The sequence below is a fragment of the Streptococcus sp. NSSLK0004 genome, from assembly GCF_059039125.1.
Map to the genome: position 1 here is coordinate 553,187 of NZ_CM180142.1, position 57,671 is coordinate 610,857.

50 protein-coding genes and 1 riboswitch (2 of these 51 running past the window's edge) are annotated in these 57,671 nt (G+C 41.5%); of the genes, 39 read left to right on the forward strand and 11 right to left on the reverse strand.

The features are described 5' to 3' along the window. The 8 genes from ppc to AC4CS8_RS03040 all read left to right on the forward strand — a co-directional run. Positions 1–2,488 carry the 3' portion of a phosphoenolpyruvate carboxylase gene (ppc, locus tag AC4CS8_RS03005; protein ID WP_493893480.1) on the forward strand. It extends 209 nt beyond the left edge of the window, so only the last 2,488 of its 2,697 coding nucleotides appear in the window; the start codon falls outside the window, past its left edge; it ends in the stop codon at positions 2,486–2,488. A 108-nt stretch (positions 2,489–2,596) separates the two neighbouring features. Next, on the forward strand, positions 2,597–3,100 hold the full coding sequence (locus AC4CS8_RS03010; protein ID WP_493893481.1) for an RNA polymerase sigma factor: 504 nt from the start codon (positions 2,597–2,599) through the stop codon (positions 3,098–3,100). Between the two features lie 74 nt (positions 3,101–3,174). Next, a complete protein-coding gene (locus AC4CS8_RS03015; protein ID WP_493893482.1) occupies positions 3,175–3,660 on the forward strand; it encodes an anti sigma factor C-terminal domain-containing protein in 486 nt (161 codons plus the stop codon). Between the two features lie 20 nt (positions 3,661–3,680). Then, positions 3,681–4,052: a hypothetical protein gene (locus AC4CS8_RS03020; protein ID WP_493893483.1), complete on the forward strand. Its 372-nt coding sequence runs from the start codon at positions 3,681–3,683 to the stop codon at positions 4,050–4,052. Positions 4,053–4,275: 223 nt separating this feature from the next. Then, positions 4,276–6,024: a glycoside hydrolase family 13 protein gene (locus tag AC4CS8_RS03025; protein ID WP_493893864.1), complete on the forward strand. Its 1,749-nt coding sequence runs from the start codon at positions 4,276–4,278 to the stop codon at positions 6,022–6,024. A 122-nt stretch (positions 6,025–6,146) separates the two neighbouring features. Continuing rightward, positions 6,147–7,343, forward strand: a complete 1,197-nt coding sequence (gene tuf, locus AC4CS8_RS03030; protein ID WP_332439764.1) for an elongation factor Tu — start codon at positions 6,147–6,149, stop codon at positions 7,341–7,343. A gap of 154 nt (positions 7,344–7,497) precedes the next feature. Beyond that, on the forward strand, positions 7,498–8,250 hold the full coding sequence (gene tpiA / locus AC4CS8_RS03035) for a triose-phosphate isomerase (RefSeq protein ID WP_004298713.1): 753 nt from the start codon (positions 7,498–7,500) through the stop codon (positions 8,248–8,250). 68 nt (positions 8,251–8,318) lie between these two features. Further along, a complete protein-coding gene (locus AC4CS8_RS03040; protein WP_493893484.1) occupies positions 8,319–10,856 on the forward strand; it encodes a GBS Bsp-like repeat-containing protein in 2,538 nt (845 codons plus the stop codon). 39 nt (positions 10,857–10,895) lie between these two features. On the opposite strand, the gene AC4CS8_RS03045 is transcribed toward AC4CS8_RS03040, so the two are convergent. The 4 genes from AC4CS8_RS03045 to AC4CS8_RS03060 are packed head-to-tail and all read right to left on the reverse strand — an operon-like array spanning position 10,896 to position 15,455. Beyond that, positions 10,896–12,128, reverse strand: coding sequence for an aminoacyltransferase (locus AC4CS8_RS03045; RefSeq protein ID WP_493893485.1), 1,233 nt, complete (start codon positions 12,126–12,128; stop codon positions 10,896–10,898). Further along, a complete protein-coding gene (locus AC4CS8_RS03050; RefSeq protein WP_493893486.1) occupies positions 12,128–13,342 on the reverse strand; it encodes an aminoacyltransferase in 1,215 nt (404 codons plus the stop codon). Before AC4CS8_RS03050 ends, AC4CS8_RS03045 begins: the two co-directional genes overlap by 1 nt. Next, positions 13,343–14,152 carry a sugar-phosphatase gene (yidA, locus tag AC4CS8_RS03055; RefSeq protein ID WP_493893487.1) on the reverse strand — a complete coding sequence of 270 codons (810 nt, stop codon included), beginning with the start codon at positions 14,150–14,152 and terminating at the stop codon, positions 13,343–13,345. It abuts the gene before it with no gap. Continuing rightward, positions 14,142–15,455: an HD domain-containing protein gene (locus tag AC4CS8_RS03060; RefSeq protein WP_493893488.1), complete on the reverse strand. Its 1,314-nt coding sequence runs from the start codon at positions 15,453–15,455 to the stop codon at positions 14,142–14,144. Before AC4CS8_RS03060 ends, yidA begins: the two co-directional genes overlap by 11 nt. 138 nt (positions 15,456–15,593) lie before the next feature. Between AC4CS8_RS03060 and AC4CS8_RS03065 the strand changes: the two genes are divergently transcribed. The 4 genes from AC4CS8_RS03065 to AC4CS8_RS03080 all read left to right on the forward strand — a co-directional run bounded on the left by AC4CS8_RS03065 (position 15,594) and on the right by AC4CS8_RS03080 (position 20,472). Further along, the gene (locus AC4CS8_RS03065; RefSeq protein WP_493893489.1) at positions 15,594–16,337 is read left to right on the forward strand and encodes a lysophospholipid acyltransferase family protein; all 744 of its coding nucleotides are present in this window, start codon (positions 15,594–15,596) and stop codon (positions 16,335–16,337) included. 68 nt (positions 16,338–16,405) lie between these two features. Further along, positions 16,406–17,068, forward strand: coding sequence for a helix-hairpin-helix domain-containing protein (locus tag AC4CS8_RS03070; protein WP_493893490.1), 663 nt, complete (start codon positions 16,406–16,408; stop codon positions 17,066–17,068). Then, positions 17,052–19,289 (forward strand): DNA internalization-related competence protein ComEC/Rec2, encoded by a 2,238-nt coding sequence (locus AC4CS8_RS03075; RefSeq protein ID WP_493893491.1) that lies wholly within the window; start codon positions 17,052–17,054, stop codon positions 19,287–19,289. The genes AC4CS8_RS03070 and AC4CS8_RS03075 overlap by 17 nt, the downstream gene beginning before the upstream one ends. 247 nt (positions 19,290–19,536) lie before the next feature. Further along, on the forward strand, positions 19,537–20,472 hold the full coding sequence (locus AC4CS8_RS03080) for a hypothetical protein (protein WP_493893492.1): 936 nt from the start codon (positions 19,537–19,539) through the stop codon (positions 20,470–20,472). Positions 20,473–21,017: 545 nt separating this feature from the next. On the opposite strand, the gene AC4CS8_RS03085 is transcribed toward AC4CS8_RS03080, so the two are convergent. After that, positions 21,018–22,100 carry a DEAD/DEAH box helicase gene (locus AC4CS8_RS03085; RefSeq protein ID WP_493893493.1) on the reverse strand — a complete coding sequence of 361 codons (1,083 nt, stop codon included), beginning with the start codon at positions 22,098–22,100 and terminating at the stop codon, positions 21,018–21,020. Between the two features lie 30 nt (positions 22,101–22,130). Next, positions 22,131–23,114: a Gfo/Idh/MocA family protein gene (locus tag AC4CS8_RS03090; RefSeq protein ID WP_493893494.1), complete on the reverse strand. Its 984-nt coding sequence runs from the start codon at positions 23,112–23,114 to the stop codon at positions 22,131–22,133. A gap of 81 nt (positions 23,115–23,195) precedes the next feature. Here AC4CS8_RS03090 and udk point away from each other — a divergent pair, with 81 nt between their 5' ends. From udk to AC4CS8_RS03135, 9 genes are all read left to right on the forward strand, one after another. Then, on the forward strand, positions 23,196–23,825 hold the full coding sequence (udk, locus tag AC4CS8_RS03095) for a uridine kinase (protein ID WP_493893865.1): 630 nt from the start codon (positions 23,196–23,198) through the stop codon (positions 23,823–23,825). Positions 23,826–24,078: 253 nt separating this feature from the next. Then, the gene (locus tag AC4CS8_RS03100) at positions 24,079–25,638 is read left to right on the forward strand and encodes a 2-isopropylmalate synthase (RefSeq protein WP_493893495.1); all 1,560 of its coding nucleotides are present in this window, start codon (positions 24,079–24,081) and stop codon (positions 25,636–25,638) included. An 8-nt stretch (positions 25,639–25,646) separates the two neighbouring features. After that, positions 25,647–26,684: a 3-isopropylmalate dehydrogenase gene (gene leuB, locus AC4CS8_RS03105; protein ID WP_493893496.1), complete on the forward strand. Its 1,038-nt coding sequence runs from the start codon at positions 25,647–25,649 to the stop codon at positions 26,682–26,684. Further along, positions 26,681–26,950, forward strand: a complete 270-nt coding sequence (locus tag AC4CS8_RS03110; protein ID WP_493893497.1) for a DUF1294 domain-containing protein — start codon at positions 26,681–26,683, stop codon at positions 26,948–26,950. The genes leuB and AC4CS8_RS03110 overlap by 4 nt, the downstream gene beginning before the upstream one ends. A 1-nt stretch (position 26,951) precedes the next feature. Beyond that, complete coding sequence (gene leuC, locus AC4CS8_RS03115) at positions 26,952–28,340, forward strand: 3-isopropylmalate dehydratase large subunit (RefSeq protein ID WP_493893498.1); 1,389 nt, start codon at positions 26,952–26,954, stop codon at positions 28,338–28,340. Between the two features lie 2 nt (positions 28,341–28,342). Then, positions 28,343–28,933, forward strand: coding sequence for a 3-isopropylmalate dehydratase small subunit (leuD, locus tag AC4CS8_RS03120; RefSeq protein ID WP_493893499.1), 591 nt, complete (start codon positions 28,343–28,345; stop codon positions 28,931–28,933). A gap of 75 nt (positions 28,934–29,008) precedes the next feature. Beyond that, positions 29,009–29,506 carry a GAF domain-containing protein gene (locus AC4CS8_RS03125; RefSeq protein ID WP_493893500.1) on the forward strand — a complete coding sequence of 166 codons (498 nt, stop codon included), beginning with the start codon at positions 29,009–29,011 and terminating at the stop codon, positions 29,504–29,506. Beyond that, complete coding sequence (dnaX, locus tag AC4CS8_RS03130; protein ID WP_493893501.1) at positions 29,506–31,176, forward strand: DNA polymerase III subunit gamma/tau; 1,671 nt, start codon at positions 29,506–29,508, stop codon at positions 31,174–31,176. The genes AC4CS8_RS03125 and dnaX overlap by 1 nt, the downstream gene beginning before the upstream one ends. A 399-nt stretch (positions 31,177–31,575) precedes the next feature. Then, positions 31,576–31,770: a DUF3272 family protein gene (locus tag AC4CS8_RS03135; protein WP_493893502.1), complete on the forward strand. Its 195-nt coding sequence runs from the start codon at positions 31,576–31,578 to the stop codon at positions 31,768–31,770. Here AC4CS8_RS03135 and birA read toward each other — a convergent pair. Beyond that, positions 31,751–32,686 (reverse strand): bifunctional biotin--[acetyl-CoA-carboxylase] ligase/biotin operon repressor BirA, encoded by a 936-nt coding sequence (gene birA / locus AC4CS8_RS03140; RefSeq protein WP_493893503.1) that lies wholly within the window; start codon positions 32,684–32,686, stop codon positions 31,751–31,753. The two genes, AC4CS8_RS03135 and birA, sit on opposite strands and share 20 nt — an antisense overlap. Positions 32,687–32,903: 217 nt before the next feature. On the opposite strand from birA, the gene AC4CS8_RS03145 reads away from it, so the two are divergent. Continuing rightward, positions 32,904–33,938, forward strand: a complete 1,035-nt coding sequence (locus tag AC4CS8_RS03145; protein WP_493893504.1) for a M42 family metallopeptidase — start codon at positions 32,904–32,906, stop codon at positions 33,936–33,938. Between the two features lie 267 nt (positions 33,939–34,205). Here AC4CS8_RS03145 and AC4CS8_RS03150 read toward each other — a convergent pair whose 3' ends face one another. After that, positions 34,206–35,087: a DUF975 family protein gene (locus tag AC4CS8_RS03150; protein WP_493893505.1), complete on the reverse strand. Its 882-nt coding sequence runs from the start codon at positions 35,085–35,087 to the stop codon at positions 34,206–34,208. Between the two features lie 131 nt (positions 35,088–35,218). Between AC4CS8_RS03150 and tgt the strand changes: the two genes are divergently transcribed. Next, complete coding sequence (gene tgt / locus AC4CS8_RS03155; RefSeq protein WP_493893506.1) at positions 35,219–36,361, forward strand: tRNA guanosine(34) transglycosylase Tgt; 1,143 nt, start codon at positions 35,219–35,221, stop codon at positions 36,359–36,361. Positions 36,362–36,401: 40 nt separating this feature from the next. On the opposite strand, the gene AC4CS8_RS03160 is transcribed toward tgt, so the two are convergent. Next, positions 36,402–37,487 (reverse strand): M24 family metallopeptidase, encoded by a 1,086-nt coding sequence (locus tag AC4CS8_RS03160; RefSeq protein ID WP_493893507.1) that lies wholly within the window; start codon positions 37,485–37,487, stop codon positions 36,402–36,404. A gap of 199 nt (positions 37,488–37,686) precedes the next feature. Here AC4CS8_RS03160 and ccpA point away from each other — a divergent pair, with 199 nt between their 5' ends. From ccpA to AC4CS8_RS03190, 6 genes are all read left to right on the forward strand, one after another. After that, the gene (ccpA, locus tag AC4CS8_RS03165) at positions 37,687–38,691 is read left to right on the forward strand and encodes a catabolite control protein A (protein WP_493893866.1); all 1,005 of its coding nucleotides are present in this window, start codon (positions 37,687–37,689) and stop codon (positions 38,689–38,691) included. Between the two features lie 455 nt (positions 38,692–39,146). Continuing rightward, a complete protein-coding gene (gene pbp2b, locus AC4CS8_RS03170; protein WP_493893508.1) occupies positions 39,147–41,222 on the forward strand; it encodes a penicillin-binding protein PBP2B in 2,076 nt (691 codons plus the stop codon). Positions 41,223–41,242: 20 nt separating this feature from the next. Further along, positions 41,243–41,839: a recombination mediator RecR gene (recR, locus tag AC4CS8_RS03175; protein WP_493893509.1), complete on the forward strand. Its 597-nt coding sequence runs from the start codon at positions 41,243–41,245 to the stop codon at positions 41,837–41,839. Positions 41,840–41,887: 48 nt separating this feature from the next. Further along, positions 41,888–42,934, forward strand: coding sequence for a D-alanine--D-alanine ligase (locus AC4CS8_RS03180; RefSeq protein WP_493893510.1), 1,047 nt, complete (start codon positions 41,888–41,890; stop codon positions 42,932–42,934). A 90-nt stretch (positions 42,935–43,024) separates the two neighbouring features. Then, complete coding sequence (locus AC4CS8_RS03185; RefSeq protein ID WP_493893511.1) at positions 43,025–43,417, forward strand: OsmC family peroxiredoxin; 393 nt, start codon at positions 43,025–43,027, stop codon at positions 43,415–43,417. A 373-nt stretch (positions 43,418–43,790) separates the two neighbouring features. Further along, a complete protein-coding gene (locus AC4CS8_RS03190; protein ID WP_493893512.1) occupies positions 43,791–45,149 on the forward strand; it encodes a UDP-N-acetylmuramoyl-tripeptide--D-alanyl-D-alanine ligase in 1,359 nt (452 codons plus the stop codon). A gap of 95 nt (positions 45,150–45,244) precedes the next feature. Here AC4CS8_RS03190 and AC4CS8_RS03195 read toward each other — a convergent pair whose 3' ends face one another. Next, positions 45,245–45,880: an MBL fold metallo-hydrolase gene (locus AC4CS8_RS03195; RefSeq protein WP_493893513.1), complete on the reverse strand. Its 636-nt coding sequence runs from the start codon at positions 45,878–45,880 to the stop codon at positions 45,245–45,247. Between the two features lie 84 nt (positions 45,881–45,964). Here AC4CS8_RS03195 and AC4CS8_RS03200 point away from each other — a divergent pair, with 84 nt between their 5' ends. The 8 genes from AC4CS8_RS03200 (at position 45,965) to AC4CS8_RS03235 (ending at position 55,493) form a co-directional block, all read left to right on the forward strand. Beyond that, the gene (locus AC4CS8_RS03200; RefSeq protein ID WP_493893514.1) at positions 45,965–48,427 is read left to right on the forward strand and encodes a bifunctional DnaQ family exonuclease/ATP-dependent helicase; all 2,463 of its coding nucleotides are present in this window, start codon (positions 45,965–45,967) and stop codon (positions 48,425–48,427) included. Positions 48,428–48,519: 92 nt separating this feature from the next. Next, positions 48,520–49,596 (forward strand): glutamate 5-kinase, encoded by a 1,077-nt coding sequence (proB, locus tag AC4CS8_RS03205; protein ID WP_493893515.1) that lies wholly within the window; start codon positions 48,520–48,522, stop codon positions 49,594–49,596. Between the two features lie 9 nt (positions 49,597–49,605). Next, on the forward strand, positions 49,606–50,844 hold the full coding sequence (locus AC4CS8_RS03210; protein WP_493893516.1) for a glutamate-5-semialdehyde dehydrogenase: 1,239 nt from the start codon (positions 49,606–49,608) through the stop codon (positions 50,842–50,844). Positions 50,845–50,853: 9 nt separating this feature from the next. Continuing rightward, positions 50,854–51,636, forward strand: coding sequence for a pyrroline-5-carboxylate reductase (gene proC, locus AC4CS8_RS03215; RefSeq protein WP_493893517.1), 783 nt, complete (start codon positions 50,854–50,856; stop codon positions 51,634–51,636). A 151-nt stretch (positions 51,637–51,787) separates the two neighbouring features. Beyond that, entirely contained in the window at positions 51,788–53,047 is a 1,260-nt protein-coding gene (gene murA, locus AC4CS8_RS03220; protein WP_493893518.1) for a UDP-N-acetylglucosamine 1-carboxyvinyltransferase, read from the forward strand. 42 nt (positions 53,048–53,089) lie between these two features. Beyond that, entirely contained in the window at positions 53,090–53,662 is a 573-nt protein-coding gene (locus tag AC4CS8_RS03225) for a GNAT family N-acetyltransferase (protein ID WP_493893519.1), read from the forward strand. After that, positions 53,659–54,519, forward strand: a complete 861-nt coding sequence (locus tag AC4CS8_RS03230) for a methionyl aminopeptidase (protein WP_493893520.1) — start codon at positions 53,659–53,661, stop codon at positions 54,517–54,519. Before AC4CS8_RS03225 ends, AC4CS8_RS03230 begins: the two co-directional genes overlap by 4 nt. A gap of 23 nt (positions 54,520–54,542) precedes the next feature. Then, a complete protein-coding gene (locus tag AC4CS8_RS03235) occupies positions 54,543–55,493 on the forward strand; it encodes a YihY/virulence factor BrkB family protein (protein WP_493893521.1) in 951 nt (316 codons plus the stop codon). Positions 55,494–55,503: 10 nt separating this feature from the next. Here the strand turns inward: AC4CS8_RS03235 and AC4CS8_RS03240 are convergent, their stop codons facing one another. After that, entirely contained in the window at positions 55,504–55,941 is a 438-nt protein-coding gene (locus AC4CS8_RS03240; RefSeq protein ID WP_493893522.1) for a GtrA family protein, read from the reverse strand. 29 nt (positions 55,942–55,970) lie between these two features. Next, positions 55,971–56,072, forward strand: a riboswitch (PreQ1 riboswitch). On the opposite strand from AC4CS8_RS03240, the gene AC4CS8_RS03245 reads away from it, so the two are divergent. Further along, a complete protein-coding gene (locus tag AC4CS8_RS03245) occupies positions 56,070–56,585 on the forward strand; it encodes a QueT transporter family protein (protein WP_493893523.1) in 516 nt (171 codons plus the stop codon). It overlaps the preceding riboswitch by 3 nt. Before the next feature lie 82 nt (positions 56,586–56,667). Next, positions 56,668–57,671, forward strand: the beginning of a protein-coding gene (locus AC4CS8_RS03250; protein ID WP_493893524.1) for a Tex family protein. The gene runs 1,153 nt beyond the window's last position; the window shows 1,004 of its 2,157 coding nt (coding positions 1–1,004); its start codon is at positions 56,668–56,670; its stop codon lies off the right edge, out of view.

The following is a 57,671-nucleotide window of genomic DNA, read 5'->3' on the forward strand; positions in this document are numbered from 1 at the left end:
TGTTATTTCACGCTATTTCGCAGTCTTACCACTCCTAATCAATATTTCTGAAGATGTAGATTTGGCTTATGAAATTAATCATCAAAATAATATTGGTCAAGATTATTTAGGAAAGCTTTCTACGACTATTGATGTGGTTTCGCAACATGCTCATGCCGCAGAGATTTTGGAACAACTCAATGTTGTTCCCGTTCTTACTGCTCATCCAACTCAAGTTCAACGTCAATCTATGCTAGACCTGACGAAACATATCCATGAATTGCTTCGTCGATACCGTGATGTTAAGCTCGGCTTACTCAATAAAAGTAAGTGGGAAGATGAACTTCGTTTCTATGTAGAGACAATCATGCAGACAGACATGATTCGGGAGAAAAAGCTTAAAGTAACTAACGAAATTACTAACGTTATGGAGTATTACAACAGTTCATTTATTAAGGCTGTAACCAAACTTCAAAGAGAGTATAAGCGTTTGGCTGCTGAGAAAGGTATTGAACTTACTAATCCGCGTCCGATTACTATGGGGATGTGGATTGGAGGAGATCGTGACGGAAATCCTTTTGTCACTGCAGATACCCTTAAACTCTCAGCCTTGACACAATGTGATGTCATCATGAATTATTATGATGAGCAACTATACAAACTCTATCGGAAGTTTTCTCTCTCAACGACCATTATCAATGTCAGTCCAGCAGTCCAAACGTTAGCTGATTTGTCTCAAGATCAATCAGTTTATCGAGAGCATGAGCCTTATCGACGTGCGTTCCACTACATTCAAATGAAACTTGCTAATACTCGTGCTTATCTGATTGAAGATAAAAAATCGGATATTCGTTATGATAATGTATCTGAGTTCAAAGCTGACCTTCTTGCGATTAAATCTTCCTTAATAGAGAATCGTACAGAAGCTTTGATTAAAGGGGATTTTACAGAATTATTGGAAGCAGTGGAAGCTTTTGGATTCTATTTAGCTAGTATTGATATGCGTCAAGATTCTTCCATTCATGAAGCTAGTGTAGCAGAACTTTTGGCTTCGGCAGGTATTGTGGAAAATTACTCTGACCTGTCAGAAAGTGAGAAGTGTCAGATCCTTCTTACGGAGTTAGAAGAGGATCCACGTATTCTCTCTGCGACCAATGCACCCAAATCTGAGCAATTAGAAAAAGAACTGGCAATCTTTGCGACGGCGCGTGAATTGAAAGATAAGTTAGGTGACGAAGTTATCAAACAGCACATTATTTCACATTCAGAAAGTGTGTCTGATTTACTAGAGTTGGCTATCTTACTCAAAGAAGTCGGTTTAGTGGATAAAAATAAAGCGCGAGTACAGATCGTTCCGCTTTTTGAGACAATTGAAGACTTAGATAATGCTTCTGAAACCATGCGCAGTTACTTGAGACTCGACATAGCTAAACGCTGGATTGCTGGCAACAAGGGATATCAGGAAATCATGCTTGGCTATTCAGATTCTAATAAGGATGGGGGCTACTTGTCGTCTGGTTGGACCCTCTATAGAGCTCAAAATGAATTGACTCAAATTGGTCAAGAAGAAGGAGTGAATATCACTTTCTTCCACGGTCGCGGAGGTACAGTAGGCCGTGGTGGTGGACCGTCTTATGACGCGATTACCTCCCAGCCATTTGGTTCAATTAAGGATCGGATTCGACTAACTGAACAAGGTGAAGTTATTGGGAATAAATACGGTAATAAAGATGCTGCTTATTACAACTTAGAAATGCTCGTATCTGCTACACTAGATCGTATGGTAACCCAGATGATCGTTGATCCAAATGAAATTGATGATTACCGTGCCAGTATGGATGAGATTGTGTCAGATAGTTATCAGATCTACCGTGATTTAGTCTTTAATAATCCACATTTCTACGATTACTTCTTTGCAGCGAGTCCGATTCGTGAAGTTTCTAGTCTCAATATTGGCTCTCGCCCAGCTGCTCGCAAGACTATCACAGAAATTGGTGGTTTACGTGCGATTCCATGGGTATTCTCATGGTCACAAAACCGAGTGATGTTACCAGGTTGGTACGGTGTTGGATCAAGTTTCAAACGCTATATTGATAAAAATCCATCAAACTTGACCAAACTTCAGACTATGTATCAAAACTGGCCGTTCTTCCGATCGCTTTTGTCAAATGTGGACATGGTTCTATCCAAGTCCAATATGAACATTGCCTTCGAATATGCTAAGATGTGTGAAGATGAAGAAGTGCGCGCAATTTTCTACACCATTTTGGACGAATGGCAATTGACCAAAAATATGATTTTAGCTATTGAACAGAATGAGGAACTACTCGCAGAATTGCCATTCCTTAAAGCCAGTCTAGACTACCGTATGCCTTATTTCAATGTGCTCAACTATATTCAGATTGAATTGATTAACCGTCTCCGTCGTGGTGAACTCAGTAAGGAACAGGAAAGTCTCATCCACATTACTATTAATGGTGTGGCGACAGGTCTGCGAAACTCAGGTTAATACCAATGCAAAACAACTTCTTCGGAGGTTGTTTTTTATTGCACTGAAAAGATATAATGATTTTGTAACCAAGTGGGATTTCATTCGTTATATTAGTGAAAGGAGGAGATGATCATCCGATTAGATGACTATGAAAAAGAAGTGATCAGGATAGCTGAGGAAATTTCCTACTATTTGCAAAAATCGGGAGCCAGCTCGGCCGATAGTCAGGATATTGCTCAAGATGTTCTGGTCAAATTGCTTGGATCTGATATTGTCCTCCCTTTTGAAAAACTAAGAGCCTGGCTTTATCGATCTGCAGTCAGGGCTTATATTGATAAATACAGGCAAGACAAGCGCTACTATGAAATTTTACAAAAGGAATTTTTTACACCAGAAAATCTTTTGGTTTATGATCAAGAGGGTTATGAAGAACTCTATCATGCAGTTGCTACCTTGCCAGAAAAATACCAGCAGGTGATTGACCTCTACTATTTCCAAAATATGAGTGTTAAGGAGATTGCGCATATTTTAGGACATAGTCAGAGTTGGGTTAAAATTCATCTTTTTAGGGGGAGAAAACAAATGGCTAGATTATTAAAGGAGAAAGGGTACGAAGATGAAAACTTTTGAAATGGCAACAAAGAAAAATAAAAGAAAGCAATTGTGGAAAAACAGTCATTATCACTAGTTGTTTAGTATTCGTTTTGCTGATAAGTGGCATTTTTGCTTTACGGATTTTTTCTGATTATCGGAGTAAGCAAGCTAAGGAATTATTTGATGCAACTTTCCAAGTGGCCTATCCCAATGTAGAACCAAACAAGACCTTCGTGAATCAGACAGGCATTGTCTCAGGCTACATTGATTATTCATTATTGAAAAATATTGCTGGTGTTCCAATTGCATTTGGACACTTGGAGGTAGAGTACGGTATTTATGGAACATTTGCAAATTTTGGGCAATATTTCCCGCTGACATCCGGCGACTATCAGTATCATCAAGATAGTAACACCAAACTTCCAGTTTTTTATAATATCGAAAGTCTTGAGAATAATGTAGGAAATGAATTAACATTTGTTAAAGATATGGAGGGGCAGTTGGTTGAGGTAGCCATTACATTTGATAGGAAATATACTTTCAAGGAAATAGAAGATATGATACCGAGCAACCTCAAAAAAATTGGTATTGGATAGGGACAAATAGCAGTCAAACAATGGCAAAAGACCTGCCTCTAGTTAGCCTATTTGGAATGGATTCGGAAGATTTAGTCGCAGTAACGCAGGAGGAGTATGTAAATACTCAATTTCCATATACAAGTCCAATTGAGGCCAGGAAAACGTTGCTGGAATATAATGGGGACTATAGCCTATCTCCTTCGGCAAGGAGAACTTTAGAGGTCTATGTAGATAAATTCGGAGAAACTGATTTTACCAAGCAAGGAGAGATCAATAAACTTGAATTTTCTGGGATTATCCTTACTGGTAGAGCAGAAGATTTCGCACCATTGGAAGGGAGACAGTGGGTATATGCTTCGAGTATTGGAGCCTCTACTTCCATGCAACCCTATTATCAACTAGACTATTGAGAAATTATGTATAGAAAGCAAGGGAAGCTTTCAAGTGTTAGCTCAAGTATGGAATGCTCACGTTATAAAAGGCATAGAATCAGCATCCGTAAGGAAATTGTACGGATGCCTTTTTCATATCGTAGAATAGTTTCTTAATGTATTTTTATCATTGAACAAAGAAAACGTTTGCATGTATGCTGGAAGAGTGATAAAATGGGTAGGCGAGGAGGTAGCAAACATGATAGAATTGACAGCTCTTTATCATCGTCCCGATTCAGAGTATGCATACTTATATAAGAGAAATGTAGTTCATCTTCGTTTTAGAACCAAAAGGAATAACGTAAAGTCAATACGTGTACACCACGGAGACCCGTTTATTTTTTACAAACAAGGATATCAATATCAAACAGATATGGAAATTTTAGCTAGTGACCATCTATTTGATTATTGGCAAGTGGAACTTGGAGCTGATTTTTCGCGGTTGCAGTATCTGTTTGAGTTGATTGGGTATGATGAACAACAGATTCTATTTGGAGATGTTGGTCCACTGGATGCTACAAGTAGTAACATAAATCAATTTATGAACGGATTTAAATTGCCCTATTTGCATGAGGCTGATCGGTGCCAAGTACCAAGTTGGGTTTCAGAAACAATTTGGTACCAGATTTTTCCGGAACGGTTCGCTAGAGGAAAGAAAAAGACTGATAAACAGGAGTATAGAGATTGGAATCCAGACTTGGCTCCAACTACAAGTGATTTTTTTGGTGGAGATTTAGCAGGAATTACTGAGCATTTGGACTATTTACAAGACTTGGGCATCACAGGTTTGTATCTTTGTCCTATTTTTAAAGCGCCGAGCAATCATAAGTACGATACGAGTGACTACTATCAAATTGATCCTCAATTTGGTACTACAGACGACTTGAAGGAGTTGATTAAAGAAGCTCATAAGCGTGGCATGAAGGTCATGTTAGATGCTGTGTTTAATCATATTGGTTATCAATCTAAGCAGTGGCAGGATGTTCTTAAAAATGGAGAGCAATCAGTTTATCGAGATTGGTTTCACATTGAACGGTTTCCATTGGTTGAAGTTCATGATGGTAAAGAAAATCTGTATTATGAGACATTTGCCTTTCAAGGAAAAATGCCCAAATTAAATACGTCAAACCCTGAGGTGAGGAAATATCTTTTAGGTGTTGCCCGTTACTGGATTGAAGAGTGTGGTATTGATGCTTGGCGCCTGGACGTTGCCAATGAGATTGATCATCAATTTTGGAAAGAATTCCGAAAAACAGTTCTATCTATCAAACCGGATTTGTTTATTCTTGGGGAAATCTGGCATAGCGCTCAATCATGGCTCATTGGAGATGAGCATCATTCGGTCATGAATTATCCGCTTGCTAATGCAATAAATTCGTTTTTCCTCAAAGAAGAGCTGACTTGTGAGGACTTTATTGCTTCACTGAACAGTCAGCGGTTTACCTACCGTCAACAAATCAGAGAAGTGCTCTTTAATCTTCTTGATTCACATGATACAGAACGAATATTGACTACAGCAAATGGAAATAAAGATGCAGTTAAGGCAGCCTTAGTTGCTCTCTTCTTCCAAGTTGGGAGTCCGTGTATTTATTACGGAACAGAAGTCGGAATGATTGGTGGAGAGGATCCAGATTGCCGTAGGGTTATGCCATGGAAAAAAGAACAACAGGATAGAGAGCTGTTGACATTTGTAAAAGAATTGATTCAAATTCGGAAGAAATATCAAAAATTGATCCAGGAAGGAAAATTTGGTCTTGAAGCGACAGATGATCAGATACTGAAAATGAACTACAGGCTTGGAAATCAGTCAATAACACTCTATTTCAATCAGGGAAATAAAGCTATAAGTCTTGTGAGTCCTGAAAGTATCATTCTGGCTAATGGTTTAGTTGAAACAGGACAGGAAACTGTATTGCAATCGAAGGGGGTTGCCCTTGTAGAAGGGGTATAAATTAAAAAACAATAGAAAATGCTTGCAATTCTGCTACAATTTGATAGAATAGTAAGGTAAAGTTAGACTGTATTGCCTACTGTCTATCTATAAAATATATTTTATTGGAGGCTTTTACCAAAATGGCAAAAGAAAAATACGATCGTAGTAAACCACACGTTAACATTGGTACAATTGGACACGTTGACCACGGTAAAACTACTTTGACAGCAGCTATCACAACTGTATTGGCACGTCGCTTGCCTTCATCAGTTAACCAACCTAAAGACTATGCGTCTATCGATGCTGCTCCAGAAGAGCGCGAGCGCGGTATCACTATCAATACTGCACACGTTGAGTACGAAACTGAAAAACGTCACTATGCTCACATCGACGCTCCAGGACACGCGGACTACGTTAAAAACATGATCACTGGTGCTGCCCAAATGGACGGTGCGATCCTTGTAGTAGCTTCAACTGACGGTCCAATGCCACAAACTCGTGAGCACATCCTTCTTTCACGTCAGGTTGGTGTTAAACACCTTATCGTCTTCATGAACAAAGTTGATTTGGTTGACGATGAAGAATTGCTTGAGTTGGTTGAAATGGAAATCCGTGACCTTCTTTCAGAATACGATTTCCCAGGTGATGATCTTCCAGTTATCCAAGGTTCAGCTCTTAAAGCTCTTGAAGGTGACTCTAAGTTCGAAGATATCGTTATGGAATTGATGAACACTGTTGATGAGTACATTCCAGAACCAGAACGCGACACTGACAAGCCATTGCTTCTTCCAGTCGAGGACGTATTCTCAATCACTGGTCGTGGTACTGTAGCTTCAGGACGTATCGACCGTGGTACTGTTCGTGTTAACGACGAAATCGAAATCGTTGGTCTTCAAGAAGAAAAATCTAAAGCAGTTGTTACTGGTGTTGAAATGTTCCGTAAACAACTTGACGAAGGTCTTGCCGGCGATAACGTTGGTGTGCTTCTTCGTGGTGTTCAACGTGACGAAATCGAACGTGGTCAAGTTATCTCTAAACCAGGTTCTATCAACCCACACACTAAATTCAAAGGTGAAGTTTACATCCTTACTAAAGAAGAAGGTGGACGTCACACTCCATTCTTCGACAACTACCGTCCACAGTTCTACTTCCGTACAACTGACGTAACTGGTTCAATCAAATTGCCAGAAGGTACTGAAATGGTAATGCCTGGTGATAACGTTACTATCGACGTTGAATTGATCCACCCAATCGCCGTTGAACAAGGTACTACTTTCTCTATCCGTGAAGGTGGACGTACTGTTGGTTCAGGTATGGTTACAGAAATCGAAGCTTAATTCGACAACGTTCCCAGAAATAACAATTATAGTCAGACAACTTAATTGTAACTCTCTGTCCTTGGGCAGAGAGTTTTTTTGCTTAAAAGCTTTTATCTTATTTGATATTATGCTATAATGGACTTTGTAAAATAAAATAGAAGAGGTATGTGAAATGTCACGTAAACCAATTATTGCTGGTAACTGGAAAATGAATAAAAATCCTCAAGAAGCACAGGCTTTTGTTGAGGCGATTGCAGGGAAATTGCCTGCGGGAGACAAAATCGAAGCAGCAATCGCAGCTCCAGCTGTAGATTTGAACGCTTTGTTGTGGTTCGCGAAGGATTCTGAATTGAAAGTAGCTGCTCAAAACTGCTACTTTGAAGATGCTGGTGCCTTCACTGGTGAAACTTCTCCAAAAGTATTGGCTGAAATGGGCGTTAACTACGTTGTCATTGGTCACTCAGAGCGTCGTGATTACTTCCACGAAACTGATGAAGATATCAACAAAAAAGCTCATGCAATCTTCCGTAACGGTTTGACTCCAATTATCTGTTGTGGTGAGTCACTTGAAACTTACGAAGCTGGTAAAGCCGTTGAATTCGTAGGTGCTCAAGTATCTGCAGCTTTGAAAGACTTAACTGCTGAGCAAGTAGCATCACTTGTGATTGCATATGAGCCAATCTGGGCTATCGGTACTGGTAAATCAGCTACTAAAGACGATGCGCAAAACATGTGTAAAGCTGTTCGTGACGTAGTTGCTGCAGACTTTGGTCAAGAAGTTGCTGACAAAGTTCGTGTTCAATACGGTGGTTCTGTAAACCCATCAAACGTTGCTGAATACATGGCATGTCCAGACGTTGACGGTGCTCTTGTTGGTGGTGCATCACTTGAAGCAGAAAGCTTCTTGGCGCTTTTAAACTTCTAAATAACTTCAGGTTATGAAGGAAGAACTTCTAGCTAGATAGTTAGAAGTTTTTTTTATAAGGAGGAAAAATGAAATTTAAATCCATTTTGCTAGTTTTCATGGTCACAATGGTTAGTTTGGTAGGTTTTACAGTTGCTTCGGATACAGTTTCTTTACAATCAAATCCCGTTCAACTGACAACTACCACAGGACAGACAGCGGAAGTTGAGTTGATTGAAGAAGATGGCGAAACGAAGCTAGTGTTACAGTCTACAGTCGATGTGAGCTCAGCAACTGTTAGTATGTGGAGTCGGGCAGACAAGACGGACCTTCAGGAGATTGCATTTTCAACTGATTCAACTGGACGTTTAGTAGCTCTACTTAGTAGAGAAGACTATGCGGATGATATATCGAACTTTTGGTTTCAAGTTACAATAACTAGTGTTAAAGGTGTCGTACATAACTTTGAAGAGACAGAATTAAATTGGGTAGTAGATGCTAGCGAAAGTTTATCAAGTTCGACGAGCATCACAGACGATTCATCAAGTTTGACTACGAGTACTTCTAGTGTGATAGCTAGCAGTACGAGTCAAACAAGCTCTATCCAGTCGGTTGGTGAAACTGTGACAGAGGCCAGTACAAGCGCTATTTTATATCGATTATACAATGCTGATTTAAAGGTTCATTTATATACAAAAGATAGCAATGAGTACCAAGCTTTGGGACGTTCTGGTTGGAAGCAGGAGGGACAAGCATGGCAAATCTCTACTAATCAGGGTACAATTGTATACCGTCTCTACCACTCTAGTTTGAAAGTTCATCTGTTTACAACCGATGCAAATGAGTATGCTGTATTGGCTAGTCGTGGTTGGAAACAAGAAGGACAAGCCTTTCGTTCTTATGGAAGTCTCCCAGTTTATCGTCTATATAACAATTCCCTTCAACGTCATCTCTATACAACCGATGCTAATGAATATGCAGTTTTAGCACAGAGAGGGTGGGAACAAGAAGGAATTGCCTTTTACGGACTGGGAACAGCGGCTACGACGAAAGCATCTGGGACGCTAACAATATCGAATATTGATAAGCAAGCGGGAACCTTTGATGTGATTGTGTCAAATGTCGTTGGAACCAGTACTATCCAATCTGTGCAAGTACCAGTTTGGACAGATAGCAATGGTCAAGATGACATCAAGTGGTATACTGCTACCAAGCAATCTGATGGGACCTACAAGGTAACGGTTGATAAAGCCAATCACAAAAATGGAGTCGGAACTTATCAAGTTCATCTTTATTATCAGTACAGTAGTGGTTCATCTGGGATTACCTCAACAAAAGTTAATCTACCGCAGACAGTCTTGGCAGGGACTATTTCGATTCAAAACCAAAATCAAGCCAAAGGGACCTTTGATGTTGTTGTTACAGGCGTTGCCAGTCCAAATGGTGTTGCAAGTGTGCAGGTACCTGTTTGGTCTGAAACGGGAGGTCAGGATGATATCATATGGTATACAGCAACCAAACAGTCCAATGGAACTTATAAGGTCACGGTTGAATCGCGGAACCATAAATATAGTACGGGGACTTACCAAGTCCACCTGTACATAAAAGATGGAAGTGGTCAAACAGTCGGCATTACCTCTACAACAACCTCAGTGACCATTACGCAGGTGAAACCAGAGGCTACTATTGCAATTAAAAACATTAATAATATTTATGGATTTTTTGAAGTAGTCGTGTCTGATATTTTCGCTCCAGCGGGAGTAGATAAAGTTATGATTCCAGTATGGTCCTCTGTCAATGGTCAAAATGATATTGCCTGGTATACAGCGACCAAGCAGTCAAATGGCACCTATACTGCATCAGTTCGTGTTGCAAATCACCAATATGAAACTGGGATCTACAATGCACACCTCTACATTACTTCTGGAGGTAAGCAATATGGTGTAGGTTCGACAACAGCATCGGTGACGTATCAATCTAAAACTATCCGTACCTTTATTGATGTAAGTAGTCATAATGGTAGTCTATCTGTTACAGATTATCGAAATATGATGGCTCAAGGGGTTTCGGGTGTTGTTGTCAAATTAACTGAAGCAACAAGTTACCGCAACCCTTATGCAGCTGAGCAGATTCGCAATGCTCAAGCAGCGGGTTTGAAAGTATCTGTTTACCACTATTCTCATTTCACAGATGAGGCAGGTGCACAGGCAGAAGCACGCTATTTTGTAGCCATGTCTAAGGAGTTGGGTCTTCCAACAAACACAGTAATGGTAAATGATATTGAGGAATGGAAGACTCGGACCAATATCAATACAAATATGAAGGCTTGGGAAGCTGAAATGAAGCGATTGGGGTATAGCAATCTTGTTCACTATACGGGGGCTAGCTGGATTGATAAGAGTGGTTTAGGAACTGCTGGTCCGATTATTACTAGTCAATTCGGTTTGAGTAACTTCTGGATTGCTCAATATCCATATAGCTATAATCCGATATCGGTCGATCAAGCAAGCTCATTGAGCTTACACTCAGGCGCAGCAGCTTGGCAGTTTACTTCTGTTGCTCAACTCCTAGTGGGACGCTCTTATTTTGATTTAAACTTGGACTATACAGGTCGTTTTACAAATTAATCATATAAATAATAAAAAAGTTGGGATTTCCCAACTTTTTTAACGTCCAACTAGTTTTTTTATCAACTGAATGACTTTATATTTTAATGGATTTGGATAGTAGCGAAAGGTTCCCATGCGGCGTGCAATAAAACCACCGAAGTTTTGCTTGAAACGTAGGACACCATCTGAGCCATCAAAGTTTCCTGTAATTCCCAAAAGGTTGTAAAATGATATGCCACGCTTGATTGCTTGGTGCATAGCGTATTCTTGTAGAAGGACAGGTGCGTAAAAATTATTAAATTCTGTCAGAGAGCCACTAAAGAGATAAACTAGCTCGTGGTCTGTATAGATGAAGAGGCTGGCTGCAAGAGCAATGTCCTCCTGACCATACTGGTCAATCCAAGTCTGTGCTTCCTGTTTACGTTGTTCAAAACTATCGATTTGGCTGGAAATTTCTCGATGTTCGTTTTGTTTTTTACGAGATTTCGGATTGATTTTTAGATCCGCTTCGATGTGTGACAGAGTCTCTTTTAGTTTTGCCTGGTTTTCGCTCAACCGTTTAAGATAGGAAGGGAAATGGATACTAGCAATAGTAAACTCTGCTTTATCGCCAAAACTATCATAAAAGTCTTGGTAGTATTCTAGACTTTTGTCAAGATATTCTCTGCGCTCAGAGGTAGCAGAAGTGATTGCTTTGAATTGTGCCAATTCATCTCGTTGTAAGACACGGACGGTCATCCCCATAGAGTGAGTTTTCTTCATCAGTGTCTTCCCTTTCTTACTGAAGGAAGATACCAGGTTTTCGGGGTTCAGGCCATTCAAATCTTTGACATAGTGCCAGTCAGGTTCTCCACCAGGATAGCCTGTTTGTAACCCGTCAAAATGATAACCGTTTTGGGTCAGGTTATCAATGAGATGGGTTTGTTCCTTGCTTGTTGGTTGACCATTGCTATCAAACAGTTGGTAAATTTCATAAGGTTTGACAATCAATTCAAGGGCACCATGTTGTTTAGCGTAGTCCTTGAGCAGTCGATAGAAGTCGCTTAGGTAGGCTTCATCTTGGTAGACAGGTCCAGAGTTAATTTCCATATGAAGTCCACCGGTCATAGAAATGGTGTAGAGGATAGCCGACACGAGTACAGTCGACTCGTGTACAAGACCGATAAATCGGACAGTCATGCCTCGTTTGCTAAGAAGCTCTGCCATTTCCTCTGTTTGCATAAAAGATCGTTGAGATACTTGTTTGGCATGGGCTTGATAGTCTGTTAGAGTCAATTCGGTAAGGTGCATTAGTGACGATTCCTTAATTTTTTTCGCAGAGTGTAGGCAAGATTAGCTAGGCGATAGAGGACAGCGTTGACTGGAATAGTAAATTCACCAATGTATTCTTCAATCATTGGGGAAAAGTTTGATTTGAACTTGGTTAGACCATCGTCTAGACTGCCTTCTACTCCCCCCATATTTGCCCATATGATTCCATCCTGATATGCGTCTTCAAAGACTTGAGGATAGAGAGAATATTGAGGATAGAATTTTTTGAATTCATCATTCATTCCTGCATAAAGCATTTCCATGACATTGCCAAAGCGAATGGATAAAATTCCTGCTATGACAAGCTCGTCTGGATACTTGGTAACATATTCTTCAAACTCTGAGATGTACTTGCTGACAGAGTTTTTTTGTTGATTGAGCTTGGTCAAGCGCTTTTTCTGATGATCTTCTGTTTCAGCCAAATCTTTTTCGATTTGAGCTAATTGCTCTTTGTACTCACTCAATCGTTTAGGGAGGTTGACGGTTGCTAGGTGGAGATAGGCATCTTCTTCATAGACTGTCATCATTTTTTTGAAATAATCATGATTTCGAAGAGCTACCCCTTTACGGTTTTCAGTTAGAGCCACGACATCAGCAAAGGCAGGGACATCGGATATAGTACCTCGGTGTGTGGTTACTCCACGTGTCTGTGCATCCTTCATCAAACGTTTGGTATGTTTTGGAAAGTTTGTCAATAAGTCTTTATCAGTATAGACGTTAGCTTGAAAGCGTGGTTGAATACTGTCTGCCATATCTTGAGTTCGTCCACTCCATTCGGCACCGGCTTCTTGAAGGATGGCTAGTTTGGCAAGGGTATCAGAGTTTTCCTCGACTTCTTGTCCAATTTTGTATTGCTTAAGCAGTAAAGCGGGATCGAATTTGATAAACAGAGCTCGCTTTTTTTTCCCATAGCTTTTTAGACTCTGGATAACAAAGTTGACTAAATCAGAACGGTTATAATCCATAATTGGACCGCGGGGGATGTAGAGCATACTAAAGCCAGCTGGTAGAGGGCGAATCAGGATAGAAGCCACAGCGATTAAACTACCATCTTCGTAAAAGCCAATACGCTCATTTCCCCAAGAATCTTTTATATCTGCCCATTTACTGCTTTGAAGCAGGTTGACTTGGGGAGACTGTTTTGCAAAATTATCATGTTCTTGGGCGGAAATACCGATTTTATAAGAAAACATTTATTTTAATACCCACTCTCTAATAGCATAAGCGACACCACTTTCGTCATTAGACTTGGTGATGTATTTGGCAATTTTTTTCAGTTCAGGATTGCCATTTTCCATAACAACAGGATTAGCAACAACCTCCAACATTGGTCGATCATTTTCTTGATCTCCGATAGCCATGGTTTCTTCCATGCTCAATCCCAATTTTTTAGTTAAGGCAATAATAGCTTGGCCCTTGCTGACCGTTTTGGGAGTGATTTCAAGGTAGAATGGTGCAGATTTGGCGATATTGTATTTGTCAAAGAAAGAAGTTGGGATATGAGGGAGGGCCTGATCAATTTTTTCAGGTTCATCTACCATCATAGCTTTGATCATTTCTTTGTCAACCATTTCTTCAGGTGTGTGGTAATAAACAGGAGAGTCTACTAAACTAGCCTCATACATGGTGTATTTACCGATGTGCCGATTGGCAGTATACATGCCATCTTTTGTAGAGACGTGGAGGTGAAGACCTAGCTGACGACTGAGAAATTCAATGTCCATGTAATCTTGGTAGGACAAGCTTTCTTTGAATACCTCATGACCAGTCGCAGTTTCTTGTACCAAACCACCGTTAAAGGTAATGACGTAATCTCCCTCCTCAAGTAGATGTAATTCCTTGAGAATTTTTTGAACTCCTGTCAGCAGACGACCGGTTGTGATGACAATTTTGACGCCAGCAGCTTTTGCTTCTTGTACAGCCTGATGTACATCAGGCGTAATCTGGTGTTGGCTATTTAATAGGGTACCGTCAATATCAATGGCAACTAATTTAATACTCATCTGTTTCTCCGTAAATAAAGTGATCATTTTGAATGTAGCTGATAAATTCTAGGTTTTGGGGTGTGAAAATCCCAATTTCAGCTAGCATTTCTTTAGGAAAGTAGAACCGGCTATCTCCATGAACAGTTCCAGATAAGGAAGCAACGATTGGAGATAGCTGAGAGAGCTCAACCAAACTTCCATCTTTTCGTATGATTTCAATCTGGGTCCGCTTCTTTTCTGCATCGGGACGGTAGATATCATAAGGAAGATCAAAGTTGTGATGAATAGCCGTATAGTATTCTGGATCGAAACCGACTTCAGCTACTAAGCTACGCAAACAATCTAATTTTTTTTCGTCCTCTGGTCTGAAGGTAATAGATTTGAACACCTTTCGGTTGATATAACGCTTAGCTAAATCAGACAGAGTTCGGTCGGGGCCATCAATCCAGGATTGGAAGTAGGTATTCATGACGCCGTCATCTAAGGCCAGATAATCTTCAAGGATAAAATTATGCTCGAAAAATGGTAGAAGTTTTGGTGAGGTTGAGATAAAGAATTCACGTTCGACAGGGAAAAGCATCTTCGCACGATTTAGAAGATTTTGCAAGAGAACTTCCATAGAACGACTGGCTGGATGGAAGTAAACTTGCATATACATTTGATAGCGACTTAGAACGTAGTCTTCTACGGCATGCATGCCAGATTCTTGAAAGGCAATTCCATTTTTAGTTGGACGAATGACTCGTAAGATACGGGTTAGGTCAAATTGACCATAGTTAGTACCCGTGAAGTAAGAATCACGGAGTAAGTAATCCATGCGATCTACATCAATCTGACTGGAAATTAGCTGGACAACCTGTTTGTTGGGATAAGTGTGATTAATGACAGAAGCGACTTTTTCTGGAAAATCTGGTGATACTTGACGAAGCAGATGGTTAATTTCTGTTTCTGGGGATGTGATAATGAGACAAGTCATCTCCTCGTGATCGGTATCAAAAAGTCGCTCAAAGGTATGTGAATAAGCTCCATGTCCTAAGTCATGTAGGAGCGCAGCAACCATGGTTAATAGAGATTCATTTTTATCCCACAATTTAGGATAATTAACTTCAAATTTTTTGGTTATCTGTCGTGCAATCTCATACACCCCAAGACAATGCGAAAAGCGGCTATGCTCGCCACCGTGGAAAGTATAAGAAGTAGTTCCCAACTGCTTGATGCGGCGTAGTCGCTGAAATTCTTTGGTATTGATTAGATTATAAATCAGTTCATGCTCCACATGAACATAGTTATGAACCGGATCACGAAATACTTTTTCAATCATGTTCTTATTATAGCAGAAAGTGAGAAAAAATGCAGAGACGGGACTGGTCTTCGCTGATAGTTGAAGCGTGCTAATCCAGAAGACATTTAGCAGATTTGAATTTATATGGTATAATAAGAAAGATTAAAGGAGAATTTTATGTTTTATTCATACTTACGTACCCTCTTATCCTTCTTGCTGTGGGCTATCAACGGTAATATTCACTATCATGATAAAGAGAATATCTTGCCTCAGGAAGAGAACTATATTTTGATTGCACCCCATAAAACATTCTGGGATCCGGTCTTTTTAGGCTATGCGGCTGCACCGAAACAGTTTATTTTTATGGCGAAGAAAGAATTGTTCAAAGATCGTGGTTTTGGCTGGTGGATTTCAAAGTGTGGTGCCTTTCCGATTGACCGGGAAAATCCTGGCATGGCAGCAATCAAGTATCCTGTTAATATGCTGAAAAAGAGCAATCGCTCTTTAGTCATGTTCCCTTCTGGAAGCCGTCATACTACTGAGCTTAAGGGTGGAGTAGCAGTTATTGCTAAGACAGCCAAGGTCAAACTCATGCCAGCCACCTATGTTGGTCCGATGAAGCTAAAAGGTTTGTTAGCTGGTGAGCGTATTGATGTGGCTTTTGGCAATCCAATCGATGTTTCTGACATCAAACGGATGGACGATGAAGGAACAGCAGAAGTGACTCGTCGCATTGAGGCAGAATTCAAGCGCTTGGATGATTATGCAAGCTCCTTCCAAACTAGCAAAAAACCAAACGTTTTGACCTATATCTACCGACTTCCAGTTCTCTTACTAGTTGCCATTATTCTAGGATTGACCTATATTTTCAGCTATATTGCAAGCTTTTTCTGGAAACCAAGTACCCAGTTAGATAAATAATAAGATTGAAACTCGCGAAATGCGGGTTTTTTGTATCTTTTTCCGGACTATATAGGTGGAGGTAAATGATGAATCAGATTAAAACCTATGTAGAAATTCTAAAAGATTATAAATGGCAGATTGCCTTGCCATCAGTTGCAGTTTTGATAGTGTCAAGCTTTTTAATTTTTAGCCAACCAGCTCAATCAGCTAATCAGACGGGTCTGACAGATTTTCCACAGACCGAGCAAACCTTTAGCAGTTCAGAGCTTGTTGAAGAATCTAGTACAGAAGAAAGTGAGGTGCCTAGCCAGTTTCTTGTGGATGTCAAGGGTGCAGTTGAAAAGCCTGGACTATACACCTTAGATGTTGGAGCGCGTGTCAATGATGCCATTGAGGCGGCTGGAGGCTTGACCAGTCAGGCAGATCCAAAGTCTATCAATCTGGCACAAAAATTGACGGATGAGGCGGTGGTCTATGTGGCAAGTAAAGACGAAAACATCTCGGTGGTAGCTAGTCCGACTGCCAGCTCTGCTATGTCCCAAGAAGGAAATGAAAGTAAGGTCAATCTGAATACGGCGACCGAGGCGGATCTACAGACCATTTCGGGCATCGGTGCCAAGCGGGCGGCGGACATTATCGCCTATCGTGAGGCTAACGGCGGCTTCAAGTCGGTGGACGATCTCAACAATGTTTCGGGCATTGGCGACAAGACTATGGAAAGCATTCGACCTTATGTCACGGTTGAGTAAGCTCCCCTGCAAACCCATTCACCTGGCAGTCTTGGTGGTGGCGGCCTACTTTGCAGTCCATTCTTTTTCCCTCTTGACAATGGGCCTGCTGAGTTTGGTGTTAACTGTCTTTGGTGTTCGGCAAGGCAAGACAGTTTTTCTCAAGACGCTGCCGCTTCTAGCCCTATGTGGTCTGTTTTTCGGATGCCAGAAGGTCCAATGGGAGCGGGCAGACCAGTCAGCCCCAGAGCAAGTGACGACTGTGCAGGTCATTCCAGATACCATTGACATCAACGGGGACAGTCTGTCCTTTCGCGGTCGGGCTGACGGACAAACCTATCAGGTTTTCTACAAATTAGACAGTCAGGAGGAGCAAATTTATTTTCAACAACTAACAGATCTGGTCCAGCTAGAAGTGGAAGCAGAGGTCAGCCTGCCAGCTGGTCAGCGGAATTTCAAGGGCTTTGACTATCAGAGCTATCTGAAAACACAGGGCATCTATCGGACTGTCAAGCTAACGGCGATTAAGAAGATTGTCCCTGCCCAGTCTTGGAATGTTTTTGACTGGTTGTCAAGCTGGCGGAGGCAGGCCTTGGTCTATGTCAAAACCAATTTTCCTGCTCCCATGAGTCACTACATGACAGGGCTTTTGTTTGGGGAACTGGATAGTGATTTTGACCAGATGAGTGACCTCTATTCTAGTCTGGGCATCATTCATCTCTTCGCCCTGTCTGGTATGCAGGTTGGATTTTTCATCGACAAGTTTCGCTGGATTTTTCTGCGTTTGGGCTTGACCAAGGAAGCCGTAGATAAGTTGCAGATTCCCTTTTCACTTTTTTATGCTGGTTTGACAGGTTTTTCCGTATCGGTGGTGCGGTCTTTGATCAAAAAAATTCTGGGTAATCTGGGCTTGCGGAAGCTGGATAACTTTGCGGTGACAGTCTTTGTCTGTCTGCTGATTCTGCCCCGATTTCTGCTGACAGCTGGAGGTATCTTGACCTTTACCTATGCTTTTTTGCTGACGGTTTTTGATTTTGAAGACTTGGGGCAGGTCAAAAAGGCTGCGGTGGAGAGCCTCAGTATTTCACTTGGGATTTTGCCGGTGCTCATGACCTATTTCTATGCCTTTCAGCCTTTGTCTATCCTCTTGACCTTTGCCTTTTCCTTTATCTTTGATGTCCTGCTCTTGCCAGGTTTGTCGGTCATTTTTCTCCTGTCGCCAGTTGTCAAGATAACCTGGGTCAACGGATTTTTTGTCTTTATGGAAAACATCATTGTCTGGGTGGCGGATTTGGGCTTTCGGCCTTGGATACTGGGCAAGCCGTCTGGGCTGGTTCTCTTGCTTTTGCTGGTCAGCCTCTTCATGCTCTACGATTTTCACAGGAAGAAAAAATGGCTCTTAGGACTGAGCCTGGTCCTCGCTCTGCTATTTTTCATAACCAAACACCCGCTGGAAAACGAGGTGACGGTGGTGGATATCGGGCAGGGGGACAGCATCTTTTTGCGGGATATGCGGGGGCGGACGGTCCTGATTGATGTGGGCGGACGGGTCGATTTTGCGGCCAAGGAAGCTTGGCAGGAGCGGTCTTCGCAGGCAAATGCAGAGCGAACCTTGATCCCTTATCTGCATAGTCGGGGTGTGGATAGGATTGATAGTTTGGTCCTGACCCATACCGATGCGGACCATGTGGGCGATGTGCTGGAGGTGGCGAAGCAGGTGCAAATTGGTCGGATTGTCGTGTCGCCAGGAAGCCTGACGGTGCCTGACTTTGTAGTCACCTTGAAAGAAATTAATGTTCCTGTTCATGTGGTGGCGGTGGGCGACCGCTTGCCGATTTTTGACTCCTATCTGGAAGTCCTCTATCCAGACGGGACAGGTGACGGTGGCAATAATGACTCTGTTGTCCTTTACGGTCGCTTGTTGGAAACCAATTTTCTCTTCACAGGGGACTTGGAGCAAGGGGAGCTGGACTTGATAGAAACCTATCCCAACCTGCCTGTCGATGTTTTGAAAGCTGGTCACCATGGCTCCAAAGGTTCGTCCTATTCTGAATTTCTAGACCATATCGGAGCCAAGATTGCCCTGGTATCTGCAGGAGAAAACAACCGCTACAAGCACCCTCACCAAGAAACCTTGGACCGCTTTGACAGTCGGAATATCCAAGTCTATCGAACTGACCAGCAAGGAGCTATTCGTTTCCGAGGTTATAAGGAGTGGACGATTGAGACGGTGAGGGAATGATAATTTCCAAAAAAGCTTGATATACTATGCATATCAAGTATTGACTTACCAGTCAATACTTCCTAATGGTGATGAAGGAGGAAAAAGTATGTGTCCAAAATGTGGAAGTCATAGTGTTGTTAAAATTGGAGACAATCACTCGGGATTACTATTTTCAAGTGTAGAGAAACCAGAGACATACTATCAATGTCAAAATTGTTCTAATAAGTGGATTGAAAATAGGTAACAATAAGGAGTGATGGTATATATGAGTGATTTGATTTGGACAGAATTAGGGTCTTATACTCCTGAGGACTATGCAAAGATAAGAAAGTGGATTGAGGAAACGAGTTTTCAAAAACAAAGAGTTTTAGAAGAGCAGGTTGACTATAGTGTACCCCCTCGATTTAGGAATAATTGGGATGAATTAACTACGTCATATGAAGAATATTTGCAGGATAAGATTCATTTTTCTTCAAGAGATTTGGAGATTCTTGAAACCTATAATCGATCTAGTGCCATGTTCGGTGATGGTTTATTTCAAAAACCTTTAGTAAGTGAAGTTTGTTCCTCTGAAAATTGGTTTGCAACTTTTTACCAAACTTTGAGGAAGTCTCATAGTGAGGCTGATGTTATGCAGCAGTTTATTATTGATGCAACGATTCTCATCAGTAGGTATGAGTCGGTAGCACTATGGTTGCAAAAAATAAGAGAGACCGGAGATTGGAATAGGAAAAAAGGGAGATGGGTTTTACCGATTATTGCTCTTTCAATCTTAGTGATGTTTAAAATTATTCCTGAAATTTCTTATTATAGTATTTTTGATTATGTCAAAGTACTCATAATACCAGCTGTACCAATTGGAGCTTGGATCTATTTGCAAAAAAATAAACTTTCCAATCAGAAAGTGGTTCAACAACAACTACAGCTAGCTCAAGAAGCAGCTGAATTTACCTTAAGAAAGGCGAAAGAGCATCCGCTAATTCAGCAACAAGGTAGTGAAAGTAGTACATTATTCTTTGGAACACTGTATCAATATTACCGTCAAGGAAGAGTAAATAGTCTTCAAGAGGCTATCAATTTATTTTACCAAGAACGTCAATATATGCAAGTAAACCAGCACCAAGAAATGCTTCAACAAGAGATAAAGTTTGCGAAAAACCTAGCAATCGCTAATACAATGTACTCTATTCTGAAAAAATAAAGGTCGCATTTTTTGATGTGACCTTTTACATTTTAGTTCACTTAAAATTTGTTTGGTATCGCACCGACCAGCAAGGAGCCATTCGCTTCCGAGGTTGGAAGGAGTGGAAGGTGGAGACGGTGAGGGAATAAAGGTACGGTAGAGCGGTTTGTAGCTAACACACTAAAACCACCTGTCTTTGCAGGTGGTTTTAGTGTGTTATAGTCTGTTTATTATAGCCTTCAGATGTTAACCATGTTTGGGCAGTTCTGCTTTGAGAAGAAGTATGTATTCAGAGGCTGGGCAGAAAGCCCAGCGCAGTGGTTGATTGACAGATTTGTTCGTGTTTTACACTCCAAATCTGACCATTACGACTGTTGCGAACAAAGTTCGATCTATTTCCAACCTCAAAAGGTTCACTGAACATTTTGAGCTGTGCGGGGGTGGGAGTGAAACAGTCTGGGAATAGACTGTTTCAGCTCAACAACTGGAAATAAGGACTTGTTGACGAACTCTTTTTAGACTGGTCGAGTTCTTTCCACTCCCTATGTATTTTTAATCTAGTCTCATATTTTATACAAGACTTGATTTTTTAGAGTCACTTCTGTTACAGGGGCGTATTTTTTCAGTTGTTTGAGGTCGTTGGGATTGCTGATGAAGGTGATGACCAGGCCTTCATTGCCCATGCGGCCTGTCCGCCCAGCTCGGTGGGTGTAGGTTTCCTTATTGAAAGGCAGGTCGAAGTTGAGGACGCATTCCAGACTGTCGATATCGATGCCTCGTGCCACCAAGTCGGTCGCAAGGAGTAGGTTAATCTCGTGGTTTTTGAAGCGTTCCATGATGACCTTGCGGAACTTGACATTGACATCAGAGGCAAGTGAAACGGCGTTCGCCTGGTTATAGAGCAGTTTTTCTTCGCTAGCACCTAGGTCAGACAGGCTGTTGAAGAAGGCCAAGGCTCGTATATCAGGGATATTAGCAAACTTGCGAAGCAGTTCCAAGCGGTTCCGCTTATCCACTTGAATATAGCAGTGTTGGATCGTATCCAGCTGCTGATCGGACAGGTCAAGGGTCAGGATGTCTGTCCCAATCTTGCTACGGTCAAACTTGGCTGTGGCACTCATGTAAATCAGCTGGTGGTCGCGTGGCACGTAGCTTGTAATCTTCTCGACAAAGTGGTACTGGGAATCGCTAAAGAGCTCGTCAAATTCATCCAAGATAATGGTATCCACATTCATCATCTTGATTTTTTTTAACTTGATGAGTTCAAACACTCGTCCCGGAGTTCCGATCAAAATCTCAGGCCCTTTTTTCAGGCGTTCAATCTGGCGTTTCTGACTGGATCCGGATAGAAAGAGCTGAGCATTCAATCCAATCGCTTCTGCCCAAGTCTTGCAGACGTCAAAAATCTGCCCTGCCAGTTCCGTATTAGGTGCTAAAATCAGTAGTTGCTGGGCTTTCTTAGGTTTGAGTTTGAGTAGACTAGGCAGGAGATAGGCGAGGGTCTTGCCTGTTCCCGTTGGGCTAATGCCCAGCAGGCTCTGCCCTTCCGAAATCGGCTCAAAAGCCTCTTCCTGAATAGCTGTAAAGCTGTCGAAACCAAGCTGGTCAAGCAGTTCTTGCCAGCTGGCTGGTAGTTGGTGTTTCATATCGTATCGTCAGACCGAGGTCTATCCTTTCTATTGGTCACAATCAGCATCAAAGACAATGCCAGCATCTTTACGCATAGTGAAAATGGTTTGGTGGACTGCTTGCGTGTCGTCTAGCCATTTGTTAGCAGTAGCGGTATCCTTATTCTTGATGATATGGGAAAATTGCAGAGCTTCTTCTAGCATGTTGTTTTTGACAGGTGAGATAGGAAGTTCTATACGATTTCCATCATGACCTGTGAAAATAGCAGACTGAATGTGTTGGCAACTGTTAAGCGTTAGGGTACCTGTACTGGTGTAGATTTCACTCGGTAAGTTGCTAGTAATGTTCTTACCAGCCTGAATCGTCACCACAAAATCATCATAGATAAGCTGACCAGTTCCATTTAAGTCAACGGTGTTTTCTAGCTGACTAGCCTTGTAGTGGGCTGTTTTAGGATGTCCTAGGAGTCCGATAGCAGCATAGAGGGTATAAACTCCGAGGTCCATAATGGCACCACCAGAAAACTTGGCTGAAAAGATGTTTGGCTCTTGTCCTGCAAGCAGCTCTGCCATTTTCGATGAATACTTGGCGTAGCCAAAATAGCCACCCAAAATGGTTTGTCCAGCTAAGAAGTCCCGAATGGTTTCAAAGGCTTTTTCGTGGTAATTACGGGCTGCTTCAAAGAGAAAGAGGCTTTTTTCTTGAGCAAGAGCCCGTAATTGAATGAATTCTTCTGGGCGAGATACCATGGGCTTTTCAACGATAGCGTGCTTGCCAGCTTCAAGGGCAGCCTTGGCTTGCTCAAAGTGGAGGGCATTGGGACTGGCGATGTAGATGATATCTAGGTCAGCCGCCAGAAAATCCTGCCAATCTGCATAAGTATCCACATCCACGTAAGACTTGGCAAAGTCTTGTGCTTTGTTTAGGCTACGTGAATAGACTGCTCGGAGTTGATAGTGTTTGCTAGAATGTGCAGCGTCGATGAACTGATGTGTGATAGGACTGGTACCAATTATTCCTAGTGTGAGCATTATATTACCTCTCTTATCTTCTGCCTTTCATTATAACATGTTTCATGGTAAAATAATATGAATAAACAAGAGGAGTTGGAAATGGCAAAAAAACCGATTATTATTGGTGTAACTGGTGGTTCTGGTGGAGGTAAGACCAGCGTATCTCGGGCGATTTTAGATAATTTTCCAGATGCTCGAATTTCTATGATTGAACATGACTCTTATTATAAAAATCAATCTCATTTGACGTTTGAGGAGCGAATTCTAACCAACTATGACCATCCGCTTGCCTTTGATACTGAACTGATGATTTATCATATCAGTGAGTTGTTGGCTGGCAGGGCAGTGGATATTCCGATTTATGACTATACTCAACATACTCGTTCCGATGAAACTTATCGTCAAGAACCGCAGGATGTATTTATTGTAGAGGGAATATTAGTCTTGGAAGATAAGCGTTTACGTGATTTGATGGACATTAAGATTTTTGTGGATACAGATGATGACATTCGTATCATTCGTCGGATTAAGCGGGACATGGAAGAGCGTGGTAGAAGTTTGGATAGTATTATTGAACAATATACCACTGTGGTTAAACCTATGTATCATCAATTCATCGAACCAACAAAACGTTATGCCGATATAGTAATTCCTGAAGGGGTTTCTAATGTGGTGGCCATCGATTTAATTAATACTAAGGTGGCTAGCATTTTACAGGAAAGAGAATAGAAGTCGCTGGTTGACTTCTTTTTTAATTAATTGTCAGAAAATTCTTGACAGCTTTTTAAAATCAGGCTATAATAACAGTATTCTATCTCAAGGAGAAGCCAAATGAGTTCAGCTAGACAAGTTGTTTTGTTGTTGAGGCGGTAGGGCTAGTGCTATAAGCATTAGTCCTGTTTGGCTTACCAAGCGGGCAGTAACATCTCGCTTGGTATCAAGTGAGATGTTTTTATTTTACAAGAGTGAAAAGGAGTATACTATGCGTACTATTGAATTTTTAGATACAAGTCTACGAGATGGTGAGCAGACACCAGGAGTTCATTTTACGATTAAGGAAAAAGTTGCTATTGCTAAGCAATTGGAGAAATGGGGAATTTCTGCTATAGAGGCTGGTTTTCCTGCTGCCAGTCCGGACTCCTTTGCGGCTGTAGAAACGATTGCTAGGACACTGACCAGAACAGCTGTTACTGGTTTAGCACGATCAGTTAAGTCAGATATTGATGCTTGCTACGAAGCTTTGAAGGATGCTAAATATCCGCAAATTCATGTTTTTATTGCTACTAGTCCCATTCATCGAGAATTTAAACTGAATAAGTCAAAAGAAGAAGTACTAGAAGCTATCAAGGAGCATGTTTCCTATGCTCGTAGCAAATTTGAAGTTGTCGAATTTTCTCCCGAAGATGCGACACGAACGGAATTGGACTTCTTATTAGAAGCTGTTCAGACAGCTGTTGATGCTGGCGCGACTTATATCAATATCCCTGATACGGTTGGCTATACAACTCCAGAGGATTATGGTCATATTTTCAACTATTTGATTTCACATATTAAGTCAGAGCGTACGATTCATTTTAGTCCACATTGCCATAATGACCTTGGTCTTGCTGTTGCCAACACTTTGGCTGCAATAAAAAATGGGGCTACTCGCATTGAAGGAACAGTCAACGGTATTGGGGAGAGAGCCGGGAATGCTGCTTTGGAAGAAGTGGCAGTTGCTCTTAATATTCGATCAGATTATTATGATGTAACCTGTCCAATTGTGTTAGAGGAAACAGTTAATACATCAGAACTTGTCTCACGATTTTCAGGTTTGCCTCTACCTAAAAATAAGGCTATTGTTGGTGGAAATGCCTTTTCTCATGAATCAGGCATTCACCAGGATGGTGTCTTAAAAAATCCGTTGACTTACGAGATTATTACACCTGAATTGGTAGGTTTTACTTCAAACTCTCTACCACTTGGGAAATTATCTGGTCGTCATGCTTTCATCAAAAAATTAGAAGAACTACAACTGGACTTTGCTCCATCAGAAGTACAGGCTTTGTTTAACAAGTTTAAAAAACTAGCGGACAAGAAACAAACGATTACCAATGCCGATATTCGTGCCTTAGTAGCAGGTGTGGCAATTGAAAATGTGGAAGGATTCCATTTTGCAGACCTGAAACTTAGTTCCAATGCAGATGAAAGCATTACTGCTACTGTCAGCATGATTAATCAAGAAGAAGAAATTGTTGAACTGTCCGCAGATGGAAAAGGATCCGTTGAGGCTATCTTTAATGCAATTGATCTCTTCTTCCACCAAGAAGTGCGGTTGGATAGTTTTACAATCGATGCTATTACGGATGGGATTGATGCTCAGGCTGCGGTGAATGTAACGGTTGAAAATCTAGATACGGATACTATTTTCAATGCAACAGGGATTGACTTTGATGTGTTGAAAGCATCAGCTATTGCTTATATTAATGCTAATATCATGGTTCAAAAGGAAAATGAAGGAACCTTCACTACATCACTTTCAGAAAAAGAAAATCCCAGATAGGAGACAGTATGACAAAGATGATTCTTGCCTTAGCAGGTGATGGTATTGGTCCTGAAATTATGGCGGCAGGACTTGCAGTTCTACGAGAACAAATCCGCCGCCATCAGTTGGATATCATTATTCAAGAAAAAGATTTTGGTGGTGCGGCCATAGATAGCAGTGGGCATCCCCTACCCTCAGAAACTTTACAGGCAGCGAAAGAGGCAGATGCCATTCTTCTAGCTGCTATCGGTGGTCCTCAGTATGATAAAGCAATAGTTCGTCCCGAGGAAGGGTTGCTATCTCTTAGAAAGGAATTGCAACTATTTGCAAATTTACGTCCGGTTAAAATTTTTGATAGTCTGAGCCACTTATCTCCTCTAAAAGCTGAGCGAATTGCTGGTGTAGATTTCCTAGTTGTGAGAGAATTAACGGGAGGGATTTACTTTGGTCAGCATAATCTAGAAGAAAATAAAGCATTTGATATTAACGAGTATAACCGTGAGGAGATTGAGCGGATTATTCGGATGGCTTTTGAACAAGCTAGATTGCGTCGTAAAAAAGTAACTAGTATTGATAAGCAAAATGTTCTTGCGACTTCAAAACTCTGGCGTCAAGTGGCTGATCAAGTTGCTTTGGATTATCCGGATGTAATCTTGGAACATCAACTTGTGGATAGTGCGGCTATGCTACTTGTAACCAATCCAAGTAAATTCGATGTTATTGTGACTGAAAATCTATTTGGTGATATTCTTTCAGATGAAGCTAGTGTCCTTTCTGGAACTTTAGGAGTTATGCCTTCGGCATCCCACTCTTTGGCAGGACCGAGTCTCTACGAGCCGATTCATGGTTCAGCTCCAGATATTGCTGGAAAAGGGCTTGCGAACCCCATTAGTATGATCCTTTCGGTTGCTATGATGTTGAGGGATTCCTTTGGTCAAGAAAAAGCAGCATTAGAAATTGAAGAAGCTGTTCACCAAACGCTGACTCAAGGCACTTTCACACAAGATTTAGGAGGAAAAGCTTCTACACAAGAGATGCTGGAAGCCATTTTGATGAATTTATGACTATTCAACAACTAGTTAGTTTATTTCTACTTATCTGGAATTTGGTAACCTTTATCACCTACGGTATAGATAAGGGGAAAGCACGGAGAGAGGCATATCGAATTTCGGAAAGGACCTTGTTGCTTATGGCCTATTTCTTTGGTGGGTTAGGAGCTTGGGCAGGCGGTTCTTTTTTCCATCATAAGACGAGAAAGTGGTATTTTAAAATGGCATGGTTTGTAGGCATGGTCATTGATTTAGTTGCTATTTATTTTATCTGGAGGTAAGATGGCTGGAAAATCTATTTTTGACAAGGTCTGGGACCGACACGTTATCACTGGTGATGAGGGACAGCCACAGCTCATGTACGTGGACCAACATTATATTCACGAAGTGACAAGTCCTCAGGCTTTTCAAGGGTTGCGAGATGCTGGTCGCAAGGTCCGTAGGCCAGATTTGACTTTTGGAACTTTTGATCATAATGTTCCAACAGTTAATATTTTTGATATTCGTGATGCTATTTCTAAGGCGCAGATGGATAAATTGGCAGAAAATGTAGCTGATTTTGGAATTGATTGTGCGGACCACGGTTCAGAAAATCAGGGTATTGTTCACATGATTGGACCAGAAACGGGACGGACTCAACCAGGAAAATTCATTGTCTGTGGAGATAGTCATACGGCAACGCATGGTGCTTTTGGTGCACTTGCGTTTGGAATTGGTACATCGGAAGTAGAGCATGTTTTTGCTACTCAGACGATTTGGCAGGTAAAACCAAAGAAACTATTAGTGGAGTTTATTGGTCGAGCTCAGGCGGGTGTTTATGCTAAGGATTACATACTGGCATTGATTGCTCGTTATGGTGTTGGTGTTGGCGTTGGATATGCGGTTGAATATCGAGGGGAAGCCGTTGATTCACTCAGCATGGAAGAACGAATGACGATTTGTAACATGTCGATTGAGTTTGGATCAAAAATTGGCATGATGAACCCTGATGAAAAGACTTTTTCCTATGTGAGACAGACAGTCCATGCGCCAGAAGCTATAGAAGAAGCGATTGAAGATTGGAAAACACTTGTTTCGGATGACGATGCTGTGTATGACAAGATTATTCGCTTAGATGTATCTGATTTGGCGCCTATGGTAACATGGGGGACTAATCCTGCTATGGGAGTTTCATTTGACCAAGCTTTTCCAGCTATTTCAGATTTAAACGATCAGAGAGCTTATGACTATATGGACCTTTCCCCAGGTCAACAAGTAAAAGATATTGAGTTAGGTTATGTTTTTATTGGATCGTGTACCAATGCTCGACTCAGTGATTTAGAGCTAGCTGCAAAATTTGTCAAAGGGAAAAAAATTGCCCCAAATCTGACTGCCATTGTTGTTCCAGGATCACGTCCTGTTAAACGAGCAGCAGAGAAATTGGGTTTGGATCAGATTTTTATTGAAGCTGGTTTTGAATGGCGAGATCCAGGGTGTTCTATGTGCCTTGGAATGAATCCTGACAAGGTACCAGAAGGTGTCCATTGTGCTTCAACAAGCAATCGTAATTTTGAGGATCGTCAAGGTTTTGGTGCCAAGACTCATCTCTGTAGTCCAGCTATGGCAGCAGCAGCAGCGATTGCAGGTAGGTTTGTAGATGTTAGAAAACTCGTAAGTGATGTGGAGGGGTAGAAATGGATAAGTTTACAGTTTATAGTGGAACAACTGTTCCTCTTATGAATGATAATATCGATACAGACCAGATTTTACCCAAGCAATTCTTAAAATTAATTGATAAAAAAGGATTTGGCAAGTATCTCATGTATGCTTGGCGTTACCTTGATCATAACTACACAGAAAATCCTGAGTTTATATTTAATCAGGAAGCCTATCGTCAGGCTACTATTTTGATTACAGGGGATAATTTTGGTGCAGGATCTTCACGTGAACATGCTGCATGGGCACTTGCTGATTATGGATTTAAAGTTGTGATTGCGGGCTCGTTTGGTGATATTCATTACAATAATGAACTAAATAATGGCATGCTACCAATCGTCCAACCTAGAGAGGTTAGGGAACAATTAGCCGAATTATCTCCAAGTGATGTTATAACTGTTGATCTTGAGCGACAAAAAATTATCACTCCAATTGGTGATTTTGACTTTGATATAGCGCCAGATTGGAAACACAAGCTGCTTAATGGCTTGGATGACATAGGAGTTACTCTTCAATATGAAGAGTTGATTGCTGAATATGAAAAAAACAGACCAACATATTGGCAGTAGTCCGTAAAGAGATTTGGAGTAATCCAATCTCTTTTTCTTTTTCCAGCTTTTTGGGTTTTATGCTATAATAATTCTATGCATAAACAAGAAAAAATCTCAAACTATCAACTATTGCTAGCTCAGCTAGATGCTCTCTTAGAAGGGGAAAGAAACGCACTGGCTAATCTATCCAATGCTTCAGCCTTGCTCAACCAAGCACTTTCCAACTCTGTATTTACAGGATTTTATTTGTATGATGGTCAGGAATTGCTACTGGGGCCTTTTCAAGGTGGCGTTTCCTGTGTCCATATTGCTTTAGGAAAAGGTGTCTGCGGTGAGTCAGCAGCCAAGCGTCAGACTATTGTCGTAGAGGATGTTCGTCTACATGATAATTATATATCCTGCGATGCGGCAGCCTTATCGGAAATCGTGGTACCCATGATAAAGAATGGTCAGCTACTGGGCGTTCTGGACTTGGACTCTCGCTTGGTAGCAGATTACGACGCGATAGACCAAGAATACCTTGAGAAATTTGTCGCTCTTCTAGTCGAAAAAACAGACTGGAACTTTGCTATGTTTGGAGAAAAACGCTAATGTATCAAGCTTTGTATCGGAAATATCGCAGCCAGACTTTTGGAGAGATGGTGGGGCAAGAAGTGGTTGCAACCACACTAAAGCAGGCTATTGAGCAGGATAAAATCAGCCATGCCTACCTTTTTTCAGGTCCGCGAGGAACAGGGAAAACATCAGCAGCTAAGATTTTTGCAAAAGCCATGAACTGTCCTAATCAAGAAAATGGCGAACCGTGTAATGATTGCTACCTCTGTCAAGCTATTACGGATGGTAGTTTAGAGGATGTTATCGAAATTGACGCTGCTTCTAACAATGGTGTTGATGAGATTCGGGAGATTCGGGATAAATCAACTTATGCCCCAAGCCTTGCTACCTATAAGGTGTATATCATCGACGAGGTCCATATGTTGTCAACAGGGGCATTTAATGCCCTCTTGAAAACCTTGGAAGAGCCGACTGAGAATGTGGTCTTTATTCTTGCAACCACCGAGTTACACAAGATTCCAGCTACCATTTTATCCCGTGTCCAGCGGTTTGAGTTCAAATCCATTAAGGTACTGGACATCCAGCGACACTTGGTGACGATTTTGGACAAGGAAGGGATTGCCTATGACGAGCAGGCTCTGACTATTATTGCCAGAAGGGCTGAAGGTGGGATGCGAGATGCTCTGTCTATCTTGGATCAAGCCCTTAGTCTGAGTCCCAACCAAACCGTGACCTTGGAGATAGCAGAAGAAATTACAGGCTCTATCAGCCTGCGTGCTCTAGATGATTATGTAACCAGTGTCCGTCAGGAAGATACCAGTGCTGCTTTGGCTAGTCTTGGAACTATTTTTGACAATGGTAAGAGTATGACTCGGTTTGCAACTGATTTACTCCATTACCTCCGCGACCTCTTGATTGTTCAAACTGGAGGGGAAAATACCCACACCAGCTCGGCTTTCACTGACAATCTGACTCTGGATAAACAGCGGATTTTTGTCATGATTGACCAAGTGACCAAGTCTCTGACTGATATCAAATCCAGTCCTCAGCCTAAGATTTACGCTGAGATGATGACTATTTCCTTGACAGAAGAAGGGAAGGTTTCGGGGGCAATAGCAGAGCTACCAGCTGATTTAGTAGAGCAAATCCAGTCTCTCCAGAAAGAAGTAGCTAGTTTGAAACAGGAAATCGTACAATTATCTAGTCAACCACAGACAGTGAAACCTGTTTCCCGCAAGCCCCAAACTGCTAAAAAATACCGTGTGGATATCAATAAGGTTCATGCTATTTTACAAGAAGCTATGGAAAATCCAATTTTAGCTCGTGAAAATCTAACTCGCCTGCAAAATGCCTGGGGAGAGATTCTTGAAAGTTTAGCAGGAGCAGACAAGGCTCTCTTGGCAGGCTCTCAGCCAGTTGCAGCCAATGAAAATCATGCTATCCTAGCCTTTGAATCTTCTTTTAATGCCGAGCAAACCATGAAACGAGAAAATCTCAATACCATGTTTGGCAACATTCTTAGCAAAGCTGCAGGTTTCTCACCGCAGATTTTAGCGATTGCAATGGAAGATTGGCAAGCTATCCGAGCGGAATTTTCTGCCCAAGCTAAAGGCAGAAAAGCAGAACAAGCACCTGCTAAGGAAGAAAGTCCGGTTCCAGAAGAATTTAGCTTCCTGACGGAACAAGTAGAAATCAGAAATGATTAAAAAGGTCCAGTGGACCTTTTTAACCCTCGCCAAGAAATGAGAGAGCGAGGCAGGTCCCTTTTTGATGTAAACTTCATTTGCTCTATCTCCTACCTTCAACAGTCTCCCAGACTGTTGAAGCCCTCTCCTAGAATCTCTAACTGAATCAAAGGTATTAGAGCCCTCTTCTGAAAATAGCAAAATAGGTGCAGCGTACTGCCCAAAATATCCGTCTTAGGTCTGATGTCTTCTATTCGAGAGTGAGGTATACTATATTCAATCCTAAATATTTTTCATAATCTCCTTAGAAAACCACAGGAAGCACCTGTGGTTTTCTGCTTTTATCCGTCTGTGGACTGAAATTGTTTTCAAGTTAACAAAAAGTCAGCTCTAAGGCTGATTTTTTGTTATACTAGGAATATGCAAATTCCACAGTTTTTATTTTTGGCTTTTACAACAGCCTTGGCAACCTATTTTATGAATAGTTCTCTCCTATCAGGAGATTTCCTTTTTGCTGGGATTTATGGTTTCTTTGTGTATCGGAACCTGCGGTTTAGCTACCGCATCACTAAATTTTTGCAACTAGTTGAAAAATCTACCAAGCGGAAAGGCTGATTTCTCCACAGGAGAGTGTTTTTGCGGAGCCGTTATCCAGCTCAATCACTAATTTACCTGTGTCGGTCACTGCAACAACAGTACCCCTGTATTCAATCTGATTTTCAACAAAGGTCACTTGTCTGCCAACGACAAGTGATTTTTCTTTATAGAGGGCTAGTAGTTCCTGTTCATTTGTTTCAAAAAAAGCCTGCCAGATAGCTGTAATTAGCTGGTTGCGAGTAATTGTGGGTTGGTCATCAAAGAGGTTACCAGCAGTTTGACGAAGCTCTTTTGGAAAGTCGTCGATATGGACATTGATACCAATTCCAATAACAACGTCAGTGACTGTCTGGGTTTCCATAGAAGAGATAGCTTCAGTTAGGATGCCGGCAACCTTTTTCTGTCCCAAATAAATATCATTGACCCACTTAATCTGTACATCCAAGTCAGTCAGTTGGTTAATCGCCTTAACAACGGCAGCGGCAGCCATGATGGTGTAGGGCTTAAATTCCAAAAAGGATTCGTTTGGGGAGAGGCGGAGAGACATATAGATGCCACCTGAACGAGAGGCGTAAAAGGGTCTGCCAAATCGCCCCTTGGCCTTGTTTTGATGAGGAGCAAGATAGAGGGCAGGGCTAGTATGCCCCACCTCGATTCCATTTTTAGCATCTAGTTGGGTGGAGTCGCTATCAGCTTTCAGATGAACAGGAAGTTGGATTTCTTGTGAAATCAACTCAGGTAGGAGCAAATCTCCCTCTGCTAATTTATAGCCACGATTACGGGCAGCTTCAATGGTCAGCCCATGTGCTTCCAACTGCCGAATGGCCTTCCAGACGGAAGTACGTGAAATGCCTAGCTCTTGTGCCAATTCTTCTCCACTGATATAATCTTGCCTCTTCTCAAGGAGCAAGTAAATTTTTTGGTAAGTTCTCATATCTCCATTATAGCAAAAAAATGGGACAAAACGTGATATAATAGACTGAGAACCTATGTTCATTCCATATAAAGTTAGTTTTTTGATATTCATTGTTAGCTTTCTTCAAAATATAGTCAATATTCCATCCAAAAACTACTTTGATTAGCAAAAAAAGCTATTTTTATATAAAAGCGATTTAGTTGTGAATACAGGTTCTGAGAAATAGGAGGTGCGTATGCAAACACTTGATTATATTGTTAAACTAACCAACACCCCTTCGCCAACAGGCTTCACAACAGCCATTATGGATTATATCAAGGCAGAAGTAGAAGCTTTTGGCTATAAGGCAAGCAAGACTGCCAAGGGTGGTGTTTTGGTGACTGTTTTGGGAGAAAATGATCAGCAACATCGTATGGTCACTGCTCATCTGGATACTTTGGGTGCCATGGTGCGAGCAATCAAGCCAGATGGTAGACTCAAAATGGATCTAGTGGGAGGATTTGGCTACCCTTCTATTGAGGGAGAAAATTGTGTCATCCATTGTGCTAAGAACGGAAAAACTTTTGCAGGTACCATTCTTATGCACCAAACCTCCGTACATGTTTATCGTGATGCTAATACAGCTGAGCGTAACCAGACTAATATGGAAATTCGTTTGGACGAAAAAGTGACCAGTGCAGACCAGACGCGGGCCTTGGGCATTGAAGTTGGCGATTTCATTTCCTTTGAACCACGTACAGTTGTGACGGAAACAGGCTTTATCAAGAGTCGTCATCTAGATGACAAGGTTTCAGCCGCGATTTTAATTCATTTGCTGAAAGTGTACAAGGAGGAGGGAGTGACCTTGCCTTATACGACACATTTCTACTTCTCAAACAATGAGGAGATTGGTTACGGTGCTAACTCTAGTATTCCGAGTCAGGTGGTGGAATATCTAGCAGTAGATATGGGTGCTATGGGAGATGATCAGCAGACTGACGAATACACGGTTTCCATCTGTGTCAAGGATGGTTCAGGTCCCTATCACTACGAGTTCCGTCAGCACTTGGTTGCCTTGGCAGAAAAAGAAGGGATTCCCTACAAATTAGATATCTATCCTTACTATGGATCGGATGCTTCTGCAGCTATGCGGGCAGGTGCGGATGTCAAGCATGCTCTACTCGGTGCAGGAATTGAATCCAGCCATTCTTACGAACGTACTCATTTGGATTCAGTCGAAGCAACGGAGCGAATGGTAGATGTGTATCTCAAGTCGACATTAGTGAATTAGATATAAAAATAACAGATTTATGTGATAGTAGAAGCTCTCCCTATAAGGTTAATATTCAGTAGAACCAATCCTCTCTAAGTGAATAGGTTACTGAAAAAGTCGAATAAGAGAATAATACGATTGAAAAAATGAATGAGGACACTCAGTCTTTGAAACTAAGTGTCCTCATTCATTTTTTAGTCGATATCAAAATAGATTATCTATTATATTTTTGACAGCATTAACTTTTTTAGGGGGCGTTGCTGAATAAATTCCTAGAAATTGATATTAGAAAAATTCCCCTTTTGTGCGACGTTCTTCTAAAACGGCGTCGTAAAAGTGTACTTGAGCGGCATAATAGTATGGACGGACATAAACACCTGCTATACCTAAGCTGATACCTTCAAGGATAAACCAACCTAGGAATGAGAAATCGAGAACAAAACGTCGGAATTTATATCCTTTCATGATACGACGACTTTCCTTAATATTGGCGTAAGCAGAAGTATACTGACCATTTTCAAGTCGTTCAAATAAGATAATCTCCGTCATAGAGTAGGCATATTGTTGAGGTAGATAGATAGCGATTCCAATGATTGTTATTAAGAAACCGATGAAAATCGATACAATTGCACCGGTATAAAAATCTTGTGTAGGAAATTGGTATTGACCGTAGAAAGTCATTGCAGAAAAGACAATGGTTACCACAAGCGATGTAATCAAAATAGTCAGTCCGATAAAAGAAATCAGTGACCAGACAAAGAGCAGTAGATTTTTAATAAAGACTGTTGAAAAGATTTTTCCGAAGTTTGGATTGCTAAAGATAGCGATAGAATCTTTGAAAGTTGCTTGTTCTTTGTTTTGGCGTACAATCTGATAGATGGTTGCTTGAACAGAAAGATATAAGAAATAAACCAGAATAGAAACAAAGAAAGAGAAGAGATATAGCGAAAAAAGTGGCTGATAAAGTGCAAATAATTCGCTAGAAGTAAGAGTGTACGAATAATCAAAATTATAAAGCATAGAGCTTTGCATATTCATACTGAATACTTGGACAAATATTTGGAAACAAATCACGACAACAATCGGCAATATTGCTAAAAGATAAATACCGGGTGTTTTGTTAATGGTTTCACGTGCCTGAGCACGAATAGAACTTGATGTAAACATATAAATAACCTCCTACAATTATTTTAGCACAATTACAGATGACAAGCTAGGCTTTTTTTGATAGACTGGAAATGCTTACTATGAACAGCAAAAAAAATTCCTAGGACTGTATTTCCTAGCGGGAGGTAATCATGTCAGATGTTCCAATCAAGTATCGCTTGATTAAGAAAGAAAAGCACACAGGTGCTCGTTTAGGGGAGATTATCACACCTCACGGGACCTTCCCAACCCCTATGTTTATGCCAGTAGGGACCCAGGCAACGGTTAAGACCATGTCGCCAGAAGAGTTGAAAGAAATGGGATCAGGCATTATTCTATCGAATACCTATCATCTTTGGCTTCGACCAGGTGATGAATTGGTGGCGCGTGCAGGTGGTCTGCACAAGTTTATGAATTGGGATCAACCAATTTTGACTGACTCAGGTGGTTTCCAAGTTTATTCCTTAGCGGATAGCCGAAATATCTCAGAAGAAGGGGTAACTTTCAAAAACCACCTCAATGGTAGCAAGATGTTTTTGTCACCTGAGAAAGCAATCTCCATTCAGAATAATCTAGGCTCTGATATCATGATGAGTTTTGATGAATGCCCACAATTTTATCAACCGTACGACTATGTGAAAAAATCGATTGAGCGGACTAGTCGTTGGGCAGAACGTGGACTTAAAGCTCACCGTCGTCCACATGATCAAGGTTTATTCGGTATCGTACAAGGAGCTGGTTTTGAAGATCTCCGCCGTCAATCTGCTCATGACTTGGTTAGCATGGATTTCCCAGGTTATTCTATAGGTGGTTTAGCGGTTGGTGAAACGCATGATGAAATGAATGCCGTGCTGGACTTCACAACACCACTTTTACCAGAGAACAAGCCGCGCTACCTGATGGGGGTTGGTGCACCAGATAGTCTGATTGACGGTGTTATTCGAGGGGTTGATATGTTTGACTGTGTCTTGCCGACCCGTATTGCCCGCAATGGAACTTGTATGACCAGTCAAGGCCGACTTGTGGTGAAAAATGCCCAGTTTGCTGAAGATTTTACACCACTGGATCACGACTGTGATTGCTATACTTGTAAGAACTATAGCCGTGCCTACATTCGTCACTTGCTTAAGGCAGATGAAACCTTTGGTATCCGCTTGACCAGCTACCATAATCTCTACTTCCTAGTCAATCTCATGAAGAAAGTCCGTCAGGCCATCATGGATGATAATTTATTAGAATTCCGTCAAGACTTTATGGAAAAATATGGTTATGGCAAAAATGGAAGGAATTTCTAAATAAAACAAACCTCCTACAAATATGTAGGAGGTTTGTTTTTTATACATCAAAATACAAGAGTTCTTTCGGTGTCTTGGTAAAGACTTCAAAGCCATTTTTGGTCACATAGCCACAGTCCTCGATACGAACACCAACCTTACCAGGAATATAGATTCCTGGCTCAACAGAGAAGCACATCCCTTCCTCGATGACCAAATCATTTCCTTCCATAATAGACGGAAACTCATGGACACTCATGCCGAGACCGTGTCCCAGACGATGATTGAAGTATTCGCCATAGCCTGCCTTCTCAATCACAGATCGAGCAGCATAGTCAATTTCTCCAGCTGTTACACCGGGTTTGATCATGTTGACCGCAGCCATGTGGGCCTCAAGGGTCAGGTTATAAATATCCTTTTTGAACTGATCTGGTTTACCGACAGCGACTGTCCGCGTCATATCAGAAGTGTAACCCAAGGTTTCGACGCCTAGGTCGAACAAAAGCAAAGCATCATTTTCAATACGGTTTGTTCCCGGAATACCGTGAGGGTTTGCGGCATTGTTGCCTGTCAAGACCATAGTATCGAAGCTCATTTTGGAAATGCCTTGCTTTTTCATTTCAAATTCGATTTTAGCAATAATATCTGTTTCTGTTGCTTGAAGCGAAATATTATCAAAACCGACTTTCATAGCTTTGTCTGCAAATTCCCCAGCAACTAACATCTTCTCAATCTCATCGCGAGATTTAATCAATTTCATCGTATTAATGAGAGGAGTTATATCCGAAAATGGTTGGTTGAAGATGGATTGTAAACCATGATAACGTGTCAGATTAAGATTATCGAATTCAGCACCGATTGCTGAGAATGTTTTTTGAGGCAAATTATTCTTGATAATCTGCCATGGATTTTCAGAATCCATATAGCCTACAACAGGGAAATTAACGGTAGCAACAGCCCTTTCTTTATCTAGGGCTGGAAGAAAGAGTAGTGAGTCATAATCAGGCATGACAAAAAGCATCATGTGCCTCTCGTGTGGGTCGCTCAGGTAACCAGTTAAATAATAGATACTGATGGGATCTGAGAAAATAGCTAAATCCAACTGTTTCGACTCTAGGTAAGATTTAATATGATGTAATTTTGACATGGTGCCCCTTTCTTCAGACAAAAATATGAAATTTTCGTTTATTATATAGACTATTGTTTCAAAAAATCAAAAAATTTGCAAGTCTTAGCGAAAAAGTGATGTTTTTTCCTTGAAAGTGGTTTCAAAAAGTGCTACACTATATGAGAGTGAAAGCGTAGTTTTCAAGAATATAGAAAACAGAAAGGAAGTAAAAGAGATGATGAATACTGACGATACGGTAACGATTTATGACGTTGCCCGTGAAGCAGGCGTATCTATGGCAACTGTTTCACGCGTTGTCAATGGCAACAAAAATGTAAAGGAAAATACACGAAAAAAAGTCCTCGAAGTAATCGATCGTTTGGACTATCGTCCTAATGCAGTAGCGCGTGGGTTGGCAAGCAAAAAAACGACGACAGTGGGTGTAGTCATTCCAAATATTGCTAATGCTTATTACGCAACCTTGGCTAAAGGTATCGACGATATTGCTGATATGTATAAATATAATATCGTTCTTGCTAATAGTGATGAAAATGATGAAAAAGAGATTAATGTGGTGAACACTCTCTTTTCTAAACAAGTTGACGGCATTATTTTCATGGGTTATCATTTGACTGATAAAATTCGGGCAGAGTTTTCACGATCTCGCACACCGATTGTTCTAGCTGGTACTGTTGACTTGGAACGCCAGTTACCAAGTGTTAATATTGACTATGCTGCGGCAACTGCGGATGCGATAACTCTTTTAGCTGACAATGGAAATAAAAAAATTGCTTTTGTATCAGGGCCACTTGTGGATGATATAAATGGTAAAGTGCGTTTATCTGGTTACAAGGAGGGCTTGAAAGCTAAGGGGCTTACATTCAATGAAGGCTTGGTTTTTGAGTCTAAGTACAAGTATGAGGAAGGGTATGCATTGGCAGAACGTATTCTTAATGCTGGTGCAACAGCTGCATATGTGGCCGAAGATGAGATTGCAGCAGGACTTTTGAATGGAATTTCAGATCGTGGTATCAAGGTACCAGAAGAGTTTGAAATTGTGACAAGTGACGATTCTCTAGTAACTAAGTTTACACGACCAAATCTAACTTCTATCAATCAGCCACTTTATGATATTGGTGCTATTGCCATGCGGATGCTGACTAAAATTATGCATAAGGAAGAGTTGGAAAACAAAGAGGTGGTCCTTAATCACGGAATTAAGAAACGGAAATCGACAAAATAATTTTTACGAAACTTAGTCTGAAAAGGCTAGGTTTTTTTATAGGACTATGAAAAGTGTAATAAGAGAATCTTAAATCAATGCAGTATATTTAGTAGAAAATAATGGAGAAGTATCTAGAAAGATCTAACAATATTTTTGTTTTGTTGGTAACAGGATAAATTAAATTTCTTTCGATTGAATTGGTTAGTTTAGGGGTGCTAATCACTGTGATTTTTCTAAATATTAAGCATGTGGTGTTGAGAATCATTGTTACCATGTGAGTGTTGGAGTAGCTAAAGTAGAAGTAAGTTTTTTTAAGGATTAACATGAAGATATTTTTTATTAAGTAGGTGAATAACCTACTTTTTTTGCACTGATATTCGTAGCGGCAAGCCCCAAATCTTCCAGTTACATTTCCGACAATCTGGTCTATCTGTGATATAATAGAAACGATATTGCTAGAATGAGGTTTGAAAGTGGTGAAGAAAAAGAAAGAACAATATGAGCATTTAGATAGCTTTATCCCGCGGAGGCTAATGATTCTATTTGCCATTGTCATTTTGTTATTTACAGTATTGGTTGCACGTCTTGCTTACATGCAGATTGTTAATCAGTCTTTCTATGAAGAGAAACTGTCTACTGCTAGCCAAAAGGTAGTAACAAGGGGATCGGTTCGGGGACAAATATACGATGCGAAAGGAGTTGCTCTTGTCGAAAATGATGTAGAGCAAGTGGTAGCATTCACCCGTTCGAATCAGATTACTGCTTTAGAAATTAAGGAAATTGCTAATAAACTCTTGCAGTGGGTGACGATGCCAGAAGTGAATGTCACACTTAGAGAGAAGGCAGACTATTATCTTGCTGATCCGGAAGTCTATGCAGAGGTTGTCAATGGTCTTCCCGACGAACAGCGTTACAATGATGAAGGTAATACTTTGGAGGAATCTGAGATTTATGCTAATGCAGTCGCCAGTCTCACGGAGGAACAATTAGCGTACTCAGAACAAGAACTACTGGCTGTTGATTTATTTTCACAGATGAATGCGGCTACCTATTTTGAAACGGTAAATTTGGTGACGGAACCATTAACTGTAGAGCAGGTAGCATTGATTGTTGCTAATGAGAAAGATCTGTCTGGTATTTCGACAACAAATAATTGGGAACGACGAATTGTAGATACTTCCTTAGCTTCTATTATTGGAACTGTGACGAGCCAGCAGGCGGGATTACCGCAGGAAGATGCAAAAGAATATCTAGCCAAAGGTTATGCAATGAATGACCGAGTTGGAACTGCTTACTTGGAAAAGCAGTATGAGGAAGTACTCCAAGGTCAGCATGAAAAGAAAGAAATTAACCTAGATCGCAACGGCAATGTGGAGAGTATTGTCACACTTCAAGAAGGAAGTAAAGGAAACAATATCAAATTAACCATTGATTTGGCCTTCCAGGATGGTGTGAATGCAATCTTAAAAAAACACTTCGATGCAGAACTAGCTTCGGGTAGTGCGCGCTATTCTCAAGGGATTTATGCAGTCGCACTTGAACCCAAGACAGGAGCAGTCCTTGCGATGGCAGGGTATAGTCATGATACAACGACCAATGAGACAGTAGAAAATGCTTTGGGCACCATTACAAATGTTTTTGTTCCGGGTTCCATCGTTAAGGCGGGAACAATCACTGCTGGTTGGGAATCTGGGGTCATCTCAGGCAACCAAATTTTAACAGACCAGCCTATTCAATTCGCTGGCTCACAACCAATTCGCTCGTGGTTTACTGCCTATGGTAATAGGCAGATTAGTGCTGTGGAAGCGTTGCAATATTCTTCCAACACCTATATGGTACAGATTGCACTCAGCATGATGGGGCAGCCTTATTATTCAGGGATGGCTCTAGCGGAGAATGATCAGACAACAGTTGCTATGGAACAGTTGCGAGCAACATTTGGAGAATATGGATTGGGAACAGCAACAGGGATTGATCTCCCTTCAGAATCTACAGGTTTTATTCCTCAAGACTATTCCGTTTCGAATGTTATTACGAACTCATTTGGTCAGTTTGACAACTATACTCCCATGCAGATGGCCCAATATGTTGCAACTATTGCCAATGGTGGAACTCGTGTTTCCCCACATTTAGTTCAAGGAATTTATGGGAACGATAGCAACGGTAATTTAGGAGAGTTAATTGAAACAGTATCTGGTAAAGAGATGAATCAGGTCAATATCTCTGCTGATGAGATAGCCCTGTTGCAACAAGGCTTCTATAATGTCGTCAACGGAACAGATGGTTATACGACCGGTACAGCAATTGCAACAGGTGCAGCAGTTTCAATCAGTGCTAAAACTGGTACAGCCGAGACATTTGTGACGACTGAGACGGGAGAAGTATTGGATGCAGTCAATACCAATATTGTCGCATATGCTCCAAGCTCCAATCCCCAGATTGCAGTAGCCATTGTCTTACCGAATTTGACAGACCTCAATTCTTCGACAAGTACGGCTATCACAACTGAAATCATCAACCTCTATAACTCCCTCTATCCTATGAATTAGGAAGGAAGAAAAGGAAATCTATGTTATATCCAACACCTATTGCCAAATTGATTGAAAGTTATTCCAAGCTACCCGGTATTGGCATAAAAACGGCGACACGTCTGGCTTTTTATACGATTGGTATGGAAGACGATGTGGTCAATGAATTTGCTAAGAACTTATTGGCGGCTAAGCGAGATTTGTCCTACTGCTCTATTTGTGGGAACCTAACAGATCAAGATCCGTGCGCTATTTGTCAAGATGAAACGCGGGATAAGACAACCATTTTGTTGGTTGAAGACAGTCGAGACGTTTCTGCTATGGAAAATATCCAAGAATACCATGGTCTTTACCATGTTCTGCATGGTTTGATTTCACCCATGAATGGAGTTGGTCCAGATGACATCAATCTAAAGACTCTCTTGACACGTCTCATGGATAATGAGGTGACAGAAGTTATCGTAGCTACCAACGCCACAGCGGACGGTGAGGCAACCTCTATGTACGTCTCTCGTGTCCTCAAACCAGCAGGAATTAAAGTCACCCGTTTGGCGCGTGGATTGGCTGTTGGTAGTGACATCGAATATGCCGATGAAGTCACGCTACTGCGGGCTATTGAAAATCGGACGGAGTTGTAAAATTTTTTAGACCATTTTGAAAATGAATCAAATAGAAAAGGAATGTATATGTCAAAAGAAACCTTGATTTTACTCTACGGCGGACGTTCAGCAGAGCGTGAAGTATCCGTTTTATCAGCTGAAAGTGTTATGCGTGCAGTTAACTATGATAAATTTTTTGTCAAGACTTACTTTATCACGCAGACTGGTGACTTTATCAAGACGCAAGAGTTTACACAGACACCGTCTGTCGATGAAAAACTCATGACAAATGCGACGATTAGTGCAGAACAGAAGGTTCGTCCAAGCGATATCTATGAAGAGAATGCAGTTGTTTTCCCCGTTCTACACGGACCGATGGGAGAAGATGGCTCTATTCAAGGTTTCCTAGAAGTTCTTCGTATGCCTTATGTTGGGACAAACATTTTGTCATCTAGTGTGGCTATGGACAAAATCACAACCAAGCGCGTTCTTGAGTCGGCAGGAATTGCCCAAGTACCTTATGTGGCAGTTATCGAGGGCGAAAATATTGAAAGGAAGATTGCTGAAATCGAAGACAAACTAACCTATCCAGTTTTTGTCAAACCAGCCAATATGGGTTCAAGCGTTGGTATCTCAAAAGCTGAGGACTTGGAAGACTTGCGCAAGGCACTTGATTTAGCCTTTAAGTATGATAGCCGTATTCTTGTGGAGCAAGGGGTCAATGCGCGTGAGATTGAGGTTGGTCTTTTGGGAAATGCTGACGTAAAAACAACTCTTCCGGGAGAGGTTGTAAAAGACGTTGCTTTTTATGACTATGATGCAAAATACATCGACAACAAGATTACTATGGAAATCCCGGCTAAGATTGATCAATCCGTTATGGCTATCATGCGTGAAAATGCAGGCAGTGCTTTTCGAGCTATCGGTGGCTGTGGTCTTTCTCGCTGCGATTTCTTCCTAACAGAAGAAGGGGACATCTTCCTCAACGAACTCAACACCATGCCAGGCTTTACCCAGTGGTCCATGTATCCACTCTTGTGGGATAATATGGGATTGTCCTATCCAGACTTAATCGAAGAGCTTGTTGGCTTGGCTAAAGAGATGTTTGAAAAACGTGAGAGTCATTTGATTTAAAAAGGATGAAAAGGTTGGAAATTTCCAATCTTTTTTCTTGCAAGGGATTATAAATAAGGATAGAATGAGGACACTTATGTGGAGGTATTTATGTATCAAACGATAGTAAAAGGAGAAAAATTATTTCAGGCGGTTTCTCAAGGTTATGGTGAACCAGTTCGTACTTTTGGTGTGACAGAACAGGGAGAGACCCCAGTAAGTCTAGTGAACATTGGTTTAGCAGCCTGTATCACCATGTGTGTGCAGGGCTATTATGCCAGCCAAGAAGACAATAAAAACATGCCTGTTCAGGTATCTAGTCAGTTAAACAATCGCAACCTTGTGTTAAACATTGGTCTGACTGAGACCATCTCACAAGAAAAGAAAGAGGCTATCTTAGCCTATGTAGAGCAGAAGTGCAAGGTAAAGGCATTATTGAGCGATACGCTACAGTATGAGTTTGCTTTTTATCAGTTGGGAGAAACCTCAGCAGATAGAGACTGAGGGACGGGAACTCAAATTCGGTAAAAAAGTGGTATAATAAGAAGATGATGGGTAAAAAATAGCCCACTTTTCAAAGCTCGAGTCAACATCTCAGCGCAGTAGTTGATTGGCAGATTTGTTCATGTATTACACTCCAAATCTGACCTATACGACTGTTACGAACAAAGTTCGCCTCATTTCCAACTTCCAACAGTCACTACTTTGACTGCTTTGATACGAACTTTGTTCGCTCCATCTCCAACCTCAAACTGCCTCCCAGACAGTTTGAGCTATGCGGGGGTGGAGTGAAACAACTTGAAACAAGAAATTGTTGACGAACTCTTTTTAGAACTTTTGAGTTCTTTCCCGCTCTCTTTTTAGTTTGGAGAAATATATGAAATTAACCTTACACGAAGTCGCTCAGGTTCTGGGCGCAAAAAACAATTTTACCACTTACCCTGATACAACTCTAAATAAGGTTGAATTTGACAGCCGTCTAATTACGACAGGTGATCTCTTTGTTCCACTCAAGGGGGCGCGTGACGGTCATGACTTTATTCCTGTGGCTTTTGAAAATGGCTGCGCGGTAACCCTGTCTGAAGTCAGTCTTGATGTTCCCCACATTCTAGTGGATGACTGTTTGGCTGCGCTACAAAAATTGGCGGCCTACTACTTAGAGAAAACAGGAGTAGAAGTCATTGCGGTGACTGGTTCCAATGGTAAAACGACCACCAAAGACATGATTCATGACATTCTAGCAACGACTTACAAAACTTACAAGACCCAAGGCAACTATAATAATGAGATTGGTCTTCCTTACACGGTTCTTCACATGCCAGATGATACAGAAAAACTGGTTTTGGAAATGGGTCAGGACCACTTAGGAGATATTCATCTCTTATCTGAAATTGCAAAACCAAGCCTGTCAGTTATTACCCTTTTTGGCGAAGCTCATTTGGAATTTTTTGGTTCCAGAGAAGAAATTGCCAAAGGGAAGTTGCAGATTGCAGACGGAATGGCAACAGGAGATAAACTGCTGATTCCAGCAGATCCGATTGTAGATAGCCTTTTACCAAGTCATGTAGAGCTGATTCGTTTTGGTGAGCAGGCTGATTTACAGGTGACCAGTCTAGTCGAGTCAAAAGATAGCTTGGTCTTCACTACTAACTTTATAAATGGAGAGATTTTCCTTCCCGTGACAGGTAAGTACAATGCGACAAATGCTATGGTAGCAAGCTACGTTGGCAAGACCTTGGGTGTAACTGACGAAGCCATTAAGTCAGCTCTTGCCAGTCTTAATTTGACTCGTAACCGTACCGAATGGAAAAAAGCAGCCAATGGTGCAGATATTCTCAGCGATGTCTACAATGCTAATCCGACAGCTATGCGCTTGATTTTAGAGACCTTTTCTAGCATTCCAGCCAATGAAGGCGGTAAGAAAATTGCTGTACTAGCAGACATGAAAGAACTGGGTAGTCAGTCTGTTGACCTCCACAATCAGATGATTTTGAGCCTGTCTCCAGATGTATTAGATACCGTCATTTTCTACGGTCAGGACATTGAAGGATTGGCGCAGCTAGCTAGTCAGATGTTCCCAATTGGAAAAGTGTATTTCTTTAGGAAAAATGCAGAGCAGGACCAATTTGAAGCCCTGGTGAAACAGGTTAAGGAGAGTCTAGGGAAAGATGACCAAATTCTCTTTAAAGGCTCAAATTCCATGAATCTAGGTAAAGTTGTGGAAGAATTAGAATAAAGCTAAAATTTACATAAAAATAACAGCCTTCAGTTTCTTAAGTAAACAGAGGGCTGTTATTTTATTAGTGTTTAGTTTCTAGTTAAAATGACGAATTATTTTAGAAAAGAATTGAAATTCTTTTCGTGTCCTATTGTTGTCGATATACCGTGACCGGGATAGACATCATAGTGATTAGGCAGGGTCAATAGGTGCAGTTTGATACCGGAGATGAGGTCATTGAAATTACTAGTTGGAAGATCTGTTCGACCAATCGTTTCCCGGAAAAGGGCATCGCCTGTAATAACAAGTTCTGCAGCGGGAAAGATGAATGAAACGCCGCCAATGGAGTGTCCAGGCGTTGGGACAACAGAAAATTGAAAGCCGTCCAAGTTGTAGGGATGGTCATATTGGAAGGTGTGCTCAGCAGGCTGGCAGACCACATCATCCATATCATCATGTCGTGCTAGACCAGATAAGTTCATTTCAGGTGTGTAGAGCCAGCTAGCTTCACTAGCTGCAACATAAACTGGAGGGTGTCCAAAGTTTGTGCGGACGTGTTCCAAACTCATGATATGATCATAGTGTGTATGAGTTAGCAAAATAGCTGAGATAGGTTTATTAATCGCTTCAATGGTTGATTTAATTACAGGCCAATCACTACCAGGATCAATGACCAACAGATGACTGTCATTTTCTAGATAGTAGGTATTTTGATAGGCTACGGCATTGAGAGTTTTATGTAATTTCATAGGTCCTCCTGATAGGTCTAGTCTATCAAAATAAAGAAAATTTCGCACGGAATTTGTCGAGAAATGTGATATAATTTTACTGTTATGACAGAGAAAAAAACAGCCAATCGCTACGCTGTTGTGGATTTAGAGGCGACAGGTAGTAGCTTGAGTGCAAAAATTATTCAAATCGGGATTGTCATTGTAGAAAATGGACAGATTGTTGAGGAATTTTCCAGTGATATCAATCCCTACGAGAAATTAGATCATCATATCAAGGAGTTAACCGGTATTACCGACAGGCAACTAGCAAAAGCTCCTGACTTTTCGCAGGTTGCAGGTCAGATTTACGACTTGATTGGAGAGGCTATTTTCGTAGCACATAATGTTAAGTTTGATGCCAATTTGCTGGCAGAAGCCCTTTTCTTTGAAGGTTACGACCTCCTGACACCGCGGGTAGATACAGTGGAGTTAGCTCAGCTCTTTTTTCCGACCTTTGAAAAATATGGTCTAGCTACCTTGGCTAATCAGCTTGGATTACAGTTAGAACAAGCACACACTGCCATTGCAGATGCCAAAGCAACTGCAGAGCTTTTGATAAAAATTCAGGAAAAAATCAAGTCTCTTCCCAAACAAACAGTGGAGCAGATTCTATCTCTGGCAGATAATCTCCTTTATGAATCTCGTATGGTTATAGATGAAGTCTACGCTGACTTATCGACGTGGTTGCCAGAAGGTTTAGAAGAAATACACGGTCTGGTTTTGAAGAAGCCAACGACACCTAAACCAGCTAGACAGTTGTCTAAGGAATTTGAGAAGAATTTAGCCCTTTTAGGCTTGGAAGAAAGAGAAATTCAAGGGCAGTTTGCTGGTTTGGTAGAAGAACGTCTGAGAGATGATGCCCAAGTACATTTTATTCAGGCACAGGCAGGGATTGGCAAAACCTACGGCTATCTCTTGCCTCTTTTGGCTCAAACAGACCAGCCTATTCTGGTTACTGTTCCTACTAAAATCCTGCAACAACAGATTGCAGATCAGGAGGGGCGGAAGTTAGAGGAGATTTTCCATATTTCACTTACCTCGGTTAAGTCGGCAAGTCATTATCTTAAGTTAGACAGGTATTGGGCAACCTTGCAACGAGTAGATGAAAATCGATTGCTCAATCGCTTTAAGATGCAAATTCTAGTCTGGCTCTGTCAGACGGAAACGGGTGACCTCGATGAACTGAGGCAAAAGCAACGCTATCAAGCCTATTTTGATGAGATTCAGCACGACGGCAAGTTGTCAGAAGATAGTTTATTTGCTGACTGGGATTTTTGGCGTCGGTTACAGGAAAAGGCAGCCACTAGCCGTATCCTCTTAACCAACCACGCCTATCTCTTAACCCACTTAAAAGACCAAGATCCCTTGATGAAGGGGCGGATAGTGGTTATTGATGAGGCACAAAAATTGCTCTTGGCAGCAGAAGAGTTGGCTAGTCAGACTATCAATTTAGCCCAGACCTTGCAGGTGATTCAGAGCAAGAAGGATCGGGCCGAAACTGTCTTGACATTCCGTTTGTATGAAAGTAGCGCCTTTGAGTTGAATGAACTGGTCAATCAGTTCCGAACGAGCGGGCAACGTGAAGTTGCCAGTCAGCAACTGGAACAGCTTCGACAAAATCTGAAAGAACTGGATGATTGGGACTTTCTGGAATTGGACCGAACCTTATCCTATTATTCTTATTTTTGGTTAGAGGAGCATATGTTAGCAGATAAGCGAGTGGTCTATCTACGGGCTAGCAAGGAAGAGTTGTTGGATGTGGCTCGTCTCTTGCCATCTGTCAAGACTTTCTGCATCAGTGCCACCTTACACATCAGCAAGAAGGTCAGTTTGGCGGATTTATTAGGTTTTGAAGAGGTCACTTATGATGCGGTGGAAGCTAAGCCCTTACTCAATCAATCTGTCTTGCTTCCTACAGACTTACCAAGCGTACTGGATTGGTCACGTGAAGATCACGCCAGATTTATCCTAAAAGAGCTACAGATTTTAGAGAGGAAAAAGCAACCAGTCTTGGTCCTCTTTACCTCCATTGCCCTGCTTTTGGCAGTCTCGGACCTGCTAGATGAGGTGGGGATGGAGCATTTAGCCCAGCACAAGCATGGGGCTGAGGATAGCTTGAAGCGTCGTTTTGAGCGAGGAGAAGCTAGTCTATTGCTGGGAACAGGTCTCTTTTGGGAGGGTGTGGACTTTGCCAGTCAGCCTGAGATGATTGCAGTTTTGACGCGGCTCCCCTTTGAAAATCCAAGGGATCGGTTTGTAGTGAAGGTCAACCAGCGGTTGCGACAAGAAGGAAAACATCCTTTTTATGATTATAGCCTACCCATGATGATGATGAAACTCAAACAGGCTATCGGTCGGACCAATCGTTCAGAGAATCAACGTTCAGCAGTTGTCATCCTAGACAATCGCCTTCAGACTAAGCGGTATGGAACACAGGTGATCGACTTTTTGGCGAAGGATTATCCTGTAAAAGAGATTGAATTAGCTGGTTTATCCAAACAGATTGATTATTTTTTTGACAAATAGAGCCTGCGGGCTCTTTTTCTGTGGAGTCTGGTATAGAAAAATCATGCCTTCTATGATATAATTTTCCAAATATCAGTTTGAAAGAGATAGCTATGACAGAACAAACAATTGTGTTTAAAGTGGGGACAAGTTCCCTAACCCAAGAGAATGGCAGCTTGGACCGAATTAAAATCGCTCGTATCACCAATCAGCTGGCTCAGCTACATCAGAAAGGTTATCAGATTGTGCTAGTGACATCAGGGTCTATCGCAGCTGGTTTTCGGAGATTGGGTTTTGATAAGCGTCCGACAAAGATTGCGGAGAAACAGGCTTCTGCAGCAGTGGGTCAGGGCTTGTTGATTGAAGAATACACTCAGAACCTGATGAAAGATGGCATTGTATCAGCTCAGATTTTGTTAACGCAAGATGATTTTGCGGATGCCAGACGCTATCAAAATGCCTCGCAGGCTTTGCAAGTCCTGCTCAAACAGCGTGCCATTCCCATTATCAACGAAAATGACACCATTGCCATTGAAGAGATTAAGGTAGGGGATAATGATACCCTGTCGGCTCAGGTAGCATCGCTCTTAAAAGCGGATCTCTTGGTACTCTTGACGGATGTGGATGGGCTTTATACGGCCAATCCAAACTGTGACCCGACTGCCCAGCATTTGCCTCAAATCAAGGAAATCACAGCAGATTTGTTTGCCATGGCTGCTGGAGCTGGCTCGTCCAATGGAACAGGTGGCATGACTACAAAATTACAAGCGGCGCAGATTGCGACCAAGTCAGGAGTACCAGTGTTTATCTGCTCGTCAAAAGAGGATACCGCTTTGCTACAAGCAGTCACGCAAGCCAACCGTGGTACGCTATTTTTAGCAGATGACCATGCCATGAACCAACGTAAGCAATGGATGGCTTTCTATGCTCGGACAGATGCAGCAGTTGAAGTAGACGCTGGAGCGGTTGAAGCTATGTTGCACCAAGGTCGCAGTTTGCTTTCAGCAGGTGTCAAGGCTATTGAAGGTGACTTTGAAGTGGGGCAGGTTGTAGAAGTTTACAGTCAAGCTGACCACCGCTTGATTGGAAAAGGTCGAGTTAAACTGTCCTCCAAGGACTTGCAGAATCAGCTGGCTAAAGGCAAAGCAGAAGGTGTGCTCATTCACCGCAACGATTGGGTTAGCTTATAGGAGAAATAGATGACAACAACACAAGCATTATTAGATAGTTTATTGGCTCATAAGGCTTCTATCAACCTTGCGACAACTGAACAAAAAAATCAGGCTTTATCAGCTATGGCAGATCAGTTGCTTGCTCAAACTCAGGCAATTTTAGCAGGAAATGCCATCGACATGGAAAACGCCCAAGGCAAGATTAGTCCAGTGATGCAGGACAGATTGCTTCTGACAGCTGAGCGGATTGAAGCTATGGCAGATGGCATTCGTGCCTTGATTGACCTGCCAGATCCTGTCGGGCTGGTCTTAGAAGAATCAACTCGTTTAGATGGCTTGCAGATTAGCAAGAAGTCTATTCCATTTGGCTTGGTAGGAATGATTTACGAAAGTCGACCAAATGTGACTTCTGACGCAGCAGCTCTTGCTATCAAGAGTGGAAATGCGGTTATTTTGCGTGGAGGAAAGGAAGCTTTTCATTCGGCACAAGCTATTGTCACAGCTCTAAAAGCAGGTTTAGAACAAGCTGGCTTATCGCCACAGGTTATTGAATTGGTGCAAGATACTAGTCGTGCTTCAGCGACGGAATTGATGACTGCAAAAGGAAAGATTGACTTGTTGGTGCCACGAGGAGGTGCAGGTCTTATTCAGGCAGTGGTAGAAAATGCAACAGTACCTGTCATCGAAACAGGCACAGGCATCTGTCATATCTATGTGGACAAGGATGCGGACTTGGACAAGGCCTTGCGGATTGTCGTCAATGCCAAAACCAGTCGTCCGTCTGTTTGTAATGCGGCAGAGGTCTTGCTTGTCCATGAGGAAATTGCAGGTCAGTTCCTACCTCGCTTGGAGGAAGCTCTGGCAGGTCAGGTGGAGTTCCGTGCTGACAGTCAGGCACAAGCTATTCTAAACCAATTCACACCAGCAGGAGATGAAGATTTTGATACGGAATTTTTGGACTATATCTTAGCAGTAAAGGTTGTGTCAAGTGTCCAAGAAGCTATCAGTCACATCGCCCAACATTCAACAGGTCATAGCGAAGCTATCGTAACAGAAAATAGCAAAATAGCCGACATTTTCACGCTCTATGTCGATTCAGCAGCAGTTTATGTTAATGCTTCTACACGTTTCACAGACGGTGGAGAATTCGGTTTGGGCTGTGAGTTGGGCATTTCCACTCAAAAAATGCACGCACGTGGTCCTATGGGCTTGCGTGAGATGACAACCTACAAGTATATCATCACAGGCTATGGCCACATTCGATAGGAGGACAAGATGAAGATTGGATTTATCGGACTGGGCAACATGGGGGCGGCATTAGCACAAGCGGTCGGCCAGCAAGCAAACACCAAACTTTTACTAAGCAATCATAATCCAGCAAAAGCCCAAGCTCTTCATGAACAGCTTGGAGGTCAGCTTTTGTCCAACGGAGAAATAGCAGAGCAGGCCGATGTGATTTTCCTTGGGATCAAGCCTCATTTGATTCAATCTGTTTTGTCAGGATTGCAGGATCAAATTAGCCAAAATCCGTCAGCCATTTGGATTTCCATGGCAGCAGGTGTGACAATCAAAAGTCTCGCAGAATTTGTTTCGGAAGATAAAATCATCCGTATCATGCCCAATACACCGGTCGCAATCGGCCAGGGCATGACAACCTATAGTTTGGTCAATCAAGAGTTCGCTCCGCTATTGGAACAAATCCTAGAAAAATCAGGCAAAGTTAAACAAGTGCCAGAGATCCTAATTGACGCAGCGACGGCTATCGCAGGCTGCGGGCCAGCCTTTGTCTATCAGATGATTGAGGCCATGACAGATGCTGGGGTGCAGAATGGTCTGACGGCTCAAGATGCCAGGGTTTTGGCAGCCCAAACCCTAGCAGGTACTGCTCAAATGGTCTTAGAAAGCGATAAACATCCAGCACAGCTCCGTCAAGAAGTAACATCACCAGGTGGCTCGACCATCGCAGGAGTTGTCGCCTTGGAAAAAGAAGGCTTCCGCTATGCCATTATTAAGGCAATAGCCGCAGCCCTAAAAAAGACCAAGAAATTGGGGAGATAAGATAGAGAGGCTGAACAAAGATAGTTGACTAGCCTCTTTCTTTTCTAAAAAGACTAGTTTCCTTGTGATGTAAAAATTAGCTATTTTCAGATAGATATGATACAATAAGCTGTCTGCCTTTTTGGCGAATATGAGAAAGAGATTTGACAGTATGAGAAAAATAATTATCAACGGCGGTCATAGCTTGAAGGGGAAAGTGACCGTTAGTGGTGCAAAGAATTCAGTTGTGGCCTTGATTCCAGCCATTATTTTAGCAGATGGTATAGTGACCTTAGATGGGGTTCCTGCTATTTCAGATGTTGACAGTTTGATAGACATTATGGAAACGATGGGAGCTACCGTTAAGCGTACAGGAGATAGCCTTGAAATTGACCCGCGTGGTGTTCAGGATATGCCGATGCCTTTTGGTAAAATTAATAGTTTACGAGCTTCTTACTATTTTTATGGGTCTTTGCTAGGCCGTTTTGGTCAAGCTATTGTTGGTTTGCCAGGAGGTTGCGATTTAGGACCTCGTCCAATTGACCTACATCTCAAGGCTTTCGAAGCCATGGGAGCTACCATGAACTATGAGGGAATGAACATGCATCTCTCCACTAACGGCAATCGCATCCAAGGTGCACATATTTTTATGGACACCGTTAGTGTTGGGGCAACGATTAATACTATGTTGGCAGCGGTCAAGGCTCAAGGTCGGACAGTTATTGAAAATGCGGCTCGAGAACCTGAAATTATTGATGTGGCTACCTTACTTAATAATATGGGAGCTCATATTCGTGGGGCTGGAACGGATGTTATTACAATTGAAGGTGTTGAAAAACTACATGGAACACGTCATCAGGTTATTCCAGACCGTATCGAAGCGGGAACCTATATTGCCTTAGCTGCAGCTGTTGGTGAAGGAATTCAGATTGATAACGTCCTTTATGAGCATTTGGAAATCTTTATTGCTAAATTAGAAGCGATGGGAGTGCGCATGACTGTATCAGAGGATAGTATATTTGTTGAAAAACAAGATAAATTGAAAGCTGTCAGCATTAAGACAGCCCCGTATCCTGGATTTGCTACCGACTTGCAACAGCCTATTACACCGCTATTACTGATGGCAGAAGGTAGTGGTAGCATTACTGATACTATTTATGAAAAGCGAGTTGGTCACGTACAAGAATTAGCGAATATGGGTGCTGACATCCGTACGCGGAGTAATTATATTGCTTATCAGGGGCCTAATCAGTTGAAAGGAGCTCGAGTGAAGGCAACGGATCTTCGGGCTGGCGCAGCTATGGTTATTGCTGGGCTCATGGCTCAAGGCCGAACAGAGATTACGAATGTTGAGTTTATTTTACGAGGCTACTCCAATATTATCGAGAAACTAACTGAACTGGGAGCTGATATCCAGTTAATCGAAGAATAAACGAAAGCGAGGCTGGGAGCAATTCCGGCCTCTATAGATACAATGACTATTTGGACCAATCTAGCTGCCTTTGCGAATTTTGAGACCTCTCGGTTGAAGTTTAGGCCTTTTTGTTACGATGATTTAGATAACTTCTTTCAAATTGTTTCTTCTCCTGATAATCTCCCTTTTATTTTTCCTAGTATAACTGACAAGGAGGAGGCTGCTGATTTTCTTGTGAATCAATTTATGAAATCTCCACTAGGGGTTTGGGCATTGGAAGATCGAGAGAGCAGACAGTTGATTGGAGTTATTCGATTAGAAAAACTAAATGAGCAAGCCAGACAAGCAGAGATTGGTTATTTTTTAAAAAAGGATTACTGGGGGCAGGGGCTAATGACAGAAGCACTGAAAAATCTAGTTTATTTATCCTTTTATCATATAGGAATCCAGCGTCTCTTATTAATTACTCATTTAGAGAATAAGGCTAGTCAAAGGGTTGCTCAAAAGGCTGGTTTTCAAATGTTACGTCAGTATCGAGGTAGTGACCGCTATAGTCGAAAGACCCGAGATTATCTATTATTTGGACTAGACAAGTCTACATTTAATTTAAGCAAATATGAGGAAAAAATATGATTACTATTAAATCACAACGTGAAATTGATGCCATGGATCGTGCTGGAGATATTCTGGCTGGTATTCATATTGGTTTACGGGATATCATCAAGCCAGGAATTGATATGTGGGAAGTGGAGGAATATGTCCGGAAAACGTGTAAAGAGAAAAACGTATTGCCACTCCAAATTGGTGTTGATGGTGAATTGATGGATTATCCCTATGCTACATGTTGTGGCTTGAATGATGAGGTTGCCCATGCCTTTCCGCGTCATTACAAACTTAAGGAAGGTGATTTACTGAAGGTCGACATGGTTCTCAGCGAACCTTTGGATCGATCAGTGGTCGATGTTTCTAAACTGAATTTCAATGATGTTAAGGCTATGAAAAAAATCACCCAATCTTATCGAGGTGGTGTTGCAGATTCTTGTTGGGCTTATGCAGTCGGTCAGGTTTCAGAAGAAGTCCAAAAACTCATGGACGTAACTAAGGAATGTTTGTATCGTGGTATCGAGCAAGCAGTGGTCGGAAACCGTATCGGTGATATTGGTGCAGCAATTCAAGAATATGCTGAAAGCCGTGGCTATGGCGTTGTCCGCGATTTAGTTGGGCATGGAGTTGGTCCGACTTTTCATGAAGAACCGATGGTTCCTCACTACGGGACCGCAGGGCGTGGGCTTCGTCTGCGTGAAGGAATGGTCTTGACTATTGAACCCATGATTAATACAGGTACTTGGAAAATTGATACAGATATGAAAACAGGTTGGGCACATAAAACCTTGGATGGTGGCCTATCATGTCAATATGAACACCAATTTGTAATTACTAAAAATGGTCCGGTTATCTTGACTAGTCAAGGTGAAGAAGGAACTTATTAATTGATTCTATGTAAGGAGGAAGTATGAAAACACAGACATTGAAATCCCAATGTAAGCAGTTTTTCTCCTCCTTTTTTTCTTTTTATTTTTCTGCCGAATTAGATATTACCAGTGTGGCAGTCGCCTATTATTTGATTATTTCGATTTTTCCTATCCTAATGACTCTGGCCAATTTATTGCCCTATCTTAGTATTGATGTAGATCAGATTTTAGCAGTAGTAGTGGAAATTTTTCCAGAGAAACTCTACCCCAGTGTTTCTCGTCTGATTGTCAATGTTCTAACCCAACCTTCATCTTCTTGGCTGGGAATTTCTATCTTGACAACTCTTTGGACGATTTCAAGAAGCATGACAGCTTTGCAAAAGGCTGTTAATAAGGCATATGGTGTTAATCGGCATAGAGATTTTATTGTCGGGCATATCGTTGGTATCTTTTTAGGAATTGCTTTGCAATTGATTATCATATTAGGAGTTGCGGCATTGACCTTTGGTCAGACCTTACAAAACATTATTGGCAGTATCTTCTCTATAGAGGGAAGTTGGATAAGTAAGATTATCAGTCAAACTCAACCGATTGCTTATTTAACTTTGTTTTTAGCTCTGATGATGCTCTACTTTTTCTTGCCAAATGTCCGAATTAAGAAAATCCGATATGTTCTTCCAGGTACTCTATTTGTTCTTATTGTGATGGGAACAGTGGGACATATATTTGGTTATTATGTGGATAGTTATGCTAGTCGACTGTTGGATTTTCGATTTGTAACATCTGTGATTTTTTTGGTTCTCATGCTCTGGTTTGTTTTTATGGCTAATATCCTTATCACCGGGGCAGTGCTCAATGCAACTGTACAAAGCATGCAAATTGATGAGTTTGATGCGAGGCGTGGTGATGTCGTTTCCGTCTTAAACAGATTGAAAGCTCGTTTTACTCCTGTTGATAGTGAGGGTAGAGCTATAGAAAAAGAGGTTGATTGAAACAACCTCTTTATTTATTGTCTTTAAATACAAAAAGTTTACTAAGAACATAGTTAAGGATAATGACCAATACCTGTGAGACAAACGTTGCAATCGCATTGACTGTTTGTAGATTCTGATTGACGAATTGACCGATAATCTGCGGAAAGGCATCTACGAAGATAAAGGCCAATAATAAATCCACTCCCATTGTTACAAGGCGAGCAGAAACGAATTTAATAAGTCTTGGAAGCCATCCTCTGCTTTTTTGTTTGAAAACAATTCGATCATTTGTAATAAACGCAAATAGAATGGCTATCATGTTGGCTAAAAACGCTACGATAAGAACCTGATGAATAATTGAAAATAAGGTAATTCGTGTCACCATGTAGACCAGTGTAGTTGCGACGCCAAATATTAGATAAAGTGTAACTTCATTTGTGAAGATTTTTTTAACAAGATTTTTCATAAGAACTAGTCTATCATTTTTTTTAAAAATATGCTATACTAATCAACGTTGTTGAAAAAATCAATGACCCTTGGGGCTTGCTCACTTTACCCAAGCATATTTTAAGCATTTTGCTAAAGGAGAATTTTATGAATACATCTAAATGGTCTGCCAGAGATATGGCAGAAATCGCCCTGATTGCAGCTATTTATGTTGCATTGACTGTAACACCGCCATTGAATGCTATTTCTTTCGGAGCGATTCAGTTCCGCTTGTCAGAAATGCTCAATTTCTTGGCTTTTTATAATCGTAAGTACATTATTGCAGTGACTATCGGTTGCATGATTTCCAATTTGATAGGCTTTGGTGTGATAGACCTCTTTGTAGGAGGATTTTCAACCCTTATCTTTGTCACTCTTGGAGTTATTCTGTTTGAAAAATACAAGAAAGACTACCTATTCGGTGGCTTGTTTAATAAGGCATTCTTTTATTTCTCATTCTTTTTTGCAGCGACTATGTTTACCATCGCTCTTGAATTGAAATTCTTATATGATTTGCCATTCTTTTTCACTTGGTTGACAACTGCTGGAGGCGAACTACTTTCCCTACTCGTTGGAGCGATTGTGATTGATAAATTATCAAAAAAAATCAATTTCGAAAAATAAAATTACTGATAAATGTGAGCAGACACTTTTTGGTGTCTTTTTCTTATGTAAATTGCATAGCTTTCATGCTATAATGGATGTTATGGAAGAAAAATATTTGAAAATTGCTCAAGAATTGGGCGTTAGTTTAAAACAGATTGATACCGTCCTATCGTTGACGGCTGAGGGCAATACCATTCCCTTTATCGCTCGCTATCGGAAGGATGTAACGGGAAATTTAGACGAAGTTGTCATCAAGTCTATCATTGATCGGGATAAGGCCTTAACTGCTCTTGCTGACCGTAAGGCTACCGTCCTTACCAAGATTGAAGAGCAGGGCAAATTGACAGACCAGCTCCGTCAAGCCATTGAAGAAGCAGAAAAGTTAGCAGATGTAGAAGAGCTCTATCTGCCTTATAAGGAAAAACGTCGGACCAAGGCAACGGTGGCGCGTGAGGCTGGACTGTTCCCGCTGGCTCGTCTAATTTTGCAGAATGTGGCTGACTTGGAAGACCAGGCTGCTAACTTTATTTGCGAAGGATTTGACACAGCTCAGGCTTGTTTGGCGGGTGCAGTGGATATTTTGGTAGAAGCCATCTCAGAAGACAATAAACTTCGTGCCTGGGTCTACCATGAAGTACAGACTAATTCAAGTCTGACATCAGAGTTGAAAGACAAAGAAGCAGATGAAAAAGAAGTCTTTCAGATTTACTATGACTTTTCTGAAAAAGTGGCGAAGATGCAGGGGTACAAGATCTTGGCCATCAACCGTGGGGAGAAATTAGGAGTTCTCAAGGTTTCATTTGAACACAATCTTGATAAGATGGTTCGTTTCTTTGAACTTCGTTTCCCACAGACAAACAACTATATCAAAGATGTCATTCAGCAAGCAGTTAAGAAGAAAATTGTGCCAGCCATGGAACGTCGTATTCGGACGGAATTGACGGAAGAAGCAGAAGAAGGTGCTATCGATCTCTTCTCTAAAAACCTTCGCAATTTGCTTCTTGTATCTCCGCTAAAAGGCAAGGTGGTCCTTGGTTTTGACCCTGCCTTTAGGACAGGTGCTAAGTTAGCAGTTGTGGACCAGACAGGCAAACTCTTAACAAC

What these genes read in the sequence shown, in the direction of transcription:
- AC4CS8_RS03010 (WP_493893481.1), top strand. Translation starts at nt 2,597, where the DNA reads ATGATCATCCGATTAGATGACTATGAAAAAGAAGTGATCAGGATAGCT.
- AC4CS8_RS03020 (WP_493893483.1), top strand. Translation starts at nt 3,681, where the DNA reads ATGGCAAAAGACCTGCCTCTAGTTAGCCTATTTGGAATGGATTCGGAA.
- tuf (WP_332439764.1), top strand. Translation starts at nt 6,147, where the DNA reads ATGGCAAAAGAAAAATACGATCGTAGTAAACCACACGTTAACATTGGT.
- tpiA (WP_004298713.1), top strand. Translation starts at nt 7,498, where the DNA reads ATGTCACGTAAACCAATTATTGCTGGTAACTGGAAAATGAATAAAAAT.
- AC4CS8_RS03040 (WP_493893484.1), top strand. Translation starts at nt 8,319, where the DNA reads ATGAAATTTAAATCCATTTTGCTAGTTTTCATGGTCACAATGGTTAGT.
- AC4CS8_RS03045 (WP_493893485.1), bottom strand. Translation starts at nt 12,128, where the DNA reads ATGCACCTTACCGAATTGACTCTAACAGACTATCAAGCCCATGCCAAA.
- AC4CS8_RS03050 (WP_493893486.1), bottom strand. Translation starts at nt 13,342, where the DNA reads ATGTTTTCTTATAAAATCGGTATTTCCGCCCAAGAACATGATAATTTT.
- yidA (WP_493893487.1), bottom strand. Translation starts at nt 14,152, where the DNA reads ATGAGTATTAAATTAGTTGCCATTGATATTGACGGTACCCTATTAAAT.
- AC4CS8_RS03060 (WP_493893488.1), bottom strand. Translation starts at nt 15,455, where the DNA reads ATGATTGAAAAAGTATTTCGTGATCCGGTTCATAACTATGTTCATGTG.
- AC4CS8_RS03065 (WP_493893489.1), top strand. Translation starts at nt 15,594, where the DNA reads ATGTTTTATTCATACTTACGTACCCTCTTATCCTTCTTGCTGTGGGCT.
- AC4CS8_RS03070 (WP_493893490.1), top strand. Translation starts at nt 16,406, where the DNA reads ATGAATCAGATTAAAACCTATGTAGAAATTCTAAAAGATTATAAATGG.
- AC4CS8_RS03075 (WP_493893491.1), top strand. Translation starts at nt 17,052, where the DNA reads ATGTCACGGTTGAGTAAGCTCCCCTGCAAACCCATTCACCTGGCAGTC.
- AC4CS8_RS03080 (WP_493893492.1), top strand. Translation starts at nt 19,537, where the DNA reads ATGAGTGATTTGATTTGGACAGAATTAGGGTCTTATACTCCTGAGGAC.
- AC4CS8_RS03085 (WP_493893493.1), bottom strand. Translation starts at nt 22,100, where the DNA reads ATGAAACACCAACTACCAGCCAGCTGGCAAGAACTGCTTGACCAGCTT.
- AC4CS8_RS03090 (WP_493893494.1), bottom strand. Translation starts at nt 23,114, where the DNA reads ATGCTCACACTAGGAATAATTGGTACCAGTCCTATCACACATCAGTTC.
- udk (WP_493893865.1), top strand. Translation starts at nt 23,196, where the DNA reads ATGGCAAAAAAACCGATTATTATTGGTGTAACTGGTGGTTCTGGTGGA.
- AC4CS8_RS03100 (WP_493893495.1), top strand. Translation starts at nt 24,079, where the DNA reads ATGCGTACTATTGAATTTTTAGATACAAGTCTACGAGATGGTGAGCAG.
- leuB (WP_493893496.1), top strand. Translation starts at nt 25,647, where the DNA reads ATGACAAAGATGATTCTTGCCTTAGCAGGTGATGGTATTGGTCCTGAA.
- AC4CS8_RS03110 (WP_493893497.1), top strand. Translation starts at nt 26,681, where the DNA reads ATGACTATTCAACAACTAGTTAGTTTATTTCTACTTATCTGGAATTTG.
- leuC (WP_493893498.1), top strand. Translation starts at nt 26,952, where the DNA reads ATGGCTGGAAAATCTATTTTTGACAAGGTCTGGGACCGACACGTTATC.
- leuD (WP_493893499.1), top strand. Translation starts at nt 28,343, where the DNA reads ATGGATAAGTTTACAGTTTATAGTGGAACAACTGTTCCTCTTATGAAT.
- AC4CS8_RS03125 (WP_493893500.1), top strand. Translation starts at nt 29,009, where the DNA reads ATGCATAAACAAGAAAAAATCTCAAACTATCAACTATTGCTAGCTCAG.
- dnaX (WP_493893501.1), top strand. Translation starts at nt 29,506, where the DNA reads ATGTATCAAGCTTTGTATCGGAAATATCGCAGCCAGACTTTTGGAGAG.
- AC4CS8_RS03135 (WP_493893502.1), top strand. Translation starts at nt 31,576, where the DNA reads ATGCAAATTCCACAGTTTTTATTTTTGGCTTTTACAACAGCCTTGGCA.
- birA (WP_493893503.1), bottom strand. Translation starts at nt 32,686, where the DNA reads ATGAGAACTTACCAAAAAATTTACTTGCTCCTTGAGAAGAGGCAAGAT.
- AC4CS8_RS03145 (WP_493893504.1), top strand. Translation starts at nt 32,904, where the DNA reads ATGCAAACACTTGATTATATTGTTAAACTAACCAACACCCCTTCGCCA.
- AC4CS8_RS03150 (WP_493893505.1), bottom strand. Translation starts at nt 35,087, where the DNA reads ATGTTTACATCAAGTTCTATTCGTGCTCAGGCACGTGAAACCATTAAC.
- tgt (WP_493893506.1), top strand. Translation starts at nt 35,219, where the DNA reads ATGTCAGATGTTCCAATCAAGTATCGCTTGATTAAGAAAGAAAAGCAC.
- AC4CS8_RS03160 (WP_493893507.1), bottom strand. Translation starts at nt 37,487, where the DNA reads ATGTCAAAATTACATCATATTAAATCTTACCTAGAGTCGAAACAGTTG.
- ccpA (WP_493893866.1), top strand. Translation starts at nt 37,687, where the DNA reads ATGAATACTGACGATACGGTAACGATTTATGACGTTGCCCGTGAAGCA.
- recR (WP_493893509.1), top strand. Translation starts at nt 41,243, where the DNA reads ATGTTATATCCAACACCTATTGCCAAATTGATTGAAAGTTATTCCAAG.
- AC4CS8_RS03180 (WP_493893510.1), top strand. Translation starts at nt 41,888, where the DNA reads ATGTCAAAAGAAACCTTGATTTTACTCTACGGCGGACGTTCAGCAGAG.
- AC4CS8_RS03185 (WP_493893511.1), top strand. Translation starts at nt 43,025, where the DNA reads ATGTATCAAACGATAGTAAAAGGAGAAAAATTATTTCAGGCGGTTTCT.
- AC4CS8_RS03190 (WP_493893512.1), top strand. Translation starts at nt 43,791, where the DNA reads ATGAAATTAACCTTACACGAAGTCGCTCAGGTTCTGGGCGCAAAAAAC.
- AC4CS8_RS03195 (WP_493893513.1), bottom strand. Translation starts at nt 45,880, where the DNA reads ATGAAATTACATAAAACTCTCAATGCCGTAGCCTATCAAAATACCTAC.
- AC4CS8_RS03200 (WP_493893514.1), top strand. Translation starts at nt 45,965, where the DNA reads ATGACAGAGAAAAAAACAGCCAATCGCTACGCTGTTGTGGATTTAGAG.
- proB (WP_493893515.1), top strand. Translation starts at nt 48,520, where the DNA reads ATGACAGAACAAACAATTGTGTTTAAAGTGGGGACAAGTTCCCTAACC.
- AC4CS8_RS03210 (WP_493893516.1), top strand. Translation starts at nt 49,606, where the DNA reads ATGACAACAACACAAGCATTATTAGATAGTTTATTGGCTCATAAGGCT.
- proC (WP_493893517.1), top strand. Translation starts at nt 50,854, where the DNA reads ATGAAGATTGGATTTATCGGACTGGGCAACATGGGGGCGGCATTAGCA.
- murA (WP_493893518.1), top strand. Translation starts at nt 51,788, where the DNA reads ATGAGAAAAATAATTATCAACGGCGGTCATAGCTTGAAGGGGAAAGTG.
- AC4CS8_RS03225 (WP_493893519.1), top strand. Translation starts at nt 53,090, where the DNA reads ATGACTATTTGGACCAATCTAGCTGCCTTTGCGAATTTTGAGACCTCT.
- AC4CS8_RS03230 (WP_493893520.1), top strand. Translation starts at nt 53,659, where the DNA reads ATGATTACTATTAAATCACAACGTGAAATTGATGCCATGGATCGTGCT.
- AC4CS8_RS03235 (WP_493893521.1), top strand. Translation starts at nt 54,543, where the DNA reads ATGAAAACACAGACATTGAAATCCCAATGTAAGCAGTTTTTCTCCTCC.
- AC4CS8_RS03240 (WP_493893522.1), bottom strand. Translation starts at nt 55,941, where the DNA reads ATGAAAAATCTTGTTAAAAAAATCTTCACAAATGAAGTTACACTTTAT.
- AC4CS8_RS03245 (WP_493893523.1), top strand. Translation starts at nt 56,070, where the DNA reads ATGAATACATCTAAATGGTCTGCCAGAGATATGGCAGAAATCGCCCTG.